The sequence below is a fragment of the Bacillus sp. REN16 genome (assembly GCF_020731355.1).
Taxonomy (GTDB): domain Bacteria; phylum Bacillota; class Bacilli; order Bacillales; family Bacillaceae_L; genus Ferdinandcohnia.
Genome location: NZ_JAJFZK010000022.1, coordinates 1 through 45,126, shown reverse-complemented (window position 1 = coordinate 45,126; position 45,126 = coordinate 1). Strand labels below are relative to the sequence as shown.

At 36.1% G+C, this 45,126-nt stretch carries 65 protein-coding genes and 1 pseudogene; 10 read left to right on the top strand and 56 right to left on the bottom strand.

Translation table 11 applies throughout. The features are described from left to right. Window positions 1-203: pseudogene (locus tag LKW28_RS20575) on the bottom strand (AAA family ATPase); the annotation flags it as partial. Window positions 204-319: 116 nt separating this feature from the next. On the opposite strand from LKW28_RS20575, the gene LKW28_RS20570 reads away from it, so the two are divergent. Next, the gene (locus LKW28_RS20570; RefSeq protein ID WP_229142297.1) at window positions 320-661 is read left to right on the top strand and encodes a YobA family protein; all 342 of its coding nucleotides are present in this window, start codon (window positions 320-322) and stop codon (window positions 659-661) included. A gap of 48 nt (window positions 662-709) precedes the next feature. Here the strand turns inward: LKW28_RS20570 and LKW28_RS20565 are convergent, their stop codons facing one another. Continuing rightward, window positions 710-1,972: an MFS transporter gene (locus LKW28_RS20565; protein WP_229142296.1), complete on the bottom strand. Its 1,263-nt coding sequence runs from the start codon at window positions 1,970-1,972 to the stop codon at window positions 710-712. A 137-nt stretch (window positions 1,973-2,109) separates the two neighbouring features. Here LKW28_RS20565 and LKW28_RS20560 point away from each other — a divergent pair, with 137 nt between their 5' ends. Then, window positions 2,110-2,586, top strand: a complete 477-nt coding sequence (locus tag LKW28_RS20560; protein ID WP_229142295.1) for a glutathione peroxidase — start codon at window positions 2,110-2,112, stop codon at window positions 2,584-2,586. Here the strand turns inward: LKW28_RS20560 and LKW28_RS20555 are convergent. Then, entirely contained in the window at window positions 2,581-3,087 is a 507-nt protein-coding gene (locus tag LKW28_RS20555) for a DNA-deoxyinosine glycosylase (RefSeq protein ID WP_229142294.1), read from the bottom strand. The genes LKW28_RS20560 and LKW28_RS20555 overlap by 6 nt on opposite strands. Before the next feature lie 50 nt (window positions 3,088-3,137). Here LKW28_RS20555 and LKW28_RS20550 point away from each other — a divergent pair, with 50 nt between their 5' ends. After that, window positions 3,138-3,581 (top strand): SRPBCC family protein, encoded by a 444-nt coding sequence (locus LKW28_RS20550; protein WP_229142293.1) that lies wholly within the window; start codon window positions 3,138-3,140, stop codon window positions 3,579-3,581. Window positions 3,582-4,379: 798 nt separating this feature from the next. Here LKW28_RS20550 and LKW28_RS20545 read toward each other — a convergent pair. The 24 genes from LKW28_RS20545 to LKW28_RS20430 form a co-directional block, all read right to left on the bottom strand. Then, a complete protein-coding gene (locus tag LKW28_RS20545) occupies window positions 4,380-5,102 on the bottom strand; it encodes a hypothetical protein (protein ID WP_229142292.1) in 723 nt (240 codons plus the stop codon). Beyond that, on the bottom strand, window positions 5,092-5,601 hold the full coding sequence (locus LKW28_RS20540) for an RNA polymerase sigma factor (RefSeq protein ID WP_229142291.1): 510 nt from the start codon (window positions 5,599-5,601) through the stop codon (window positions 5,092-5,094). The genes LKW28_RS20545 and LKW28_RS20540 overlap by 11 nt, the downstream gene beginning before the upstream one ends. Before the next feature lie 186 nt (window positions 5,602-5,787). After that, window positions 5,788-6,630: a hypothetical protein gene (locus LKW28_RS20535; protein WP_229142290.1), complete on the bottom strand. Its 843-nt coding sequence runs from the start codon at window positions 6,628-6,630 to the stop codon at window positions 5,788-5,790. 41 nt (window positions 6,631-6,671) lie between these two features. Beyond that, window positions 6,672-7,481 (bottom strand): MBL fold metallo-hydrolase, encoded by an 810-nt coding sequence (locus LKW28_RS20530; protein ID WP_324255056.1) that lies wholly within the window; start codon window positions 7,479-7,481, stop codon window positions 6,672-6,674. 27 nt (window positions 7,482-7,508) lie between these two features. Beyond that, window positions 7,509-7,697 (bottom strand): PspC domain-containing protein, encoded by a 189-nt coding sequence (locus LKW28_RS20525; RefSeq protein ID WP_229142288.1) that lies wholly within the window; start codon window positions 7,695-7,697, stop codon window positions 7,509-7,511. 66 nt (window positions 7,698-7,763) lie between these two features. Further along, window positions 7,764-8,540 (bottom strand): TerC family protein, encoded by a 777-nt coding sequence (locus LKW28_RS20520; protein WP_229142287.1) that lies wholly within the window; start codon window positions 8,538-8,540, stop codon window positions 7,764-7,766. 125 nt (window positions 8,541-8,665) lie between these two features. After that, entirely contained in the window at window positions 8,666-9,178 is a 513-nt protein-coding gene (locus tag LKW28_RS20515; protein ID WP_229142286.1) for a hypothetical protein, read from the bottom strand. 99 nt (window positions 9,179-9,277) lie between these two features. Next, window positions 9,278-9,598, bottom strand: coding sequence for a hypothetical protein (locus LKW28_RS20510; RefSeq protein WP_229142285.1), 321 nt, complete (start codon window positions 9,596-9,598; stop codon window positions 9,278-9,280). Window positions 9,599-9,814: 216 nt separating this feature from the next. Further along, window positions 9,815-10,036, bottom strand: a complete 222-nt coding sequence (locus LKW28_RS20505) for a hypothetical protein (RefSeq protein ID WP_229142284.1) — start codon at window positions 10,034-10,036, stop codon at window positions 9,815-9,817. A 231-nt stretch (window positions 10,037-10,267) separates the two neighbouring features. Then, window positions 10,268-10,771 carry a GNAT family N-acetyltransferase gene (locus LKW28_RS20500; RefSeq protein WP_229142283.1) on the bottom strand — a complete coding sequence of 168 codons (504 nt, stop codon included), beginning with the start codon at window positions 10,769-10,771 and terminating at the stop codon, window positions 10,268-10,270. A gap of 1 nt (window position 10,772) precedes the next feature. Continuing rightward, a complete protein-coding gene (locus LKW28_RS20495) occupies window positions 10,773-11,201 on the bottom strand; it encodes a GNAT family N-acetyltransferase (RefSeq protein ID WP_229142282.1) in 429 nt (142 codons plus the stop codon). A 50-nt stretch (window positions 11,202-11,251) separates the two neighbouring features. Then, entirely contained in the window at window positions 11,252-12,073 is an 822-nt protein-coding gene (locus LKW28_RS20490; protein ID WP_229142281.1) for a glycerophosphodiester phosphodiesterase, read from the bottom strand. Window positions 12,074-12,176: 103 nt separating this feature from the next. Further along, on the bottom strand, window positions 12,177-12,638 hold the full coding sequence (locus LKW28_RS20485) for a DUF3291 domain-containing protein (RefSeq protein ID WP_229142280.1): 462 nt from the start codon (window positions 12,636-12,638) through the stop codon (window positions 12,177-12,179). A gap of 122 nt (window positions 12,639-12,760) precedes the next feature. Then, window positions 12,761-13,273, bottom strand: coding sequence for a DUF4352 domain-containing protein (locus LKW28_RS20480; protein WP_229142279.1), 513 nt, complete (start codon window positions 13,271-13,273; stop codon window positions 12,761-12,763). Between the two features lie 221 nt (window positions 13,274-13,494). Next, a complete protein-coding gene (locus LKW28_RS20475) occupies window positions 13,495-13,791 on the bottom strand; it encodes a TIGR04104 family putative zinc finger protein (protein ID WP_229142278.1) in 297 nt (98 codons plus the stop codon). A 50-nt stretch (window positions 13,792-13,841) separates the two neighbouring features. Beyond that, window positions 13,842-14,345, bottom strand: coding sequence for a hypothetical protein (locus tag LKW28_RS20470; protein WP_229142277.1), 504 nt, complete (start codon window positions 14,343-14,345; stop codon window positions 13,842-13,844). Window positions 14,346-14,358: 13 nt separating this feature from the next. Further along, window positions 14,359-14,520 carry a hypothetical protein gene (locus tag LKW28_RS20465; protein WP_229142276.1) on the bottom strand — a complete coding sequence of 54 codons (162 nt, stop codon included), beginning with the start codon at window positions 14,518-14,520 and terminating at the stop codon, window positions 14,359-14,361. Between the two features lie 136 nt (window positions 14,521-14,656). Next, on the bottom strand, window positions 14,657-15,211 hold the full coding sequence (locus tag LKW28_RS20460) for a DNA topology modulation protein FlaR (RefSeq protein WP_229142275.1): 555 nt from the start codon (window positions 15,209-15,211) through the stop codon (window positions 14,657-14,659). 243 nt (window positions 15,212-15,454) lie between these two features. Further along, on the bottom strand, window positions 15,455-15,952 hold the full coding sequence (locus LKW28_RS20455; RefSeq protein WP_229142274.1) for an NUDIX hydrolase: 498 nt from the start codon (window positions 15,950-15,952) through the stop codon (window positions 15,455-15,457). Between the two features lie 53 nt (window positions 15,953-16,005). Beyond that, window positions 16,006-16,479 (bottom strand): NUDIX domain-containing protein, encoded by a 474-nt coding sequence (locus LKW28_RS20450; RefSeq protein ID WP_229142273.1) that lies wholly within the window; start codon window positions 16,477-16,479, stop codon window positions 16,006-16,008. Between the two features lie 16 nt (window positions 16,480-16,495). Next, the gene (locus tag LKW28_RS20445) at window positions 16,496-16,855 is read right to left on the bottom strand and encodes a hypothetical protein (protein ID WP_229142272.1); all 360 of its coding nucleotides are present in this window, start codon (window positions 16,853-16,855) and stop codon (window positions 16,496-16,498) included. Between the two features lie 65 nt (window positions 16,856-16,920). After that, a complete protein-coding gene (locus LKW28_RS20440) occupies window positions 16,921-17,265 on the bottom strand; it encodes a hypothetical protein (RefSeq protein ID WP_229142271.1) in 345 nt (114 codons plus the stop codon). Window positions 17,266-17,428: 163 nt separating this feature from the next. After that, window positions 17,429-17,758, bottom strand: coding sequence for a rhodanese-like domain-containing protein (locus LKW28_RS20435; protein WP_229142270.1), 330 nt, complete (start codon window positions 17,756-17,758; stop codon window positions 17,429-17,431). Window positions 17,759-17,773: 15 nt separating this feature from the next. Next, entirely contained in the window at window positions 17,774-18,040 is a 267-nt protein-coding gene (locus LKW28_RS20430) for an adhesin (protein WP_229142269.1), read from the bottom strand. Between the two features lie 143 nt (window positions 18,041-18,183). Between LKW28_RS20430 and LKW28_RS20425 the strand changes: the two genes are divergently transcribed. After that, a complete protein-coding gene (locus LKW28_RS20425; protein ID WP_229142268.1) occupies window positions 18,184-18,540 on the top strand; it encodes a DUF3888 domain-containing protein in 357 nt (118 codons plus the stop codon). Between the two features lie 18 nt (window positions 18,541-18,558). Here LKW28_RS20425 and LKW28_RS20420 read toward each other — a convergent pair whose 3' ends face one another. The 4 genes from LKW28_RS20420 to LKW28_RS20400 form a co-directional block, all read right to left on the bottom strand. Further along, window positions 18,559-19,212, bottom strand: a complete 654-nt coding sequence (locus LKW28_RS20420) for an HAD family hydrolase (RefSeq protein ID WP_229142300.1) — start codon at window positions 19,210-19,212, stop codon at window positions 18,559-18,561. A 150-nt stretch (window positions 19,213-19,362) separates the two neighbouring features. Beyond that, window positions 19,363-19,548 (bottom strand): DUF2187 family protein, encoded by a 186-nt coding sequence (locus LKW28_RS20415; RefSeq protein ID WP_229142267.1) that lies wholly within the window; start codon window positions 19,546-19,548, stop codon window positions 19,363-19,365. 163 nt (window positions 19,549-19,711) lie between these two features. Beyond that, the gene (locus LKW28_RS20410; RefSeq protein ID WP_229142266.1) at window positions 19,712-20,647 is read right to left on the bottom strand and encodes an NADP-dependent oxidoreductase; all 936 of its coding nucleotides are present in this window, start codon (window positions 20,645-20,647) and stop codon (window positions 19,712-19,714) included. Window positions 20,648-21,078: 431 nt separating this feature from the next. Continuing rightward, window positions 21,079-21,864 (bottom strand): class I SAM-dependent methyltransferase, encoded by a 786-nt coding sequence (locus tag LKW28_RS20400; RefSeq protein WP_229142265.1) that lies wholly within the window; start codon window positions 21,862-21,864, stop codon window positions 21,079-21,081. 151 nt (window positions 21,865-22,015) lie between these two features. On the opposite strand from LKW28_RS20400, the gene LKW28_RS20395 reads away from it, so the two are divergent. Then, complete coding sequence (locus tag LKW28_RS20395; protein ID WP_229142264.1) at window positions 22,016-22,756, top strand: class I SAM-dependent methyltransferase; 741 nt, start codon at window positions 22,016-22,018, stop codon at window positions 22,754-22,756. 70 nt (window positions 22,757-22,826) lie between these two features. Here the strand turns inward: LKW28_RS20395 and LKW28_RS20390 are convergent, their stop codons facing one another. From LKW28_RS20390 to LKW28_RS20360, 7 genes are all read right to left on the bottom strand, one after another. Further along, window positions 22,827-23,159, bottom strand: coding sequence for a hypothetical protein (locus LKW28_RS20390; protein ID WP_229142263.1), 333 nt, complete (start codon window positions 23,157-23,159; stop codon window positions 22,827-22,829). Continuing rightward, window positions 23,149-23,457: a hypothetical protein gene (locus tag LKW28_RS20385; RefSeq protein WP_229142262.1), complete on the bottom strand. Its 309-nt coding sequence runs from the start codon at window positions 23,455-23,457 to the stop codon at window positions 23,149-23,151. The genes LKW28_RS20390 and LKW28_RS20385 overlap by 11 nt, the downstream gene beginning before the upstream one ends. Window positions 23,458-23,528: 71 nt before the next feature. Next, the gene (locus tag LKW28_RS20380; RefSeq protein ID WP_229142261.1) at window positions 23,529-23,981 is read right to left on the bottom strand and encodes a GNAT family N-acetyltransferase; all 453 of its coding nucleotides are present in this window, start codon (window positions 23,979-23,981) and stop codon (window positions 23,529-23,531) included. Between the two features lie 24 nt (window positions 23,982-24,005). Continuing rightward, entirely contained in the window at window positions 24,006-25,043 is a 1,038-nt protein-coding gene (locus LKW28_RS20375) for a serine hydrolase domain-containing protein (RefSeq protein WP_229142260.1), read from the bottom strand. A gap of 34 nt (window positions 25,044-25,077) precedes the next feature. Then, the gene (locus LKW28_RS20370) at window positions 25,078-25,644 is read right to left on the bottom strand and encodes a nucleotidyltransferase family protein (RefSeq protein WP_229142259.1); all 567 of its coding nucleotides are present in this window, start codon (window positions 25,642-25,644) and stop codon (window positions 25,078-25,080) included. A 35-nt stretch (window positions 25,645-25,679) separates the two neighbouring features. Next, a complete protein-coding gene (locus LKW28_RS20365) occupies window positions 25,680-25,856 on the bottom strand; it encodes a hypothetical protein (protein WP_229142301.1) in 177 nt (58 codons plus the stop codon). A gap of 422 nt (window positions 25,857-26,278) precedes the next feature. Then, window positions 26,279-27,448: an MFS transporter gene (locus LKW28_RS20360; protein ID WP_229142258.1), complete on the bottom strand. Its 1,170-nt coding sequence runs from the start codon at window positions 27,446-27,448 to the stop codon at window positions 26,279-26,281. A 185-nt stretch (window positions 27,449-27,633) separates the two neighbouring features. Here LKW28_RS20360 and LKW28_RS20355 point away from each other — a divergent pair, with 185 nt between their 5' ends. Further along, window positions 27,634-28,236, top strand: coding sequence for a LysE/ArgO family amino acid transporter (locus LKW28_RS20355; RefSeq protein WP_229142257.1), 603 nt, complete (start codon window positions 27,634-27,636; stop codon window positions 28,234-28,236). Window positions 28,237-28,258: 22 nt separating this feature from the next. Here LKW28_RS20355 and LKW28_RS20350 read toward each other — a convergent pair whose 3' ends face one another. From LKW28_RS20350 to LKW28_RS20335, 4 genes are all read right to left on the bottom strand, one after another. Further along, window positions 28,259-29,044: an alpha/beta fold hydrolase gene (locus LKW28_RS20350; protein WP_229142256.1), complete on the bottom strand. Its 786-nt coding sequence runs from the start codon at window positions 29,042-29,044 to the stop codon at window positions 28,259-28,261. Window positions 29,045-29,242: 198 nt separating this feature from the next. After that, entirely contained in the window at window positions 29,243-30,040 is a 798-nt protein-coding gene (locus LKW28_RS20345; protein WP_229142255.1) for an HAD family hydrolase, read from the bottom strand. Between the two features lie 651 nt (window positions 30,041-30,691). Next, window positions 30,692-31,237 (bottom strand): signal peptidase I, encoded by a 546-nt coding sequence (gene lepB / locus LKW28_RS20340; protein ID WP_229142254.1) that lies wholly within the window; start codon window positions 31,235-31,237, stop codon window positions 30,692-30,694. Window positions 31,238-31,387: 150 nt separating this feature from the next. After that, complete coding sequence (locus LKW28_RS20335; RefSeq protein ID WP_229142253.1) at window positions 31,388-31,831, bottom strand: GNAT family N-acetyltransferase; 444 nt, start codon at window positions 31,829-31,831, stop codon at window positions 31,388-31,390. Window positions 31,832-32,028: 197 nt separating this feature from the next. Between LKW28_RS20335 and LKW28_RS20330 the strand changes: the two genes are divergently transcribed. Continuing rightward, entirely contained in the window at window positions 32,029-32,268 is a 240-nt protein-coding gene (locus tag LKW28_RS20330; RefSeq protein ID WP_229142252.1) for a hypothetical protein, read from the top strand. A gap of 90 nt (window positions 32,269-32,358) precedes the next feature. Here the strand turns inward: LKW28_RS20330 and LKW28_RS20325 are convergent, their stop codons facing one another. Continuing rightward, on the bottom strand, window positions 32,359-32,943 hold the full coding sequence (locus LKW28_RS20325; protein ID WP_229142251.1) for a hypothetical protein: 585 nt from the start codon (window positions 32,941-32,943) through the stop codon (window positions 32,359-32,361). A 178-nt stretch (window positions 32,944-33,121) separates the two neighbouring features. Here LKW28_RS20325 and LKW28_RS20320 point away from each other — a divergent pair, with 178 nt between their 5' ends. Together LKW28_RS20320 and LKW28_RS20315 are read left to right on the top strand one after the other, a co-directional pair. After that, window positions 33,122-34,522, top strand: a complete 1,401-nt coding sequence (locus tag LKW28_RS20320; RefSeq protein ID WP_229142250.1) for a PQQ-dependent sugar dehydrogenase — start codon at window positions 33,122-33,124, stop codon at window positions 34,520-34,522. 24 nt (window positions 34,523-34,546) lie between these two features. Then, window positions 34,547-34,843: a 4a-hydroxytetrahydrobiopterin dehydratase gene (locus LKW28_RS20315; RefSeq protein WP_229142249.1), complete on the top strand. Its 297-nt coding sequence runs from the start codon at window positions 34,547-34,549 to the stop codon at window positions 34,841-34,843. Between the two features lie 124 nt (window positions 34,844-34,967). Here the strand turns inward: LKW28_RS20315 and LKW28_RS20310 are convergent, their stop codons facing one another. From LKW28_RS20310 to LKW28_RS20265, 10 genes are all read right to left on the bottom strand, one after another. After that, the gene (locus LKW28_RS20310; protein ID WP_229142248.1) at window positions 34,968-35,675 is read right to left on the bottom strand and encodes a DNA alkylation repair protein; all 708 of its coding nucleotides are present in this window, start codon (window positions 35,673-35,675) and stop codon (window positions 34,968-34,970) included. A 356-nt stretch (window positions 35,676-36,031) separates the two neighbouring features. After that, on the bottom strand, window positions 36,032-36,460 hold the full coding sequence (locus tag LKW28_RS20305) for a hypothetical protein (RefSeq protein ID WP_229142247.1): 429 nt from the start codon (window positions 36,458-36,460) through the stop codon (window positions 36,032-36,034). After that, complete coding sequence (locus LKW28_RS20300; protein WP_229142246.1) at window positions 36,461-37,090, bottom strand: glycerol-3-phosphate acyltransferase; 630 nt, start codon at window positions 37,088-37,090, stop codon at window positions 36,461-36,463. A gap of 51 nt (window positions 37,091-37,141) precedes the next feature. After that, window positions 37,142-38,998 (bottom strand): LTA synthase family protein, encoded by a 1,857-nt coding sequence (locus LKW28_RS20295; protein ID WP_229142245.1) that lies wholly within the window; start codon window positions 38,996-38,998, stop codon window positions 37,142-37,144. 144 nt (window positions 38,999-39,142) lie between these two features. Continuing rightward, window positions 39,143-39,280, bottom strand: coding sequence for a hypothetical protein (locus tag LKW28_RS20290; protein ID WP_229142244.1), 138 nt, complete (start codon window positions 39,278-39,280; stop codon window positions 39,143-39,145). An 83-nt stretch (window positions 39,281-39,363) separates the two neighbouring features. After that, window positions 39,364-39,810, bottom strand: coding sequence for a GyrI-like domain-containing protein (locus LKW28_RS20285; RefSeq protein ID WP_229142243.1), 447 nt, complete (start codon window positions 39,808-39,810; stop codon window positions 39,364-39,366). Window positions 39,811-39,841: 31 nt separating this feature from the next. Then, a complete protein-coding gene (locus tag LKW28_RS20280) occupies window positions 39,842-40,108 on the bottom strand; it encodes a hypothetical protein (RefSeq protein WP_229142242.1) in 267 nt (88 codons plus the stop codon). Window positions 40,109-40,202: 94 nt separating this feature from the next. After that, entirely contained in the window at window positions 40,203-40,694 is a 492-nt protein-coding gene (locus tag LKW28_RS20275; RefSeq protein ID WP_229142241.1) for a hypothetical protein, read from the bottom strand. 136 nt (window positions 40,695-40,830) lie between these two features. Beyond that, complete coding sequence (locus LKW28_RS20270; RefSeq protein ID WP_229142299.1) at window positions 40,831-41,211, bottom strand: VOC family protein; 381 nt, start codon at window positions 41,209-41,211, stop codon at window positions 40,831-40,833. A gap of 107 nt (window positions 41,212-41,318) precedes the next feature. Continuing rightward, window positions 41,319-42,113 carry an aminoglycoside adenylyltransferase domain-containing protein gene (locus LKW28_RS20265; protein WP_229142240.1) on the bottom strand — a complete coding sequence of 265 codons (795 nt, stop codon included), beginning with the start codon at window positions 42,111-42,113 and terminating at the stop codon, window positions 41,319-41,321. A 203-nt stretch (window positions 42,114-42,316) separates the two neighbouring features. On the opposite strand from LKW28_RS20265, the gene LKW28_RS20260 reads away from it, so the two are divergent. Further along, window positions 42,317-42,712: a DUF3888 domain-containing protein gene (locus LKW28_RS20260; RefSeq protein ID WP_229142239.1), complete on the top strand. Its 396-nt coding sequence runs from the start codon at window positions 42,317-42,319 to the stop codon at window positions 42,710-42,712. A 186-nt stretch (window positions 42,713-42,898) separates the two neighbouring features. Here the strand turns inward: LKW28_RS20260 and LKW28_RS20255 are convergent, their stop codons facing one another. The 3 genes from LKW28_RS20255 to LKW28_RS23065 all read right to left on the bottom strand — a co-directional run bounded on the left by LKW28_RS20255 (window position 42,899) and on the right by LKW28_RS23065 (window position 44,808). Further along, window positions 42,899-44,110: an MFS transporter gene (locus LKW28_RS20255; RefSeq protein ID WP_229142238.1), complete on the bottom strand. Its 1,212-nt coding sequence runs from the start codon at window positions 44,108-44,110 to the stop codon at window positions 42,899-42,901. 308 nt (window positions 44,111-44,418) lie between these two features. Beyond that, complete coding sequence (locus LKW28_RS20250) at window positions 44,419-44,559, bottom strand: hypothetical protein (RefSeq protein ID WP_229142237.1); 141 nt, start codon at window positions 44,557-44,559, stop codon at window positions 44,419-44,421. A 114-nt stretch (window positions 44,560-44,673) separates the two neighbouring features. After that, complete coding sequence (locus LKW28_RS23065; RefSeq protein WP_267498088.1) at window positions 44,674-44,808, bottom strand: hypothetical protein; 135 nt, start codon at window positions 44,806-44,808, stop codon at window positions 44,674-44,676. Window positions 44,809-45,126: the final 318 nt, after the last annotated feature.

Here is a 45,126-nt window from a genome sequence, read left to right as displayed (position 1 = left end):
GCAATTCCGGAGGAATTTGAAAATAATAGTTGTTTTTTGGAGGATATAAAGTGACTCTTTACAGTACTGTAATCAAAAAAGTTACTTACTAAGTCAATTGTCATGTGGTTATGAAAAAGCTTTAACTCTGTTATTTTCGCTAATTCCTGCCCAACCGTCATTTTCCCAACCGCTTGTGGACCAAAGATATGGACAAATTTCATAGGCCTTTCCCCTTTTCTTTTTGAATATTCTACCATAATCGCAAAAAATTTCACGCAATATTTTCAATTTGTAACCTATTACTCCAATTACTCGCCTAATCGGAAGAGGTGACGATATGAAGCAAATTGCTATTCTTATTATTTTGTTGCTAGTTGGTTGTGGTACGAGTGATCAAAACGCTGATGAAATGACTATAACCGGCTATATACTCGAGGTCGGTGAACGCATTCTAGTAAATGAAAAAATAACTGGCGAGGAATTCGTAACAAAAACAGAACAGGAAATCCATGATGAATACTATTATTCAAGTACTTTTTTCAGTGTTGATTCTATCGATCAGTATGTTGTTTCAAAGCTTGAAGTCGGTCAGAAAGTAAGGATTGTGGTTGATGGCGTTATCGCTGAGTCTGCACCAGCACAGGCGAAGGCAAGTAAAATTGAAGTAGTAGAGGAATAGGGGCTGCGACTTTTTTAGTGGCAGCCTTATTTCATTTGCCCCTATTACCTAAATTCCAACTGCCTTTTCCTCCGTAAAATACATTTTTTTCGTTGGCTGAGATACGAGAATAATGACAAAAACAGCAAGTACCACGCTAATTACAGATAATGTGACAATCGTGTATCTCAATGGCAACAGGTCGCCCATGATTCCAATAAATAAAAGAAAGACGACGGACACCCCACTCTGCAGCACACTTACGATACTTGTGACACGCCCCATAATTTCCACAGGCACATTGTTTTGATAAAAGGTGGTAAAGCCTGTATTTGAAAAGGCAAAAAAGAAGCCTAAAATGATAAAACCGGTCGCTGCCATTGCAAAGGAAGTAGCCAATGAATAGATTAAGTAACCTCCCGCAAGCATTAATAGCCCCGTTCCGATAAGAGCACGAATTGAAAGAAATCTTGAAATAAAGATGACCAATAAACCTCCGGCAGCATAGCCAATACCGGTGACACTTACTAGTAAACTATACTCCACCTCAGTTAGACCAATCACCCTTTGTGTAAAAACAACCTCCTGGGAATCCATCGCCATAGTAAAAATATCAAAGATAATAAAGCTCGAATATATGGTCATCACAAATGCCGCCTTTTTACAAAAACGTATGACCACTCGCCAATCTTCTAGTAATTTTTTAAATTGAAGTTTTTCCGTTGTATCTTTTTCACTACTATCGATATTTGGTAAAAATGCAATGAGGATTGCTGAAATTACAAATGATATTGCATTACAATAAATAGCTAATTCAAGACTACCAATAATAAAAAGCGTACCCGCAATGGCTGGGCCCGTAANAAAAAGCGTACCCGCAATGGCTGGGCCCGTAATAAATGCACCAGAAGAGACCAAGCTTCTAATCGAATTAAAGGTCTTCCGCTGTTCCTCTGGAATCAGCGCTGTTATGTAGGTAGTTGATGTCGGGTTAAAAAAGGATTTTGCAACACTGATTACAAATAGCAATCCATAGATCATCCAAATACTTGGAAGTAGTGGGATAATGGCAACTGCAATAGCTCGTACAATATCGGTGATAATCATGATTTTCCGTTTATTAGAGCGGTCTATGATACTCCCGGACCATCCATTTACAAGGATTGATGTGATGGGACCGACAACCCATAAAGCAGCAACTGCCGCTGCCGATCCCGTCATTTTTAACACTAATAGATTAATAGCTATGAGATATATAAAATCCCCCAAGGAGGATAATCCCAACCCGGTTAAAAGGATGGCGGGGAACTTCCAATTTGTTAACTGATTCATTTAGATACCCTCGTTTTCAAAATATTTCCTCTCTCCTGAATATTACATGAAAACCTTTATGAAAAGAAGTCCAAACTTGAATCTCACTCTTGCATCAATTACGATTATGGTAATCCGTACATAAGGGAGTGGAAAAAATGGCTAGTGTGTATGATTTTGATGTAAAAATGGCGAACGGGGAAATGAAATCACTCAGGGAATATGAAGGACAACCACTTTTAATTGTTAATACAGCAAGTAAATGTGGATTCACACCACAATTTCAAGGATTGCAGGGGCTTTATGAAAAATATCAAAAGGATGGCTTAGTTGTTCTTGGGTTTCCGTGTGCTCAGTTCGGGAATCAAGAATTTGAGAATATTGAGGAGACGACGTCTTTTTGCGAGATAAATTATGGGGTGACATTCCCAATGTTTGCAAAAATTGATGTGAATGGTGAGAATGCAGATCCGTTGTTTCAATTATTAAAGGACGAACAAAAAGGGTTATTGTCAAATGCGATAAAATGGAACTTCACAAAGTTTTTGGTGGACCGCAATGGACAGGTTGTGGAACGCTATGCCCCACAAACCGAACCGGCTAAAATAGCAGAAGACATTGAAAAGGTTTTATAGATATTCTTTGATGATTTTCCACTCTTGGAGCTTGCCTTCAAGAGTTTTGTTATATTTACCGGGCACAGGACTCGTTGACGGAAGCTTAATAACCTCAATCCCTGGAATCTGGTCAAGTCCAATATATTTTGAATAGCTTTGGTAAGACTTTGTTCCATTACAAATAATTAAACGAAGGTTAAGATGATTTTTAACAAAATCCACAATTTGGTTCGGCTCTTCATTTTTAATGTTTGAATCCAGACTTCCTTCCCTGTGGCAGCTATATAGCACATCCCAAAGAGCTATTCTTTCCTCTTTTAAAAAGGCAATCTTTTCTTCGTAGTCCGTTAGTTCATGACTATCAAAAAGCATAAACATGATTTTCCAAAAATGATTCCGTTTATTACCGTAGTACTCCTGTTTCTTTAATGACTCTACACTGGGCATCGAACCAAGGATCAGTACTCTCGGTTCTTCGCCGACAACAGGTTCCAGGCCAAAAATTCTCTCCACAAACATCACCTTTCCTGCTATGTTAAATGTATTATATCACTCGAGGTACTTATAAAATGAAACAATCTATCGTTATCAAGGCACCCAATACAGATGTATTTGACTGCATTGCGACCGCCAGCTCACGTGAAAAATGGTTTCCAAACGTGACTTCTGTTCGTTATTCGAACCCTAAGGATGAAACGAAAGCAGGGGCTTCCTTTCAACTGACAGCTGAGGAAGGGAAGGAACATGTTATGTTACAGGGGAGAAATAAGGAGGTCGCGCAACCCACGTTTTTCGCATTCGAACTTGAATCTCAAACCTATATCATGACTTTTTCGTATCGCTTGCAGCAGCAGGGTAATCACACCGTTGTCGAGCAAGAGTTTGAAACCAAGTATCATCGCTCTGTTATGAATGTGATTGATAAGCTTTTTAAAAGCTCGACAAAACAGACTGGTGAATTCGTTCTAAAAAGTTTAGCGGACTTTTGTGAAGCTAGGGTACGACCTGAATAGGTCCTACCAATAAATAAAAGAGGACCAGCAACAACTAACGGGTTCCGTTTCCTGTCGCAAAACCCGAAAATGTTGCCCATTTTGTACTGCTTCTTGTATCTGTTTTTGCAATTAAAAATAAGGTGGCTCAGTTCACTGAGCCATTTTTGATTGGAAAAGGGGTTAGGTGGGCAGCTTACGCACCGGATTTTAGAGGTAGAAATTCCTCTTAATTTGTAAATAAGCTAAAAAATAGCGTAAATAAGAGTAGAAATTTCCCCTATTGACTCAAGTAACGTAAAAATTGGGGATTTTTCTTTGCATAAGCGGAAAATTCCCCCCTATCAACCCCGAAAAGAGCTCTATTCTGCATTTAACGGAAATATCTCCGCTTATTTTAAATATCACTGGGTATTCAATTAAGGATAGGATTTCTTATGTTCTAAGTACTTTTGTAAGATAAAATGTATGCCAAATTGTAGGGGTACAACAGCCATTGTACCCCTACAATTTGGGGGTCATTTTCCTATACAAATTTTTATGTAATTTCGGCATAAATGGCTTTACTCCAATAAAAAATGAGCGTCAATTTCATATGCAAATTGGCAATCATTTTAACTTACATTTTTAATGTTTGTGATAGTTAACGGAACCCGTTAAGTAACAACGATCCTCTTTTTCAACTTTTGCACCATGTTTGGCTTATAAATATTCTCTAAGATTATTGTACTCTTATTACAAGTGTAGTAGGCATCTCCTAATGAACTTCCATCAACCTTTCCTTCCAACACTCACTTTGGCAAAAGTGTTTGATCAACATCACTTTATATCTATTTCCTCCAATATTTCTTTATTACCATCTTCTGTAACTATCATCACTTCTACTTCTTTCACTGGGCTAATGGCATACCAAAACCTTTTATCTCCTTCAATTGTAAGAACTTTCGCTTGAACCTCACCTGCAAATACTTCTTTTACAGAGTTATCGCTCAATGCGCCAGAATATATATATGGCATTTGGTTCATTGAAGACCAGTTCACACGTGAATTCCACTCAGCTCCTCTTGTTTGTTTCCATTCCCATTGATTATCCTGTTTCTCAAAATAAGCTATAAATATCTGTTCGCCGTTAAAGTTATTCTCCTTAAAAACTGCAATTGCGTCATCCTTATGAACTGCATTTAACTCCGTATGAATAAGTAAGTACGAATAGTTCTTTTCCTGTTTATGCATTTCTTTCATTTTTTGATGAAAAAAGCTTTTAAATGTTTCTATTTCAGAACCAGAGGTATTGTATGAATCTCCACCCATTGGAATAAAAATGACACAAAATAAGAGTAATGCAGCCAAACTTGCCACCACTGCTGTTATACGGTTTAATACATCTCTTCTTCGCTTCTTTAATTCATAACTTCTTGAAAATTTCATAAGGTTATCATGAATCTTATTTTGTTTATTTATATCAAAATCCTTCTCAAAATCTGGATCAGGAAGCGATTGTAATTCATCAACTATCTGGCTTTCCCACTCATTATCTTTCATTTTGAAGGTCCTCCTTCTTAGCCTTTAAGACCTTTAGGGCTCGGTGATAAGTAATACGTACCTTATTTTCATTCCAACTTAAAATGTCTGCTGTTTCAGAAACAGATAATTCCTTTATGGCTCTGAGAATAATTACATCACGGTAGTTGGGCTTTAATGAATGAATGACTTGATATAAAATTCTATTATTTTCGTTCAATTGAAGCATGACTTCTGGTGTTTTTTCCTCTTTAGGTTCAAATCCTGTGAAACTAAAAACATTTCTAATTCTGTTTCGTTTTCTTCTTCTAATCTCATCAATACCAACATTTCGTGCAATCGAAAAAAGCCAAGTTTTCACGCTGGACTTCGATTGATATGAATTAAATCCTTTGATTGCACGTATAAAAACTTCCTGCACTAAATCATCTATATCTCCTGATCCAACATAATAAAACAAGAAATGGTATACATCTTTGTTGTATAGATAGAACCATTCTGAAATTTTGTCACTGGTCATCCATTTCTCCTCCGGTATATTATTCAATCATTAGTCGAATCAACTGTCTAAATTATTTCACTTTAGCTTAAAAGATTTTATATTTTTTCAAAAAAATGTTTTTAAAAAAGCACAATCACTCTGATTCCCCAAAATAAAGAAGCCTGGAATAAGTGCACCAAGCTTCCGGAATTGTTATTTTAGGTCCTACCCTGCTTTTTTCTTTTTAAGTACAACTTTTAATTTATTAAAGTTTTCGATTGCATCTGTTAAAGTTGGTCCAGCTATTTGAATACCTCTTTCAATCGACTTTTCGGCTTTATCAAATAAATTAGCTTTAATCTGTGCATCGGCTAGTGTATACCAGTAAAAACAGGCTTTCATGTTTGCGATTTTCTTATCAAAAAACCTCTCAATTTTAGGATAATATGCAGCATATAATTCTTCATCAAAGATAAATTCCTGACCATTCCATTTCAGCACATCAACAAAATACGTATCTGCGATATACCTTTGCCAAACGGCAATTCCGGTTTCCTTTTTACCAGGAATAAGCTCCATCATATGATATGGAATCTCTGCCATTTCTTTTAATGAGTGATTCTCCCATTTAAATACTTCCAATTTGTTTCCTGCGTCAGCCCCAATTGTTACACCAAATAGATATTCCTTCGTACCATCACCTGTTAGATAAGTAAGTCCTGAATAATCCAGTCCAACACCAATGGCATTTGTTTCCCACACTTTCTTCCACTTACCGTTTTCCTTTTTGATGATAATTGCCCCGTATAGTGATGGCGATAGTTGCTTAATTGCTTTTTGAATATAGTTAAGCACGATCTCATTTTCTCCATCTTTGTCAAAGTCATAAAGCTGAAATAATCCAGTCGACTTTGGATTATCGGGACTTATTAACGATACATTCTCAGGTATAAAGCCTTTAACAATTTTATATAAGTCCTCTTCTTTCTTCACATTCATAGCCTGGGCGAAAATGGCAGGTTGAGTAAGCATGACAAACAATAGGGTGAAAAGTATTCCTTTTCTCATTCATAATCCCTTCTTCTTTTAGTCTTATGAATAATTGTTCCCTAGATTTGTTTGGATATTTGTAGGGCGTTTTGACCACCGATTATCGAAGTAATTATATGCAAAGAATCCCATTCACCTTCTGACACAAACGTAATTGGGTATTTTTTTCGAAAAATCTTTTGATCAATTTCGTCAAAGGAAAGTCCTTTTTCATACAGATTTTTCACTTCGCCGCTCAAATTTTCCAGATACTCCAATTTCCGTCGCATCCTCTTTTTTCCATCTTGTATGTATCCGGCATGACAGCAAAACATTGAGCCAAAGTCATGAGTGAGGACTGTTCTGATGGATTCCATGATTTGAGGAATCGATTCAGAGCGCATGATGACTTTTGTTTTTGAAGATACAAACAAATCACCTGAAAAAAGGGTTCCTGTATCTTCATTCAATAGGGCAATATGGTCATCTGCATGCCCAGGGGTATGTAGCACTTTCCATTCCTTTTTCCTGGATTGAATCGTATCTGAAATCGGCAGCGGATTAAATTCCTTTCGCATGCCCCATATTGCCTGACGGTATTTCGGGTAAGGCGCTGGTTGTGAGCATATGCTGATACCGAGTGGTGATATATAAATTGGGATGTTTAGGTTATCTTGGATCCAAGCTGCTGTGCCGGTGTGGTCCTCATGACTGTGCGTTAACGCAACGACATCAAATGAAACTTCTTTTAAAAAAGGAATTATTTTAGTTTCATAGCTTTGGGTACCTGTATCAACTAGCATCCCATCCGTTACAAATATAAATAGATTTGGTAAATTCGGTACCTCAATTTCAATAAAAGCAACATTTTCTTTTTTGTATATTTCCAACAAATTGACCCACACTCCCCATGTAAATTAGTATAATGATCTCGGGCTTTCGGACATTGTGTTTGCAAGAATAATGTAGATTAGTATATTTACAGGCGGTAAAAGTAGAAAGATGAGTCTCACTGCAAAAGAAGATATTCCCAAAAACTCTGCGATTCCTCCACAAACACCCATAATAGATCTATCTTTTGATGATTTTCTTAATTTTTGGTTCAATCAAAATCTCCCTCCCATTTAAAAAGGTGCTTTTCCTCTCATGAAGAAAAGCACCTTTTACATTCCCTATGAGGCTTTGTTATTTATATGATTCTTATTACTCGGTGCAAACCAACCGATTAGAGCAATTGCAACTAACACTCCATAAAAAATAATTGTCCAAAGGGTACTATGAGGAAAATCATGATTCAAGATGCCAATATCCTCATGTGCAAGAGTAATGACTGCAAGTTTGACACCGACCCAGGCAACAATGGCATAAGCTGTTGTTTCTAGCGCAGGACGTTTTTCAAGAAGCTGCACAAACCAAGTCGCTGCAAATTTAATGAGGATCAAGCCGGCAACTCCTCCAAGTACGACAACAATAAATTGTCCTCCATCCATTCCGCCGAAATCGCCTAATGGTGAATCCGGAAGACCAAGGGCAAGAGCGACAGCTGCGAGAATCGAATCAATCGCAAATGCTAGGTCGGCTAAAGCGATTTTCCCCGTTGTCGGCCAGAAACCTTTACCAGCCGCTTCCTTCTTATCATCTTCATGAATATTTTTATTGTCTTTTCCAAACTTTGCCTGGATGACATGCTTTAACCCAAGATAAAGGAGATAGAGGGCTCCTATCGCCTGAATTTGCCAAACGTTTGCGATAAATGAAATGGCAAAAAGCGCACCAAACCGGAAAACAAAGGCCATAATAATTCCGTAATTTATCGCTCTTTTTTTCTCATCTTCTGGTAAATGTCTGGCTATAACTGCTAATACAAGGGCATTGTCGGCTGATAACAATCCTTCTAAGCCGATTAATATTAACAAGGCCCAAGCATATTCTAGCCATATTGTCTCCATTCATTTCGCTCCCATCGTGACCAAGAATGACTTTCATAAATGTCACTAATATTAGATTTTCCCTTATTAGAACTGCTATCCTTTCATTTTTAAAAGGTTGTAATTACCAGAAAAATTAGTAAGGATTAGTAAACAATATAGTTAGCGCCATCTTTGAAAAAATCCATCACCCAAATGATTCCCATGAATAGGATCCAAATAAGTAACGGAATGGCTAGACCCATGAAAGCCTTGCTCCATTTGTATCGACTCTTCTTTTTTCGTAAAATGCGATCAATTATAAAATACAGGATTGCTGCCCCCAGACTAACCCATTGGAGGATCGAACCGAATAGTAAATGAAAAACAAGGGACAAATATGGTTCTAATTGTTTCAATCTGTTTTTCGTTATAATTCCTGATAAGAAGTCACTTATAATAGATGTTGCCGTTCCGTAAACAAAGATGACTGGAAAGCTGTATATGAGGTAGAGTGGCACAGATGCTGTAAATCCTAACAAGTATTCTTTTATGGAGTTAACCTCACCCCAAAATGAGGATGGAAAGATGCCCAGTAAGACTGCGAAAAGCGCACCTGAAATGGAAGCTGTAAGAAGTTTTCTTGGTAGTACGTGATTTATTTTTTCTTTAAATGTCAATTTCCATCCACCCTATCCAAAAATTACCTTTGTTTCGAGCGTAACACAGGTACCCCAAATTACACAACGTTCGATTTAGGATTTTTTATCAAATTTCCATTAATTTAAAAGCCCTGCATAATACAAGACAAAATACATTCCAAAACATAAAATCGAACTGATTAAAAATGGACTGATTTTTAAAGTCATTTTTTCGTGCTGTGGCTTGTACCTGCCGAGCAGCAAATCAAAAACGGCTACTTGAGTATTTTTTGATAAAACATCGCCAGTGGAACTCATTAAAAATGCAAAAATAATAAATATGCAGGAGCCAAGGAACATGGTGTTGACGAGGTTTGTATCATAAAATAGGGAGATACCAAAAAGGACACTTAACTCGAAAACTAACACTACAAACACAAGGATCATATATTTTTTCAACGAACCCACTCCCTTCTCTATACATTTACGTAAAATATTGGCAGGGGTTTCAGATTTTTCACATTTTTTATTCAATAAAAAAAGCGCTAATCTGACAAGATCAACGCTTTCGAAGTTTTGTTTAATGATTAGATGAACCACTTTAATTAGCATCTACTTCCTGCTTTAAAAAGGAGCAAAGCGTTCATCCATTCGGACCAACGCTTTCATACCGGGTTATTGTTTACCTCTTTTAAGTTCTTCTACAATATATCTTACACCTAGAATCGTACAAAGGATAACAGTAAAGATTAGCGTTACTAATAATGCATACGTTTGTAGGTGATAGGATGACTCAACCGAAGAATAGCCCATATTGGACAGAATAGGTGCTACTAGAAAAACACTGATAAAAAATAGGGCAATTGTGCTGAAAAGCGAGGTTCCTATTGCTTTCATGGAAAATACTCCTTTCTATAAGGATATTTACCTATATATATGAAGCTGATGATAATAATTGCTCCAAATTCGTTCAAGTGTAATATGCTGATCTTGTTTTAATATATATACATCGGCCATTTTAAGAATGAATTGGTTCTTCAACTCCCCTGACGAGCATCCACCTACCGTTTGTTAGCTGCCAAGTCTCTATCGTGAATAGCCTTGCTAGTGTGATTCCTGCTTGGATAATCACACCTTTGAAAGTTTGGACATATAAAATTCATCGACATATACACCATTGATTAATAGAGAATGTCTTTTTGTACCTTCGATTTCAAATCCCATTTTTTTATATAAGGATACAGCTGCCACGTTTTGAGTCACAACGGTTAATTCCAGCCGATGGATTTGGTGAGTTAACGCCCATTTTTCCAGTTCATAAAATAATTGGGTACCTACCCCATTACCTCTTGATTCTTTCAAAATCCCAATAACGATGTACACAGAATGTTTGTTTCTCCTTGCATTGCCGCCAATCGCCATTAAGAAGCCGATTAATTTCCCTTCTTCCTCAGCACCAAAAATCGTTGAGTTCTCATCTGACTCGATTCTTTCTATCATTTTTCGTTGCTGATCGGGATTTGCTTTTCTTTCTCCCGCTTCCCAAAGCATATATTCTGAGCTTTCTTCAACCTGCTGTTTGAGCTTAACAAATTCCTCCGCATCAGCAGGTGTAATTTCTCGAACTAGCAATCTACTTCTCCCCCTTATTTATTAAATCCTTCTCCATGATAACGTAGGATTTTCCGCCTTTTGTAAAAGTTACGTTGGTTTCTTGTAATCCAAATTTTTTATAAAAACCTATCTTATTCTGCCTGGCATTACACCATATTTTCTCTAGGTTACGATCCTTTGCTTCTTTTATCACATAGTCTATCAATCTACTTCCATATCCTTTACCTTGTTCATTTTGAAGCGTCGCAAACTTACGAAATTGAGCCTCTTTATTATTTATAAAAAGAGAGATAACAGATATCAGCTTGTCCTGTTCCAAAAGACCAAAATGAATCCCTACATCATCATCTTTTACCTTTATGTAATCAAAGTCCTTGTCTGGCCACATGACCTTATGCCGGATTTCCCAAGCTTTTTCCTTATCGATCGTTGTAATAATAGTTTCCATTGTTCCCTCCTTATGGGACATAGGGACAGGTACATTGTCCCCGTGTCCCGCTATAATCCCTTCGTATACAGGATGTAATCTGTAAAATAACCATCAACTTGGAGTGTTTTCATCCGTGTTTGTTCTGCTTTTTGCGTTTTCTTATTTATAAAATAAACATGCACTAGTTTCCCATTTTTGTGAAGGTTCTCTACAATTCGGCGCGTGATGTTGGTTGATTCAATACCTACAATTGGGTAGTTTGATGAAATAGCCTTATTTAAATCAAATTTCCCTTTTTTTATTAATAGGGTAAGTGGAAGATCAGGTGCTAACGAGTGAATCTTATCTAGACTTTTGGTAGAGAAGGATTGAAGGATTACCCTGTCTTTATCAAGGAGGTTATATTCCTTTAAGAGTTCAAGTAATTTCTCCTCCATAACTAACTGATTATTCACGAGCCTTGTTTCAATATAAAAATTCTCCTTTTTAGAAAAAGAATCAAAGATCTCTCGCAAGCTTGGTATTTCTTCTGTTACCTTCTTATTATTAAAATTCGACACCGTTTTGAACTTTTTTAGCTCATTCAATGTATAATCAGAAACCTTGCCCGTTCCGTTTGTTGTTCGATTGATGGTTTCATCATGCATGGCTACAAGTTCACCATCTTTTGTCATCCGCAAATCAATTTCTAAATAATCCACACCGTCTTCAGAAGCAATTTTATAGGCCGTTAATGTATGTTCATTATACCGATCATTTGCTCCTCTATGTGCAATGATTGTATGTTCATGTGTAATCAGAGGTTCTTCATAATGTTCTGTCATGGCTAATGCTATGGTGGCAAAACCGATACTTATTAACAATGTGAGGATCAAATATCGTTTTATCAAACTAAACCTTCCTAACGTTTTTTAATAATTCTATATGATTTACATTTCCCATAAATACTCAATTTATTTAATCAAGAAAAAAGCAACCACACAAGAGTCTCTACTAGTTTAGCAGGCAAGTCTCTCCTTTTTCATCAAAAGCGTTCTTAAAATCAAATGCAAAAGGAGAAGATCCATGTTGAATATAATAATCGTATCTCTTGAAAGCCTCCTCCCAAGAGACATCCTTCACCTTCTCTGTCCACCACATGACATATGAAAGGTGTTTCTCTTGATTAGGCTCCATCCATTTGTTTCTATTTCTTAATGCTTGACTATGCTTACCAGAATAGGTAAACCGATATAAGGTCTGTAAGCTTTCCCAAACGGTTAAGGTTAAGACAGGATAACCTATTCCTTTAGCTTCTATGAATGGCACTCCCTCTGATGAAAGATCCTCTATTAGATACCCTGATAAATATGCCTGACGCATAACTTTATATCCCATTTCATAAAACTCACGAGATGCAGGGTGGTCATATGGGTGACGTAACCCTCCTACGGTATAAATTGACACAAAAGCCATACACAGCCCTCCATTTACAGTCTAGAATAGTATATTCAAGTTAAAAGGGTTCTTATGACTTCATTCAAATAAATCCACTCCCGATACGAGAGTGGATTCAAGAATTATAGATATATGAGTTCTTATTGAAAATCGTCAGCGGATAGACTCCATTCTAGTTTGTTAGGATCTGTTTTTCCGCCGAGCAAGATTGTATACGCTTCGGATTCCCTCGCATCAAATATAATTTCACCCGTTATGGAATCGCCTTCCTTCATTTCCCCTGAAATTTGGGTACCAAAACTGAATTCCTTTCCGGCTGTTACATTGTTCCAGTTAACGACGTCATCTACAAAGATTTTAAATGGTAAAACTTTTTCAACTGTTACCGCTGTTGATGTTCTGCTTGTTATGGTTGCATTCGCAACCACGTATGTACCTCTCAAAGCCGTTTCACCATCTCCACCTTTTTCATATTTCACACTGTTTAGCGTTACCTCAAAATCACCTGATGTCGTTTTGAATAGGCCTGTTTCACCAATGGTTAAGGTTCCATCCTCACTAATTCCTTCTCCAGCTGTTTCTGTACTCCCCCCACAAGCACTGACCACTAACACCAATAAAACAAGCACGAACCAAAGACTAATTTTTCTCATTCCCCAAACCCCCTTTTTATATTTAAAAATTAATAATATTCAGAAATATTATATCAAAAGTCTTGTATGAAAGAAAGCTAATACATGCCATTATCACTAAAAAAGATTGTACTGAAACGCAGCATATAAAAACATCAGCATTTCAGCCTAAATTATATGTGCATTTACTTTAGTAGCTGTTAAAAAATAGGGTCACTTACAAAGTTATCGTCTCCCTGGCTTTAGAATAAAGGCTCTTCATGATTAGCTGTTTCAAGATAAAAAGGATAGATGACTATAAAAAGAGTAAAATAACCAAACAGAATAAAAATTGTGGCTAGTTGAGAATCAAAATAGGAACTCAGAAGAGGCAATATAGGTGCAATAAACACAATAGCAGCTGTTCTCTTTCTAGTGCGGGAGGAAATATATTGATTTTCCCCACAATAGGGGCAGATCATTGTTCTTTTAAATGTTAAGGATGTTTTAAGGGTTTGTTTCCAACCCCATGTTTCATTACACTTCTGGCAAGTAGGCATGTAACTGACCCCTTTCATATTAGTAAAGGCTATTCAAACACACTGGTCATTCACTCTAACCCCCTAATTTTTTCGGTTGTTCTTGTTTCACGATTTCCACTAAGATAGATAATTGATGCATTTTCAAAACTAGTTGAATCGTTTCTATCTACTTCGACTACAACCGTTCTAGGTGTTGCATCAGCATTACACGAACCACCTTTTCCTCTAAAATAAAAATTAATTTCTTTTTTATAATCATTCACAGTTACATCCTTTAATTTATACGGACAACTGCCCGATTCTTGAATACTCACAAAATAGTAGTCATACGTTTCAAAATCCCCTTTAGGAGGTTTCTTCTTCATCGAATAATAATCCCAAGCTTTGGTTAGTTGCTCCGCATCTGTGACTCTATGTACTAAAGAAGTAAAATTAGGGGATTCGTTTGGTCGACTTCCTATTTCGTGTATATCAGACGGAGCCGTTTTTTCACTCGCGACAACTTTTCCTAAATCAGAGGAACACCCTGTTAACAAGACTAAGAGGAGAGCCCCCCACATTAAGTTTTTCAATACCGATGTCCCCCTAACCACTCTTGACATTTGAATCCTTTATCTCTTCTATCTTTTTATCAATCTCGTTCAGCTTGTTTGTGACATTCTTCATAAAATGGGCGACTCGTGAAATTAGATAAATGATTAATATGAAAAAAACTAAATTTAATACTGCTGAAATTGGATCAAACATACCTTGACCTCCTGAAACTATTTATAGCTTTTCATGGACTCTCCTAATTCTAGAACTTTTTTCGAACTTGCAGCTTTCCATCCTTCAACAATTGTTGTGTTCATGCAAACCTGTCCACATTTTTACGTTGATAGAATTATTCATTATTTTCTCCTTTAGCCCTAGTTGAATACATGTATTTAATTGTTGTTCTTAATGGATGCCTGTCTTCAATAATTAAAATTTTATCTTTATAAACTTCATACTTATTCAGGAAACTTGGCTTCCCCATCTCTTCAAAATGGCGGTTCCATTTGAACATTTTGAGGAATATTTTCCAGGTTGGTTTGTAATTTGAATGTTCCAATCGGAGCTTTTGTTTCAGAAACCTTTTTATGATGCGATAGGTTCGGATTGAATAACTGGGATCTAGAAAGAGTATTAGATCAGCATGATAGAAACTACTTGATACCCAATCTTCGTTATGTACCCCTTCAATAATCCAGCTTTCCGATTGAAGAATCGAGTTGAGATACTCTTCTCTCTCTTTTTCGGTTCTCCTTATATCCCCAGACTTGTCCCTTATCCAGACAACATTGTCTAGTTCATAAAACGGGATATTCAATTTTAAAGAAAGATGTTTCGCAAATGTTGTCTTGCCGCTTCCGACCGAACCAATAATGTGGATTCTCTTCGGGATTTTATTTTCCAAATCCAACCACCTTCCATAATATGTATATTCGATATCGACAGGATTTTTCCTTTAACACGGAGAAACCTTTTTCAATTTTAGAAGGAGTAATAGTGGGAATACCTTTTACATAGGATTGGGCAACAAGCATATTTTCATCATAACCACAAATTAAGCGGAATTTTCCCTTTAATTTATCGACTTGAATGGGCAGAAGCTTGTTAAATAAAAAGCGTTAATCAATTAGATTAGCGCTTCGTTATCTTATCTATTTAGAACAGGTTCAACCAAGTGGATTCTTGAGAAATCCACAACATCGTCTCCATCGTATACAAATCGATGTTCATAATTCGTTTCGTCATTAAGAATCTCGTGTACAAAGTACTTTAGATTAGCCAATCCTACATTTTTCGGATGCAAAATCCAGGACAAGTCTTTCCAATCCAAAATACCTTCATCGGTTTTTAGTGGAGTCTTGTATTCACTGGCTTCTGGTAACTCGGCTACAAATACATACATACCATCCAAATATGAATGTGTAGGGTTTGTCCAGGTAATGTTACCCTTATGCCAAACATTTTTAGGGTTCATCTCAATACCCGTTTCCTCCCTAATTTCTCGAATAATACATTCGAATGGGGTCTCACCTTCTTCTAGCTTACCACCAACACCATTCCAGATTCCCATCCACTCAGGGGACTCCCGATTGAGCAGCAGTATTTTATTTCCTTGCTTGATAAAACAGATCGTATACGAATACATTTGAAATTCCTCCGTGTAATAGACTCCTAGTATATATTTCAACGAAAGTGCCGTTAATTATTATTTACTAACAAATGCTCTTCAATTAAATCAATGGTCTTTTTATCGGTAACGAAGTTAAGAAGATGATCTTTGATATTTGGATATAGAACAATGTCTTGCAATTTAGATAGCGGAATCCATTTAACATCCGTTTGATTTGGATCCGGGTTACTAGGAAAACTTGGTGTAAAACTTTCTTTTATTTCACACTCAAATAATAGAGATAATGAATGTGTTTCACCATATTTATTAGAGTTACTATGAGGAGCATATTCATAAACAAACGCTAATGGGCCGACTTCGACATCAACTGATGCCTCTTCCATTGCTTCCCTTTGAACTGCTTCAATCACTGTTTCATTAGGCTCAACCCCACCAGATGGCAAATTATAATGAAGGCCGTTTTCATCTTTAAACTCAACTAAAAGAATTGAATTGTTTTCAATTATCACTGCCCCCGCTCTTACACGTATGTGATAGGTCATGACACCATTCCTTTCGTTATTTTTCCCCAACTATTATTTCAAGTAGCACTTCTGAGTCTTCTTTGTTAAGTTGAACATACTCATCGCTACCCCTTTTTAATTCTAGACTGTATTTATTTTCCCAAAGCTCATATAGCACTGCTTTAGCCTCAATATTAGGGTTTTTAAATTGAAAGATGAATTGGTAATCAGGGGGCCGATTCATCTCTACTTTTGCTTTTTCCCAATCCGCTTCATTTAATATTTTTTTCACCTTCTGAACTTGATCGTTATCGGTTATTTTCTTAAAATCCTCATAATTATTTTCATTGCCTATGCGCTTTTGGATATCTATGTATTGATCTTCGTTATCTGGATTGCTTAAACACCCTGTCATCACAGACAGTATCAAAATGAATAAGATAGCATGTTTTATGACCCTTCCCCCTTAACTTTGTAAAATTAAAACGAGGAACAGAGGCTCCTTAACGTGTGCAGTCTTCCGGTTAAGAGAAATAAATCGTTGTAATTCCGCTCCACATATTCCTCAATAACGTCCAATCCCTTTTTAACATCATCGACTAATAGGTTGGTGTACTTTGCATTCCAAGAAAATCGATTTATTCTCCGCAGTTCAGCTGCATTAAGCTGGAACTTAAATTCTTCAATTAACAGCTTGACCTGATACCATTTATCGGGATTTTCCACATAGCTTTTATGTTTATTATCATAGTTTTCTTGAACAAATTGAATAAAGCCTTCAATCTGTTCGGCCAGCATGGTCGCAATTCGCATCTCGTAACTCATTCTGCCATCTCCCCTCTGATACAAGACTTAAATTAGGAGAACTCATCGTAAGTAATTATATGTATCTATTATACAATCATGAGGAATTCTGACTACAAAAATTCAATCGTTCCCTTCCACAAAAAGACGATTGCCTTTATTTTAGCAATCGCCCTCGGTTGTCTTATTTCGATTTTAAGTATTCTTTCCAAGCAGTGATTCCGCCTTCTAACACAGCAACTTTATAATCGTGATCTGAAAGAATGTTCGCACATTTGGTTGCAGAGTTTCCTGTTGTGCATGTTACGATTATTTCTGTTTCCTTTGACAAAGAATCAACCGGCTTGTTAAAATTAAAAATTTCGGTCTTATGTATGTTTTGACTCTCAATGGTAGGACCTTCTATATGGAAATCATTGTACTTCTCCTCGTCTCTTACATCTAAAAGGACAAGTTTTTCTTGCTCATTCATTCTCTGGAACAATTCATCAGGTCTAATCTTTTTAAGGGGCATTTTGGGTTCCTCCTTTTACGAATAACTTCCTGGACCTTTTAATACTAATCCAACACCATTTTCATTTTCTTCTTTGTCTAACGTTAAAATTTCAGTTCCTGTTACACTTGGATCGAAAGCTACTTTGATTCCTTTAATCGTTTGAACCCGGTCAAATTCATGTGGCTCTTCTATCGCTAAAGCAATTTGCGGTCCATCACTGTCACTTGGAACGGTGTAAAGGCGAATTCCCATTGCACCCGATTTTTCCAACAATTGCTTTGCTTCATCAGTTATGTACATCGATTTCTCCTCCTAAACAACTATACCCTTATTATAATGCTTAATAGCGTCAGACCCAAGCCTTGAAACATAATTATCGATAGGGATAAAGAAATGATTCCAAGGCAAGATAAAAGTAAAAAAATATTGGGGGTGTATGTAAATTGAAAAAATCAGTACTTGGTTCTTTAGTAATCGTGTTGTTATGTATTTTTCCGAGTTCCTCTTTTGCAGAAAGCCAAGAGGAATTGCTTAACGATACTTTTCTAATTACTTTATCCCCTCATATCACCAACGCTGTTACTGGCCACTACGGGGAATTAAGGCTCTATACCGATGAAAAAGTGATAAGCATCACCAGAAGTAAAGAGGGGGGAAATGATTTTGATGTGATCGTAACAATTACACCATTTGTAGGCGCACATAATCCTATTGGGATGGACACGTTAACCATGAATATTACTCCAGCAGGTGTTATCGTTACAAATTACAAACATGAAAAATACCAAGAAAAAAGGTAAAACAACTCCTAATTATGTTTATAAATAGCTTAATAATCTATCAAAGGAATCAATCTCAGCATACGGTTTTATTTCGGTATCATTCTTAATCCTATGCGGGTTAAACCATATTCCTTTTATATTTGCATTTTGACAACCGCCCATATCCTTCTCTAGGTCATCACCAACAAATAATGCAGCTTCTGGTTCCACATTAAGCTTTTTTAATGCTAATTCAAAAATACGTTTATCAGGTTTACTAAGTCCCACTTCTTCAGAAATAATGATTAGTTCAAAACAGCTATTTAAATGAGTGTTCATTATTTTAGCTTTTTGCCTCTGAGTGGAGCCGTTTGTTATAATTGCTACTTTTACTTTCGTCTTTATAGCATTTACGATATCAATAATATTTGGGTCTATTGAAAAACATTGAGGAAAATGATGATTCCAAAAATCTTGAATGTCCTTGTTTGGCAATCTATGTTTTGGTGGAAATTCATCGAAAAATGCTTCTAAGACCTTCGTTTTATCGCTAACACCATAGCTTCTATGATCATAGTCTTTGAATTTCTCTAACATTTTGGTCTTTACTGAATCCTTAACATCCCCATACCATTTTTCTAAAATAAGTAAAAACAATTTATCTACTGCCTTATCCCTGTTCAGCAAGGTATCATCTAAATCAAATAGCATTGCTTCTAATCCATTCAAATATTTCACTACCTTCCCTTATTTCTATTAATAATCCCTAGTTCGCACCTTTTACACTTGTTTAATAAGTTCAACAAAAATATGCGATAATCCTTCTTGGATCATCGCACACGTCATTCTATATATACTTTTTCACTTCTTCTGATTATTTACTTTATAATTTTTATGATTGACTATGGTTGTTATGGGTTCGTCTTTTTCTTTATTGTATCCGTACTCAACAATTACAGAATTTTCTCTTACAACCGTAACCTTACCCTCATAGCTTTTCCCTTCACGCTTAAATGAAATATTGTCCCCAATATTAGCAGTTGCCATTTTATCACCTCTGAACTTATTATTATCAGCAGCGATAAAAAAATGCAGGAACACTAAAAATACAAGTTGTAATTATTTCGTATTGACGTACAAAGTTCGGAAAAGTAAGGTACTTTTTAAACTTAGTTAAATGTAATATACGGTTAATAATTACTGTCCCCCATCATTTAACTTTAATTACGATTTTTCCTTTTGCATGATTTGTTTCACTTAACTCATGTGCTTTTTGTAACGATTCTGCTGAAAAATCAAATACACTACCCACTTGAGGCTTAAGTATTCCTTTCTCAAGCAATTCGCCTAGTTCACTTAGCTGTTTACCATTTGGCGTTAACCAATAGGAGCTCGCCGTTACTTGATACTTTTCTGTTAATGCTGGATCAGGTTGTCCGGCAATAGTTACTAGTCTGCCACCAGGTTTTAATATTTCGAAGCTCTTATTTAAAATATCGCCACCCATAGTATCAATGACCACATCATAATCACTTAATTCTTCTTCGAACTTTTGCATACGGTAATTAATAAACTCATCTGCCCCCAGTTTTTTTACATAGGTTTCATTTTTTTCACTCGCTGTTGTAGCAACATAGGCACCTAAATGTTTTGCCATTTGAATGGCCAAACTTCCTACACCACCAGCACCAGCGTGTATGAGTACTTTATCTCCTCGCTTGACTTTAGTTTTATCTACTAAGCACTGCCAAGCAGTAAGGCCTGCTAGTGGAATAGAGGCAGCTTCTTCAAATGTTAAGTTACCAGGCTTTTTGGCAAGCAATTCTTCATCCACAGTAGTATATTCGGCATATGTACCTTTTGGGGTCGTATCAGGTCGCGCAAAAACTTCATCCCCAACCAGGAAATCCTTCACTTCATCACCGACTTCCACTATTTTACCAGCAACATCCCAACCAAGGATGATAGGGAACGTCCAATCAAGCATCTGCTTCAAATAACCCGCACGAAGCTTCCAATCAATTGGATTAATGGATGTTGCATAAACCTCAACTAGTACTTGGTTTGCTTTAATTTCTGGTTTCGGCAACTCCTGCTCTACTAACACATTCTTACTGCCATATTCATTGATAACAACTGCACGCATCAATCGCACTCCCTTTTACAAAATGTATGTAAGCTAAGTATTTGTTTCTTTCCGAGAAGTCATCCCTTCTCGACAGAATTTGATAAAAACTAAACCAAGTCAGTAAACAATTACAATTAAAAAGACGATAATCCTTCTTGGATCATCGCACCTTATAGTTTTTGTTCTAGTTCACACTTCTGACGTAAGTGATGGCGAAAATGCATACCGACAAGATCGAACCACTCCCTCGCGTTTAGCCAGCCAAAACCTCCATGTTCAACTTTGTAATTCGGATTAATTGCACCTACCTTAGATTCCCATTGCCTCAACCTCTGCATTACCTGATCTAACCTACCTATAAGGTCTTCTTTACTATCAACTTCAAAATAACTATTGATTAAACAAGTCTGCCTATTTAATTAATAGCTTTTTGGATCTATCCCCTTTTATTATGTCAGCTTCCGAAACCGTAAAATAAGAACAGGCGGAATCTCATTCCACTCAAACTTATTGGTTTCTGTTTGGAAGCTGGGCTCCTCCATACCGTCTAGTACAAAATTGGATTCAAAAAATAGATTCAGATAATACGATAATGGGCGATGAAACATGAGATGTGGAATCGATTGGCCTTTTATTCCAATCGCTTTATAAGGTACCGGAGTGAGATATTTCGAGATCTGGATACTGTTAGTGGTGACCACATGCCCATTTCTATCTTCCGTTTCCGTAATTTTTCGAACACCTGGTGGTTGAAAGCAAGGATGTGTAATAGAAAAAACTAAAATTCCATTGGGCTTTAACATTTTATGTAGGGACTTTACTAATGGACCAATGTCCGCAATATCCATTAATGCCATATTGGCGACGGCGCTATCAAATTTTTCAGATCCTAGTTCGGCCAATTGCTCGTAATACGTGGCATCTATCACTTTGAAATTGATTTGATTCATGTATTCCTTTGTTCTTATTTTTGCTCGTTCTATCATGTTTGCAGAGTAATCAAATGCAACAACATGTGCTCCTAATTCTGCTAATCTCTTTGAAAAATTCCCATTGCCGCACGCAATGTCTAAAATGGTCTGGTCTGTTCTCACATTTAATAGTTTTTCAGTATAAGGACGGATCAGTTCTCGGTGAAATCGATTGCTCTCCTCCCCCATATAATCATCCCAATGTTCCGCATTCTGTTCCCATCTTTCTTGAGATTCCTGGATAAGGTCTTTCCATTCACTCAACGAGCATTCTCCTTTCATGGGTCATGGGGACAGGTTCATTGTCCCACATTAACTTGTTATTACTAAATTACGAATATATTCTATGTTCTTACAATACATGGTAAAATAGCCAATAGCAATGATTATAATGGTGTGAAAGGGGATTGGTTTTATGGAATTTAGAGGGGCAAGCGCATATGACCAAGAGGATTTTTTTAGAAACTATATGAAGCGTCGGGGCAGAAAGGATAGTCCCAATAATGCAATCGAAAGTCCGGTCGTCTATGAACTGATCGGTGATTTTCAGAATAAAAGGATTCTGGATTTAGGTTGTGGGGATGCTTCATTTGGTAAAGATTTACTCCATCAGGGTGCATCTTCATACATTGGTGTTGAAGGGTCTGAACAGATGGTTAAAGCTGCAATGCTTAATTTGGACAGTTCAGGCGGAACAGTTATACACGAATCCATGGAGACATACAGATTCCCTTCAAACGAATTCGATATTATTACTTCCCGCTTTGCAATTCATTATGTTTCAGATATTCATACCCTTTTTCAAAATGTGTATAAATCATTAAAAGAAAATGGAAAATTTGTGTTTAGTGTGCAGCATCCCCTCATCACCTCTTCTTTCATAAGTAAACAAACAGGCGAGAAGCGTGAGAACTGGGTTGTTGATGATTATTTTTTAGATGGCGAAAGAAAGGAAACATGGATTGGCCAGATTGTTGTCAAATACCATCGGACCATTGAACAGTATTTCCGTAAACTGACAATGTCTGGTTTTAAGCTCGTTGACTTGCGTGAGGGAACTCCTATGCTTGAGCATTTTTCCAATGAAGAAGAGTTTAAAAGAAGGCAGCGGATTCCGATTGTGTTGGTGTTTTGTTGTATGAAGTTAGCGGAGTAACCGGTGAAATTATCACGTTCGACTATATTACTAATTATGAAATGATCCACAATCTATTTGCTATCTGCCCTTAAAGCGGGTCTGTATCGTGTTCGCCAAAAAAAGTTTTAAGGGCAAACCCTGTTAAAGCAGAATAACAGGCATCAACCAAAACCAAATTTTCTTCATCAAGTACTTGATAGACTATAATTACATTATTGATGTAAGCCCAATAATATCCATCAAATTCAAATCCACGATTATCAACAAATCCCAATGCCTTATCTTTTGGCTTCAGAGCCAGTTGATCTTTTGAATTTCGAAATACAAGTTTTGGATTTATCTTAAAGGGTTGCATTTCCGCAAGTCTAACCCTCGCCTTAATCCCCCATACTACCTCATAACGTATTTCATTACTTGTCATTGTTGACCTCATCTATCAACTTGTCGAATTCATTTTCATCGCCGCTATAATATGAAAAATCCCTATCTCTGTTTTTTCTTGCGTCTCTTAATTGGTCCAGTACATCCTCATTTGAAAAGATTGCTTTTGTTATTTTCGCTTTTTGGTCTTCTGTAAGGTTACAATCGTCACCCTTCCCATTGGCTTCTGTTAAAGTGAGGTAATACGCTTTATTTTCTGTGATAAAGGTGTATTGGTTATTGTCTGTCTTAATTGCCTCGTGCACTGTTCCATCATTGTTTTTAACATATATTTTCATTTAGAAACCGCCTCCTTTTTATATTATACCTAGAATTTGTTCTGTATCATAATCATACTTATAATTTTTATTTATAACGCCGATACGTATATTCGTGAGCTGTCTCCCCAAGGATGGTAGCCTGTGCCGATATGCTTAAACCCATATTTTTCATATAATCCGATATGATCTGTACAGAGGTATAGGTTCAAAAAACCACCTTTTTTTGCATCATTCTTAGCTCGCTCAAGCAAAACTGCACTATAATTATTTCCTCTATATTCCTCTTCAATATATACAGCGCACACCCAAGGATACAGGTCCATTCGGCTAATAAAATCATTTGTAATCAATCCTGCACAGCCAATTATTTTATCGTCATCCATCAAGAGATACCATTGAGGCAATGGATTTGGGCTCGTAATGCAATGTTCAATACAATCTTCATATACCTTCTTGCTTTCCTCACTTGCCCATTTACTTTGAAAATAGGTGATCCCACTTTTCATATATTCAGGATTTTCTTTAACGGATATGACTTTCATTTCCGAAACCTCCATTCAATCTTGTTACATTTCTAGGGTCCTGTATATTTCACCGATAATCCCATCCAGTTGATGAACCCCTAATTCAGCGTTCGTCATGATCACAGCACCGCTCTCTTGATGGGGAAATGCGGCCATCATACATTGAAATCCTACTCCCCAACCAAGTGAAGAAATTTCAAGTTCTGTTCCTTCACCGCTTAAAAACACTCCTAATCCACACCACTCCTTGCCCCTTTGAGAGCTTATCATTTCCTTTGCTAAACTTGCAGAAATGCCGATTTTACTTTCATCTTTTAAAGCATTCATTAATTCAAGAACCAATCGTGCGAGGTCAGTAGTAGTTGTCCAGAGTCCTGAAGCCGTTGGGTATGCATAAATCGGATAGTTTCCAGCTACAACTACTCCATTTCTGTTATGTCCACTAGAAAAGTTTTCATTTCCTATATCCGTGGTTTGCGTTACAAATAGGCTATCTTTCATCCTTAATGGATTAAATACAAGTTCATTCACAATCTGGTTAAATGGCTTTTCTGTCACGTCTTCAATCAACTGTTGAATTACACAAAAGCCTGCATCCGAATAATGGAATTCACTTTCGGGTTCATATTTTACTGCTATTGGCTCGTGGCAATAAGGTGTTTTTCCCGCTAACAAATCGACCATTGAAGGAATACCTTTCCCTGATTTCAGCTCAGAAAAACTATGTTTAGGATCCACAATTCCAGATTGATGGCTAAGCAAGTTTCGTAAAGTAACCTTTTTAGTTTTAGTGTATTCATTTTCAGGTACGTTCCAGGTTTGTAGTTTTGAGTTTACATCTTCATCTAAATCGAGATAGCCACAATCGGTTAAGTTTATAGCTACTATTCCGGTTAAAAACTTACTGATTGAACATGCACTAAAAATGGAATTTTTGGTAACATATTTAGTCGTACCTGCCTCTAAGACACCATAGTTTTTTATTGCACTGATTTGCCCTCTTTCAATTAAGGCAAGACTCAAACCAGGCACATGATAATGATTCATAAGCTCTGGTATATTCATATTTTTTAATTTCATAGATTGAGTCCCCTTTACCCATCGAAAAAATATTTTATATATGATGAACCTTTATCTTAGGCCAAATTGATTTCCAGTTTTTCTTAATTATGCGCTCCTCATAAATCGCAATCCGTGCTTTCGTTTCTGTAAAAAACGCTGTGGGCTTTACTTCCAAATTTAAAACATCCTCTAGTCCACAAGGAGCCGTCAGAATTACCTTTTCTGTATCGTCTATTTTTACCCCAAGAGCAGTTGCTGTTTCAGGAAATTTTGAAATGGCATCAACAGCCGATGTATAAGGGGGAATCTTGTTTACGACGTGCATTCTTGCTTCATTTTTTACCGACCATGGAATGTCAGGAATTATACTTCTTAATTTATCTTCAAAGAGCTTCTCTATTGACTCTTCCAAGTTATCCTTATCAAAATATATAACATCTACATCAGGTGTATTGGTTCTTCCGCTAAAATCATGTAATGTATCCCATATTTTTGAGCGTACAAACCCTGCACAAATCCACCAATCAGGCAATTGTAATGATTTAGCAGCCTTTAGTATTTCCATCATCCTATCATCTTCGGAAATTAGTTTTATAACATCTTCTTCGTTTCTTAACATTATTACCTCTCTATGCATGATTTTTTATTCGCATATTAATCTTGCTTGTCTGCGTTATTTTGTTTGTAAATTTTTTTAAGCGTGGAGTTGATATTATTTAAAGCTAGTAATATAAACCCTAACATGATAAATGTGACTATTTCACCGGTAAAAAAAGATACAACCCCTAAAACCATGAAGTAAAAGCTATACCACCAATTGTTCATTTTCATTATTTGCCTCCATTTTTGCTATGTTAGTAAAGTAAATCATCATGAAAATATTGTGAGAAAAATAATCAATAAAGCCATGAATATAATTAAGATGGAAGAAGAAGTTTTCCTTTTTTCAACCAACCACTGAACCGCATAAATGATTAGATTTAAAGCGATTAAAATATGTACAATTTTTATTAACCAATCAAATCTTGAATTTGTAAAAATGAGTATTACCAATAATGCAGGAATTATTGAAATCACAATTTGTATTTTATCTAGTGTGGTAAAGCGCTTTTTGATTCGTAATCGATTATTTTGTTCCAATTTATATCACCGTCTTCTAAAATTTGGCATATACTTCTTATTCTCCTGATCTTTTTGAAAACCTTCTTTAAAAATGCAAAAAATATAAATAAAAAGAGCACGATTTGAATAACTCAAATCGCACTCTTTGTTTTGTAAGTATTCTTTTCCTTACTTTTAACCGAAATGACTACGGTAATGAATGATAAGATGATAAAGATTCCGCCCGCAAATGGATTTACTTCAACTGACAGTGTATCTACAATTCCTGCTCCAATTACTGAGCCAACCGCAACACCCAAATGAAGGGCTGAATTATTCAAGCTTTGCTGAATTTCCGAAGATTCAGGTGCGATCTCAATCAAATAGGATTGCATCGCTGGCGAGATTGCCCAACTGAGAATCCCCCAAACAATAAGGACGATGAGAAATATCGGAACGATATCTGTTGTATATGGAAATATAAAGAATACCGCACTAAAGACAACTAGAGAAATTACCATCGTTTTTCGGGATCCAAACAAATCTGCCATCACACCGCCAAGCCCTCCGCCACTTACTGCCACAAATCCAAAAATGAAATAGATGATACTTATCCAAAAAGCGTTAAAATCAGTGGTTAGTTCTAAATAAGGCTTAAAATAAGCATACATAATCGTATGACCTGTCATATACAGAAATGTTGTCGTTAGCCCTAACGTAATTTTGTGTTTTTTTAATGCTGCTAGTTGTTGTCTCAATGGGATTTGAGGTTTAGGATTTATACGTCCCATAAATAAATGTACACCGATAATCGATAAAGCCGTCAATACAGTAATAAGTACGAATGGTGCTCTCCAGCCAAAATTATTACCCATAATCAGCCCGATTGGCACCCCTAAAACCAACGATGCACTTACTCCCATAGAGACAATCCCAATCGCTCTACCTTTATATTGTTCACTAACTAAGCTAGGGGCCATCACTAAACATAAGATAATTAATAACGCACCACTAAACGCTAAAATAATTCTTCCGATAAACAAAATAGAAAAAGTTGGCGCAAATACTGTTACGATACAACCAACTAAAAAGATATATAAACAAACCAATGTTAGCCGTTTTCTTTCGATTTTAGCTGTCATGACAAGAAGTATTGGCGATGCAACTGCAAAAATGACAGCAAAAACAGTGATCAGCAAACCAACTTGTCCGATGCTCACATTTAAATCTTCTGCAATTAAGTCTACAATCCCACTAATGATCAGTTCAACCATCCCAATGATAAAGGCTATGATCATTAAAAAATATATACGTTTATCCATGTTGTCTTCCTTCCTAATGAAATCCTACATTCTATACTGTCTGTTGATGAAAGTATACTCAAGAATAACATATTAAAATTGAAAAAACTCAATTACATTACTCTTAAGAGACTGGAAAATATACGAAATTTCAGTAGTAGATTTCTATGCGTCATAGTAAGATAGGATAGGAAAGGATTGATATAATGGAAGCGATTCTGCATGGAATCATCTTAGCATTCGGACTTATTTTACCCTTAGGGGTCCAAAATGTATTTGTTTTTTCACAGGGTGCTACACAGACAAAACTACTTCGAGCCTTTCCTGCGACCATCACAGCTGGATTATGTGATACACTTTTAATTCTTTTAGCTGTATTTGGTTTATCCGCTATCGTTTTACAATTTGAATGGCTGCGGATTACCCTGATGAGTGCCGGGATTTTATTTTTACTTTACATGGGATATGCGATTTGGCGGTCTGAGCCAACTGAAAATGAAACGAACCAAGCCTTACCAATCCGGCAACAAATCATTTTTGCTTCATCCGTTTCATTGTTAAATCCCCATGCCATTTTAGATATCGTCGGTGTGATTGGGACAAGTGCACTAAAATATGTTGGAACAGATCAAATCTTATTTACCGTTGCTTGCATTTTCGTTTCATGGATGTGGTTCTTTGGATTAACGTTTGCTGGTGCAGTTATGAAAAAGATAGATGGTACTGGGGTTTTAATGAAGATATTCAACAAATGCTCTGCCATCTTTATCTGGGGAACAGCGATTTATCTGTTGATTGGGTTGGTGTGATACATCTCCAATAGCAAATTTTTTACGAATTGTGGAAAGCTGTTACTAGCTTGTTAAATTTATCACGTTCTTCCCAGAAAGCACCATGACCGCTATATTGAAACGGAACAAGCTGAGAATTTCTTATACTTTGGTTTAGCTCGTGTGCTTGTGCAAATGGAATTACCTTGTCATGAATCCCATGAACGATTAAAGTGGGAACATTAACTTTGAGAAGATCGGCATACAATTTTTCATCTCTTAAAGTATTTACAATAGCAGCCGTCGACCAATTTGCAGCTTCTAAGCCCATTTGAAAAAACCAATCCGAGAAAGGTTTAGTAATATACTGAAAGAAAAAAGCATCCGTTATGTCTTGCATCATTTTAGGGCGATCATTTGAAATTTGTTTAAGAAAAGTATTCGCCGTTTCTGTGGTAAATCCGGTTGGAGCAGCTGCGTCAACAAGAACAAGCTTTGATACCCCAAAACCGTTGTGACGAGACATATATCGAATGGCGATCGCCCCACCAGTCGAGTGACCTACGAGGGTAACATTTTTTAGTTGTAGTACACCAATAAGTGTTCGGATATCATCTGCAAGTCTGTTAAACGTATAACCACTAATTGGTTTATCAGACTTTCCGAACCCTCTCCAATCAATGCCAATACATCGAAATCCCATTGCAGGAAGAACATTATACTGATACTCAAACTGTTTATGGCTTAACGGCCAACCATGCAAAAACACAATGGTCTTACTTCCCCCAGGGTTTATATCTTCAACATATAAATTCACGCCAGTATCTACGGTAACAAAATATCCCATGAAGACTCCTCCTTCATCTTAAAAAGGTTCCATCATTAAAATATTCTTTTTTGAAAAATGGGTGAATATACAACTCATTAATAGAAATGAAAAAACCATATAAAAAATTTTACTTATATGGTTGAATGTATTGAGTATTTAGTTATCATCTTTATTAAAATTGCTAAATATATCAATCTTTTATCCATTCAACTTCCATTACATGACATAGGGTTCATATGGTTTATAAAGATAACGTTCGATAAACTCCGCTAATCCATCGTTTTGGTGGTGTCCTGTAACAAAATCAGCCGCTGCTTTAACATGATCATTTGCATTCCCCATTGCTACACCTGTACCGACGTGACGAAGCATCTCAATATCATTTGGTCCATCTCCAATAGCTACCGTTTCTTTTGGGTTAATTCGGTATGCATGAAGTAAACTTCTTATCGCAGACCATTTCGAAACTTTAGGAGCAACCAATTCAAATCCATCATGCCAATCGATGACTTCTGCTTCCTGTTTAAAAAGAGCTGAAAACTCAGGAACTGCTGTGCCAGTTCGAACACTATATTTAAGAACATCTTGATAATTTGCTTGCCTTAAATCCCCGATATACAGCGGTGGAATTTGCCCAACTTGTGTCCAATAATCGATTTCTTCATTTGTTTCCTTACAATAAAGACCATCTGCTGTATGAATGATAACATTACAGGGTCTTTCAGTGGTTAGATGATGAAATCGCTCTTCGTTTAAACTGACAGGTCTCATTTGCAATGCTTTTCCCGTCAAAGCTTCGTGAATAGCAGCGCCATTCAAACAGATCATCGGCGTTCGCAATCCAATTTCTTTATGGTAGGGAGCCGTTACTTCATAGTGTCGGCCAGTGGCCAGAAAGACCTTTACTCCCTGATTAATCAGCATATAAATGGCTTCCAAATTTCGTCGGGAGATATTATTTGAGGCTGTCAGCAGTGTACCATCCATATCAATAAAAATTGCACGCACATTCATTTAAAATGCCTCCTCATTCGTTGATAAACCAATCATATCAACTAAATGTTAAAGGCAAGTAAACTCCGTGTACAGATTATATGAAGTTTATTAGGGAGCAAAGGGTGGTCTAAGTCGTGTAGTGTAGAAATAATTTGGACAACTATGTAAACTTTTCGAACTTTAATCAGCTTGTTAAAAACGGACGAATAGAACTCCCGAATCAGATTTTACTTAATTCGTGTATGCCTCTTATCAGCTGCACTTAGAACAAAAAGAAAAGCAAAACCCCAGATAACGACTTGAATAATTATAATCGTCCAATTAGCAATTGGGATCATTAGTGAAACAAGAAAAAGAAAGATTGGACTAATTATGATTATAGACAAGCTAATCATAAATGCCGTCTTCTCTGGTAACGCCTTTATTTTTGCTATTATGATGATCACCTCAGTTCATTGCATTACTTTCTTTGTTTTTTCCTCTTTCTTGCTTTTCTTTTATCCAAGCCAAAAGCAATCGCGCCAAATAGATTCTCAAGAATTGTATATATTGCATCCAACAAAACCGCCCCTTACTTGTATCTTAATTGATTATACGAATTCATAAGTAGAAGGTTTCATATCATTGGGAAGTAACAAAAAAGGTGCTTACGCGCACCTTTTTTAGAACTTATTTATCAATTATCTTAATCTCTTTAATCGGCCATACAACAACATTCGTGGTTCCAACTACCTTATCGATTGGAATCGCTCCAATATGACGACTGTCCATACTATTTCGACGATTATCTCCCATTACAAACAAATGTCCTTCTGGCACCACATCACTCCCCACTGGAGTTTCTTTTAAAGTGAAGGAATTGGTTAGTGGGCCATCCTTTACCTCTTCTTTACTTTTATCCAAATAGGGTTCTTCGTAAGGCTCCCCGTTTATGTACAACGTATCATTTTTATATTCAATACGATCTCCTGGTAACCCAATGACTCTTTTGATAAAGTCTTTTTCCCCGGTAGCATGAAAGACCACCACATCGAATCTTTTCGGTTCTCCTATTTTGGTGACAATCATTCGATTTTGGTCGTGCAAAGTAGGCTGCATCGAGGCTCCTTCAACGACAACAGGAGTAAAGAAAAAAGCACGAACAATAAAAGCAATTACGATAGCAATAAAGAGAGCTTTAATCCATTCCCAAATTTCATTTCTATTTTCAACCATTTTGTCACCTTCTCACTATTCTCTATTAATGGATATATTCCACAAAATAAGATAAAATCCCTTCCTTATGTAATAAATATATTACTATACCACTCCTAATTAGTAAAAGTTCTTTACTAGCTAATAGTTTAATCCAAAAACGAATTAGTATTAGCCTATCTCTAAATCATAATGATAAAATTGAGTGTCTTTTTTGTATCCATTTCTTTCATATAATCGTTGAGCAGGATGGTTATCTGGTGCTGTGCTAAGACTAAGGCTTTTAGCACCAGTTTCAATTGCGTATTCTTTTGCTTTCTGTAAGAGCATTTCTCCTACTCCATGTTTTCTTGCCTTTGTATCAACATATAAATCATTTAAAATCCAAGCTCTTTTCATAGAAATAGATGAAAATGTAGGATAAAGCTGAGTAAAGCCGACATAGTTTTGTTCGTCTTTTACAACAAATATAACAGACTCCTTACCTTCTATACGTTTTTTTATGTAAATCATAGCGCCTTCTAAGTCAGACTTTTGTTGATAAAACATCCGATACTTATTAAATAAATCTGACACTCCCTCTAAATCATCAATTGTGGCTTGATATAATTCCATACTTTCTACCACCTCATAAACTATTATTTTATTAACTAATTCTATACTAATTTTAAGTTTGAGTTCATGTATTATTCCACAATTTGGTCGTTATATTTTATAAACTTTCACGAAAAAATATATAACATAAAACCCTCTGGTGTTATAATAAACAAACAACACTAAAAGGTGTTATATAAGATTAGGAGGCACACAGAATGGACAAGAATGCTCAGGAAATGTTTTTAAATTTTATTTTACAGAGGGTCCAAGAAGGCAAAGAGGATGAGGCAAGAGAAATCCTTATAGAAAACTTCAAAAAGCAAGAGGAAGGCACTTTTTCACAAAAGGAAATTCAAGAGTTTATCCCTAAAATGATTAGTTTATTAAAACCGGAAAAGTTGGAAGAAATAAAAGCAGTTGTCAAGAATTTTGCTGGGGATTTCGAAAATAAATAAGGTCAACCAGTGAAAAAGTCCTGCATCAAACATCGTTATTTGTATCCATTTTATACCAGATGGCAAATAAATGCGATAATACTTTAAGGACTATCGCTCCATTGACTGCCTTGTCAAAATTTTATTAAGTCCTTTAAAGGCAGAGATGCTGACCTTCTTCCAGATCCAGCTATACAATATGGAGAAAGCAAATGTTCCTAAAACAACCATACTATTAAAGTGTGACGTTACGGATGGTCCGAGGATTGGAAATTTTAACACATATAATAAAGTACTGATCCCTAGTGTTAAACATAAAGCAGCAAATAGAATAATAAATATGCTTTTCTTTAAGTATTTAAGACCAATACCTAGGCTGACTCCTAATAATCCTGTTGTAAAAAGGAACACCAGTAGCTCACTTGGTTGGAGCATGGCTAATAGAAATCCGGTTACGAAATAGGTCATCGCACCCATTCTTAGTGACAGCAGGCTGGCAAGTACAAGTGGACCTGTGCTCATCATACTCAGGAGATAACCAACACCAGTAAAAATTCCAGCTGATTGAAAAATAACGGATATGGATCCTAATAAGGCACCAACTGCAATTCTCACTGTTTTCGAATATCGGTCAATGGGTGGAATTCGTTCATCTCCCCAAACACTTGACGTTACTTTTTTGAATAATGACCTCACTTTGACACCCCCAATAATAGGTAAATGCAGCAGGACAAAAGTTTATGCTTGAAAACGTTCGAGACCCATTGTTTTTCTAGTCAATTTCTTAAAGATTCCACAACCCTAATGGGTACTAATAGAACCCTTCCTCTCATATTCTGTTAAAAGAAAACAATGAGAAGGGGTGTAAAGTTTGTTGAGAAAAGTTAAAGTTCGTTTACGTCCCATTGTAAGTCGGATCAATTTACCCACTGTTTTAAAAACAACCATACTTCCGGGTGACTCCATTGAACGTTTATTTATCGCAACCCAAGTCGGAGAAATCTTTTACATAGGAAACGGTGAGATTAAGACATTTTTAGATATTCGCCATCGTATTCTAAAATTAGGAGGTCCTGGTGGGTACGATGAGCGAGGATTGCTAGGACTAGCGTTTCACCCTAATTTTTATTACAACGGCTTGTTTTATCTTCATTATTCTGTAGCTGGATCACAAGGTCCGGGTGCACCACCTGAATCTTTCAAACCAAACCCGTGTGACCCCAAAACATTAAACCTACAATGGACAAATCGAGAAACTCAATATGATCATATCGATACAGTTGAAGAATGGATTTTACAAGCGAATGGTCAGCCACAAAAACGACGGACATTGCTTAACGTACGAAGACCCTTTTTAAATCATAATGGTGTCAATAGCCTAAGTTTTTCACCTGAAACAGGAAAACTTATTTTGACAAATGGGGATGGTGGATTAGGCTATGATCCGTTTAATCTAAGTCAGGACGAGATGGAAATTGCCGGTAAAATCATTGAAATTGATGTTAGCAAAAATACATCTATCAATAATCCACCCGTGGTCACTCGTTTTAACGAACTTCCGGTACCTATTCAAGAAACTCTTACGGTCATTGCCAAAGGGGTTCGAAACATACCTGGGATATCCTTTCAAAGATATAATAATCAATATATGAAATATGTAGGAAATGTCGGGCAGGATTTGGTCGAATCGATTTTCTCATTTACCCAATACAGACCTATGCCGGTGACACAGCTTGTGGGTCACAATTCCACTAACCAGGAAGGATTTATTAACTTTGGCTGGCGAGGGTGGGAAGGGGATTTACCTACTTCGACCATCAATCGCTGCAGTGAAAATCAGGATTTGGATGAAAAAATCATGGCTTATTACAATGAAGCCATTCAAACATCAGTGAATCGGATTCTCCCCTTAACTTGTTATTATCACGAGGATTCCCGGCCCGATAAAATTGCGGGAACTGCACTTACAGGTGTCCAGCCATATATGGGAAAAGGAATTCCCGCTTTAACAGGAGGCGTTGTGTTTATCGACGTTGCCCGGAAGGAGGAATCTCTATCAACGTTAAAAGGTGCTTTAGCTTATACCAGGGTACGACCGGATTGTAAATTAAGTGATTATAGTGTGATTGATATCGATTATAATTTTGGGTCTCAATCTGCTTATTATATGAGCCTGGGAACGAATCTTGACCAGACGAGATTATATTTAGGGGTCTATGGGTCTATGAATGTAAGTGATTTAAACCAAGGAACTATTTTTGAAATTATCCCTTGATGCAAATAACAAAGGAGAATATACATGGAAAAGCTTGGTGACGAGGCCATTCAGGATAAACTAGCAGATAATCAAAACTGGAAGCTGATCGATGGTAAGTGGATTGTAAGGAAGTATCGATTCAAAGAATATTTAAACGGGATTGAATTTGTTCAAAGCGTTGCCCAACTATCGGAAAAAATGAACCATCATCCCTTTATTTCCATTGACTACAAACTGATTTCCATTAAAATTACTTCTTGGCATGCAAGGGGATTAACAGATTTGGATTTTACATTAGCAAAAAAATACGATGAGTTGTATGTACAGATAAAAAAATAAAAGGAATGATCGTTATATTAACAGCGGGTGTGTTTTTAACACCTGCTGTCTGTGTGTTACAAATTTAATAGATTTAAAAAAGGCATCAATCCTTCTGGATCAATACCCCGATTTAAAGCTAAGCTTAACACCTTACATATTTGCGTTTGAAACCAAGCCTTCCTCGATCTAATTCTTTTTGAATACTTTCGTATGAATTTAAAAAACTGCTATTCTTCTTCTCTCTTTTGACTTCAACGATCCCAACTTCCTTTGCGATCTCGACTGCCTTTTCATGCAGTGGTACATAGGAAATGGCTACAGTGTTTAAAAAAGTATTCATCGCTGATTTCGTTCGTTCTGGTGAATCATGAATTGTATTCTTCACTAAATCAAGCATATCGGAAAGCTTACTTTCTGAGAATTCATGGTCTTTGCGATTCCCTAATAGCCAGCAGTAACAGCTCCAGCCCCCTGACATTCTCAGCTCTTCACCACTTGCAATCCATTTATCAGCAACGTCTTGTGCAATATCTGACTCTGACAAAGTTACCGCAACCACATAATCAGACAGCATGTAAAAATACGCATCATCCATCCACCGATCATAATCTGCCTCTGTCATGGCCTTTGGGTCTGCAATAATGCCTGCAAAGTACATTGCATCGTAGTTACCTGTTCCATAAAGCTTTTCCGCTAGAGGCTGATTTATTTTTATCTTCTTTGAAATAGGTTTCATAGCACCCGTAGCTACGCCAAAAACCGGCTCATGCGCACCATTGGACATGTAAATTTTTTTAGTCCGTTCTTTACCTAAGGCTTCAAGCTCCTGCATAACTGTTTCGAAATCCATCACTTTACACTTCCTTACTCGACTTGTTTATCCTTTTATTATCTACAATTTCATCATGATTTTCAATTGGGACGAGGAATTGTTTGAACCGTCCCCTTGTCCATTCACAAGTCAAGGATCAAAAGGAGTCCGCTCTTATCTATTAAGGGATCGGGTGAAGCACCCGAACCAATAAATAGACGGAATAATTTCTCTTAATAACTAATTATTATTAAAAAGGGCTTTAATAGACGTAGAAATTCCTCCTATTGGCTAGTAAAAAGCGAAATTGTGGATTTTTCTCAGCATTAGCGGAAAACCTACCCTTATTTTCCGAGAAGTAAGCTTCATTCTGGATATAACAGGAAAAACTACGCTTATCTTAAGGAATTAATGTCTCGTTCAAGTCCCTTTATCCATTTGTAATCCAAAGGTTCATTCACTACCTTGTAAACCCTGTTTGATACAACAACATCCCGTTCAAGTGTATATATTTCATATGCACCATTTTTATATCCAAGGTGGAGTTCAAATCTTTCATTTTCATAATTGGAGATCCAACCATCCTGATTAGTTAGCTTTACTTTGTATTGATTTAAAAAGTCAGCAAGTTTAGTAATAATTTCTTGGTCTACCTTTGAAATTTCAAATTCATAAGAATCCTTATACTCAGTAATAATATGAATCTTATCAACGTTATCCATATCTAATAACTCATCCAAGCTTTGCTCACGGTACTTATAAAAATTAAATAAAACAACACCGATTATTAGTAGGATCAGAGAAGCGAACAAATATTTTTTCAATTATATCCTCCGCCTTTTTTTCAGCATGCTTGAAACTCTTGTTTCTGTATTGGCTTGGATTCGCTTCCAATTTTCAAGATGTTTATAGATGCATAGCAAGGTCAACGCGAATGTGATTAGGGTTGCATAAATTGGGTAACCGAATAGAAAAGTAAAAAATACCCAGCATAGATACATCACAAGAACACCAATTGGAAGGTAATCACTGATAAGCGTAATAATAATGAGAGCGGCAAAACCAATTAACCCGACCTTCCAATCGATTGCAAATACAACTCCAATCATTGAAGCCGTCCCTTTTCCACCATTAAATTTCATCGTTACAGGAAAAATGTGACCGATAATGACAAAAGCTCCCGTTAAAAAAATGAAAAGATAGAAGGTGCGATCATCTAAGGAATAACTGCTTAACCAGTTTTTCATAAATAAAATCGGGACGATACCTTTCCCTATATCAATTAATGCCACAATGATTCCGTACTTCCACCCTAAAACAATGGTGGTATTAGAAGCACCCGCGTTTTTTACTCCACTTTCCTTAATATTCACCTTCTTAAGTTTGCCAACAATCGTTGAACCATGGATACACCCAAATATGTAACCGACTATGATACTTACTAGACCTAACATACATCACCTTTTGACGGGACACAGACATAGGTTCCGTGTCCCGCCTTACCTTTATTTATTTTTTTCGTCTCCTTCATCGATAAACCTTAAGACATCCCAGAAAATGATATTGTCCGATAGTGTCAGCTCTTCCCTGACCACGTCCAAATAAGGTTCACATTGTTGAGGGTCCACATCTTGACCATCTAGCTTTCCATAACAACTATTATTCTTATAGATGTAATTTTCGGATATAAAACTGCCATCCCGAAAAATGACTGGATGATCGCTATTCCTTGTAAAAAGATTGTGGCCAAATGAATAACGATTATCAATTTTTATCCCAAGGAGATGGAGTAGGGTTGGACGGATGTCGATTTCCCCACCTTGAGTCGTAATGATTTCCCCTTCTTGACCCGGCACATGGATAATCAACGGGATTTGTTGATGCTCTACCTGATTGGTAAGGGTATCCTCTTCATCCAGCAACTCATTCAGACCGTCATAATATTTTTCAGATATCCCATAGTGATCGCCGACTAGCACGAACACAGTATCTTCGTACATGCCTTCGTCTTTTAACTTTTCAAAAAATGTTTCAATCGCTTTATCCAAATAACGAACGGTCGTCACATAGCGATTTACAACATCTTCCTTTGTATCTGCTGGATCAATAAACAGATCTTCCTCATCTAATAAAAACGGAAAATGATTCGTCAAGGTAAGGAATTTCGCATAATACGGCTCAGGTAAAGTCTTTATATGCTCTACTGACTGTGTAAAAAACGGAATATCCTTCAATCCATAGTTAACCGAGTTTTCTTCTGTTACCGTGTAATCTTCTTTTGAAAAATAACGATCATATCCTAGGGCATTGTACATGACATCTCGATTCCAAAACGTGCTTACATTCCCATGAAATGTTGCGGCATAATAATTCTTATTTTCTTTTAAAATATGAGCAAGGCTATAAAACGTATTTTCAGGTCGTCTTACAAAAACAGAGCCGCTAGCTAAGGGATAAAGACTTGTATCAATCATGAATTCTGCATCGGATGTTTTCCCCTGGGCTGTTTGATCATAGATTTGATTAAAATAAAAACTATCCTCAATTAAGTTATTAAGGAATGGCGTCACTTCTTCTCCATACACTTTTTGATTAATGACAAAATCCTGCGTGGATTCCAATGTGATTAACACGACATTTTTTCCTTTTGCGATTCCGAATAAATCCGTTCGCTCGGAATCTTTTAGCTGTAATTGTTCCTGCAATGCAACTGCATCCGCCTCAGTAACAAGTAACCGCTCAAGAGGGGCTACGATGCCAAGCCCAATATCATACACATGATATGTTAGCGGCCCCAACGCTTTCACCATCTGCTCCCGGTCGTAGACTTCTGAAAAAAGATGAACAGATTTTATCAGACCTAAACAAATGGTCAAAACGACAAGCGATGAAGAAGCTAAAAAATACTTTCTCTTGGTTTGTTTTTGAACGGTAAGAGCGGACTTTGTTCTTAAAAGGAGCCATCCAACAATAAATAAATCAATAAACAAAAAAAGATCCCACGGACTCATCAACTCAACCGTACTGGCACTCAAGCCGCCCACATTATTGAACTGAAATAGAATCGGTATAGTGACAAAATCAATATAAAAACGATAATAGAGAAGGTCCCCAAACAGCACACCTGTCCCTACAAATAATAGGCCAAACAATATAAATCTATTTACTTTTTCACCAAAATAAAAACTAAAACCCATGACGAATAACAGGGAACCAATGGAACTTGTTAGGATTAAAACAATATCAAAAAATGATTGGATGCTAAGATTAAAACCGACAAAACAAACGATCACCGTCTTTAACCAAAGGATAATCGTGACGGTTAAAGTAAGTCCTATACCTGATGTATTTTTGCGAAACATTGGATCAAGCCCTCTCATTTAATTAACCTTTAAAATCCTTTACAGATATATTAACATAAAATCCCAAAGACTTTACCAAAAAGAAAGACCATCATTTAGATGATCTGGAATTGAATAACGCTCCAGTTTTCATTTCACATTCATTTATTCATTTTTGTATACTTTGTCTTCTAATACTTCTATTCTTTCCCTTAACCTTGCATTATCCTTTTTTACTTGATAAGAGTTATAAAATGCTCCTGCTGCAAGTGAAAAAGCAAACCAACCCCATAACCAATCCATTTAAGCCCCTCCAAAATAATGATAAACAGCAGTACAGCTTTTCAAATGCTTGATTTGAGATTTATCCCGCATTTGCTTAAGTATTACGTGAGGATTGGCAAAAAAATCTCAACTTCTTCCAAACCATTTTCCATAGGATGGTAGGTTTCTATAATATAAGCATTTTGATTTCTTATATACCCCTGGTCTTCTATCCATTGCAATAAATCGTTATGTAGGTTAGCGATTTCATTTATGTTTCCGCGTGTCTTGAAATAAACTTGATTACTCTCTATATACTCCATCCCTGATGGAACTTTGGATAAAGACTCATTCACAATGAAACCAACATAGTAGTTGCCTTCTAGATGGTTTCCATTTTGTTTAGGTTCAAAAAAAGCAATCTCAGTACCCGAGCAATGTTCAATTTCATCCATTCGCTTCATCACTTGGCGTGCAAGTTTTGGAACTTCCACATCAAAATTGACATACGCACCATATCCTTTTATCCCTACAACCCTAAAACATCTCTTAACCTTTTTATATTCCAATATGATCCCCCTTTGTATACGGCACTTTCCATTAGGAATGGAGTACTTTGTCAATCCAGTACTTTGCAGACTCATAGTCTTTTTCCCTAACTGAAACCACATATTGTTTTTCATAATTGTTGTTAATTCCGATACTCCCAAAGTTTCCCCTTGTCGTTCCTCTTCCCAACATTTTTCCCGATCCATTAATCACATTATATTTATACTTAATACCTTTACTCTCTAATTGATCCCTTACCTTTGATAATTCCTCCATCGAGTACCCAATATATACATCCTCCTTATTAAAGAAAAACAAATCCATCCCCCCTTTTGAATCTTTAAAATCCACTTTATACGTATCAAAAAGGTACATATCACTCAATATAGATGGTTAATTAATCACCACCATTTCATTGTATGGATACCTCTTTTTCAAATGAAAGACCTAAATAATTATAATGAATGATCACCCTATTTATACTTTCTGAATGCACTAAAGTAACTGCATAAATTGGATCATCCTCAGTCGCAGTACCACTATTTACCTTATCTAATTGCTCTTGGGGGTCAGTTTTTGGCTCTAACTTCAGTTCATTTATATCTTTAAAGGTGTACTCGCTTGCTTCATCACCATTAAAATGATTGGTTATAATAAATCCATTATTAGGATTACTTAGCTGCAATTTCATATCTGAAGGCTTACTGTTGTTATTTACTAATACATCTTGGATTTCAATTTCTCCGAATGCATTTTTGTTTCCAACCTCGACTAACAAAACTTGTTTGTCTGTTGAATAACCGCTTTGAAAAGCGACTAATGGCGGGGAAAATTTCAAATAAACAAAACCACCACCGATCAACAAAATAGCCAAGCTAATGAGACTTAAAGCTAGCTTTTTCAAAACATCACCCCCTTCTTATTAAACATCCCTTATTACTTATACGATTAATACTTATTATAGTTTCAGAATTATCAATATTTTTAGTGTACCAACATAAAAACGACTACCATAAAAGATAGTAGTTTGAAGGATCACATTATTTATTTTTCTCCATAACTGCAAAGTAATTTTCTTCGTTATCAGCAAAGTTAAATACTTTTCCCGAAGGCATATTTACAATTTCTCCGACAGTTAAGTTTTTATTCTTTAAGTCGCTATATAATTGATCAAGGTTCTCTGTGAAAAACATTAATGATGGTGTACCCAGATTTACTCCAGGCGACATTTTTTCAACGAATTCCTTGTTGTGCAGAATAATGCTTGTCTCTGTGCCACTTTTCGGAGCAATTTCAATCCATCTCATTTGACCATTATCTTCTTCAGCAATAACCGTAAAGCCCAATTTTTCTGTCCAAAAATTTGCGGCCTCATCTTGATTATTGACATACAACATAATTTGACCCACTTGACTAAAGATAGTTTTCTGCTCCCTTTCCGGTAATTTTCCGTCTAGAAATTAAATTTCTCTACTTTTAAAAGTTCCAAACTAAGTATACACATCTAGTGCAGACTATAAAATTGACACTAATTGAGTAACTCTTGTACTTTATCCGATATGTAATTTCTTAACACCCAAAGTTCTTCTTTTTCAAGAATATCTACTTCTTTATTCTTCACATAACAGCCGACTACTTTATTAATCGTAGTCCCCATTTCTTTTGGTAAGGTTAATAAACCCCACTTACCTGCTTCTAGCTTTGAAGAAACAACACCTGCTTTTAAATACCAAAACACTCTGAGCATATTTAATGTACAGTAGATCGGATCCCGCTCAATGTTTACTAAGCAATCCGCGAAATCTCCCATTATCGAGGATGTATAATGCGACTGTGGAACCGAAGGAAAAACTTCAGCAATAGGCTTTCCTTCAATACAAATTCCGCGTTTAGTTGTTATCGTTATATGAGCTGATAAATCGGCATCAGTTTTAGTATCTTCGTTTAAATATAGGTAAGTCCCGTTTTCCAAATCATCTTTATAACGTTCCCTCCAATATTCACTATAATGAAAGTCAAAGGATGAGGGATGTTCCCAATTTTTTAATTGGCTTTCATTCAAACAACTGATTTCAATTGGGAAAGGTTGATTTGAGTGTGTTAGGCATAATTGCGCGAACTTCCTTTTGGTCATATCATCTATGGAATTACTCGTAACAATTAGAATATCAATATCACTGCTGTTCGAATTAAATCCACCCATTGCTAAAGAACCGTGGATATAAAAACCGACGAATTCATTAGTTAACAATTCTTTAGACTCTCTTAAAAGACGCAAAATAAAATCCTTAATTTCTGACGAGCACGTTTCCCAATTTGCCATTGCGATTCCCTCTAATCCCTCATCATTTCTTCTAATCAACCGTACAAGTATAGTTAGTTCTCATTTTATAACCCCCAATATGGCATTTTCTAGTTCAACTAAAGTAACCATTTTAGTCTAAGAGCTTTATCAACTGATCCGTTCGCTTAATAAGAATTTATTTAATAGCTCATTCTAATAGAAACTTGGAACGGAGGGTTTTTATGAAAAAAAGCCTTTTGATGTTGATTGCTAGCTTCACTCTTTTGTCTTATTCACCCGTTAAAGCTGAAACCGTTACTAAAAATGATTTAGAGCTGCGTGATGATTTGATTTTCATTATGCTTTATCCCTCAATTCAACAGGAATTGAAAAAGCAATATGGCGAAATCAAACAAAATATGTGTGGTAAAATAATAAAAATTAAGCAACTTCCAATAGGCAGTTACTCCTTTAATGTCACTGTGCAGGTAACAACATTTGAAGATGCTCACAGTCCCCCAAATGATTTAGTAACGATCACTTTTAGTAATGAAAAAACCATAGAGTGGCAGGCTATCGATTTCAAAAAGAGAAGGTTAAAGCCGAATGAAATAACTAAATGCATGCACCCTTTGTAAATAGGGTGTTTTTTCTTTAGTTATCTTCTTCAAGTACAAGACAGTTGTTGAATAAATTCAACAAAAAAAGCGATAATCCTCCTTGGACTATCGCACCAGTTAGTTTTGGTGAAATTTTCACAAACTAATCACTGGTTAAATTGAAAAATGAAGGATTTTACGTTTAAAAATCCTTCATTTTAAATTTTATTGTTCCATAACATTTCTAACAAACAATTGTTTGTTTTTATGAACGATTGTACATACAATTGCTAGCAATAAACCTGAAATACCGAATACGATTCTAATTCCCAACAAATCTGACAAGATCCCCATTATCACGGAACCAATGCCAAAAATTCCTGTTCCGATGGCACCTAATGAGGTGTAAACAGTTGACAACTTTTCTTTCGATACACTAGTTTGCACAATAGTTTGTTGTGGAATGTATTTTAGCTGACCGAAAAGCCCAATACATAATGATAATAGTAAAGCGAGCATCGGTATACTGTTTAAACTAAACAATATTGTGACGATACAAGTGGCTAATGAACCAGCAAAAACAAAAGTACCTAATCTTTTTTCAATCAATGATGAGTATTTGATACAATAAATACTTCCCAAAATCAAACCAATAAAGAAAGCACCATTAATAAACCCCCACCATTTTTCACCAACATTTAAAGCGTCATTAACAAATACATATAAAATAGCGGCAATCCATACCGTACCTGTAATAGTTTCAAAAAAGTCAATCCAAGCAATTTTTCTCAAAATTGGAGTGTTGGATAAAGTTTTCCTTCCTTCTTTTATCTGTTCCCACTTTCCCTTTGAATCGGTTGTTGTTTGATGATTAATGTTTTCTAAAAGACATAACAACAGACTTGATAAAACAAATAAACCTCCAACTAACCAAATAAGTTGCTGTGAACCTAATAGGACTAAAAGTAAACTACCTACAAACCACATCGCCGCTTGAATTATTTGTGTAACTGTTTCAGCAATTCCATTTGCTTCGATTAACTGTTCAGAATCTACATAATGTGGAATCAATGTGTGCCTTATTGGATTTGCACAACCATCAAGAAAGGCGATTAAGCCCATGATCAGGAACAGTAAATAATAGTTAGAATCCATTATGATCATTAGCGTAAATCCTAATAAAATTAGCAATATTGTTTTTCCAATTTGAGAACCAGCCATTAACCACTTTAGATTTACTTTTCCGAATAATAGAGGTGTTAATAAACTAGATATAAACATAGATGAAGTAATAGTAAATGGCACAAAGGAAGCAGCCGTTGCAGAATCAGTTAAAATAAAAATTGTACTAATTACACTTACCATATATAAAACGTCACCAATATCGGCAAACGAATTTCCAATCAGCAATAAACAAAAGTTTCTATTCAATTTCATTGTATAATCCCCCATAAATTTTAGCTTTTTTTAAAATGAGGGGGTTTTTAAATTGGACAATTCATTTTTATGCTCCTTTCAAAAAACAGATAAATCTGGGGGAATATGATTTATCATGAAATTTTGTTATCGACTTACACTTATTTGAATTTTACCATAACCGCTGGCTGACTAACGTTATTAATTGGCTATTCATTCACATTTACTGGAACTAATCTGCGCCATTAGCTATCCTGCCGGTTCAATAATTTCAACAAAAGGTGCGTAACCTGTCTTGGATTATCGCACCCTTTACTTAAAGATTGTTTTTATTTTTCTTCTAAATCATAAATCCTCTTTTCAAGTTCTTTCACCTTGTTACTATTAGTCAACGCTGTCGTAAAAGCAATAAGTCCAAAAATAAAACCCGCTGCTCCGAAAGTGAAACCCATAAGTCCAAAAATCTCCACATAATCCCCCCATTAAAAGTCTACGATCTTTATGTTTATTTATCTTTCAACGTCCTGCCCTAAATTTCAACAAAAAAGTGTCTTAAAGAAAAGCACTCAATACTTAAAAACGAACTATTCATCTCCTTTATCCTTCGCTTTTTTAATATACATCATTAATCCTGATACAATAAGGATCCCTATGAGACCTAATACAACTACACTAGCCAAAAGTTGCCAATCTACCGTTTCATTTCTCCATAAACTCATTGTGATTACTGCTATAATTATACCGACCATCCACGTTATACAAAATTTCAATGTGTTTTTCACTATTACCCCTCCAAATCCTTGAAGTGATGTATATCTATTTCCCGCTACGTATTTTACTAAAATCCCCGCCATTTATTTTTCCGAACTTATCATAAAATCTAATTCATTCATTTATTTGAACTTACCTTTCAAATGTAAAAATGTCTAAACTACTTTTTTCCAATCCCATGAGCAAGCAATGCAATTGGTGTTAATGACATCATGAAATGTCCAGAAAATGACGAGATATTTTGTCCTCATTTTGACGGAAACCCT

What these genes read in the sequence shown, in the direction of transcription:
- LKW28_RS20300 (WP_229142246.1), bottom strand. Translation starts at nt 37,090, where the DNA reads ATGTTAGGTCTAGTAAGTATCATAGTCGGTTACATATTTGGGTGTATC.
- LKW28_RS20420 (WP_229142300.1), bottom strand. Translation starts at nt 19,212, where the DNA reads ATGCTATTTGATTTAGATGATACCTTGCTGAACAGGGATAAGGCAGTA.
- LKW28_RS20390 (WP_229142263.1), bottom strand. Translation starts at nt 23,159, where the DNA reads ATGACAAGTAATGAAATACGTTATGAGGTAGTATGGGGGATTAAGGCG.
- LKW28_RS20455 (WP_229142274.1), bottom strand. Translation starts at nt 15,952, where the DNA reads ATGTATTCGTATACGATCTGTTTTATCAAGCAAGGAAATAAAATACTG.
- LKW28_RS20465 (WP_229142276.1), bottom strand. Translation starts at nt 14,520, where the DNA reads ATGTTTGATCCAATTTCAGCAGTATTAAATTTAGTTTTTTTCATATTA.
- LKW28_RS20295 (WP_229142245.1), bottom strand. Translation starts at nt 38,998, where the DNA reads ATGTTTCGCAAAAATACATCAGGTATAGGACTTACTTTAACCGTCACG.
- LKW28_RS20440 (WP_229142271.1), bottom strand. Translation starts at nt 17,265, where the DNA reads ATGAGTTACGAGATGCGAATTGCGACCATGCTGGCCGAACAGATTGAA.
- LKW28_RS20435 (WP_229142270.1), bottom strand. Translation starts at nt 17,758, where the DNA reads ATGCCCCTTAAAAAGATTAGACCTGATGAATTGTTCCAGAGAATGAAT.
- LKW28_RS20520 (WP_229142287.1), bottom strand. Translation starts at nt 8,540, where the DNA reads ATGGAGACAATATGGCTAGAATATGCTTGGGCCTTGTTAATATTAATC.
- LKW28_RS20345 (WP_229142255.1), bottom strand. Translation starts at nt 30,040, where the DNA reads ATGAATGTGCGTGCAATTTTTATTGATATGGATGGTACACTGCTGACA.
- LKW28_RS20380 (WP_229142261.1), bottom strand. Translation starts at nt 23,981, where the DNA reads ATGAAAGTCATATCCGTTAAAGAAAATCCTGAATATATGAAAAGTGGG.
- LKW28_RS20265 (WP_229142240.1), bottom strand. Translation starts at nt 42,113, where the DNA reads ATGGCAAATTGGGAAACGTGCTCGTCAGAAATTAAGGATTTTATTTTG.
- LKW28_RS20430 (WP_229142269.1), bottom strand. Translation starts at nt 18,040, where the DNA reads ATGTACATAACTGATGAAGCAAAGCAATTGTTGGAAAAATCGGGTGCA.
- LKW28_RS20395 (WP_229142264.1), top strand. Translation starts at nt 22,016, where the DNA reads ATGGAATTTAGAGGGGCAAGCGCATATGACCAAGAGGATTTTTTTAGA.
- LKW28_RS20310 (WP_229142248.1), bottom strand. Translation starts at nt 35,675, where the DNA reads ATGGATTTCGAAACAGTTATGCAGGAGCTTGAAGCCTTAGGTAAAGAA.
- LKW28_RS20545 (WP_229142292.1), bottom strand. Translation starts at nt 5,102, where the DNA reads ATGAAAGATAATGAGTGGGAAAGCCAGATAGTTGATGAATTACAATCG.
- LKW28_RS20385 (WP_229142262.1), bottom strand. Translation starts at nt 23,457, where the DNA reads ATGAAAATATATGTTAAAAACAATGATGGAACAGTGCACGAGGCAATT.
- LKW28_RS20370 (WP_229142259.1), bottom strand. Translation starts at nt 25,644, where the DNA reads ATGTTAAGAAACGAAGAAGATGTTATAAAACTAATTTCCGAAGATGAT.
- LKW28_RS20445 (WP_229142272.1), bottom strand. Translation starts at nt 16,855, where the DNA reads ATGACAGGGTGTTTAAGCAATCCAGATAACGAAGATCAATACATAGAT.
- LKW28_RS20505 (WP_229142284.1), bottom strand. Translation starts at nt 10,036, where the DNA reads ATGAAAGCAATAGGAACCTCGCTTTTCAGCACAATTGCCCTATTTTTT.
- LKW28_RS20570 (WP_229142297.1), top strand. Translation starts at nt 320, where the DNA reads ATGAAGCAAATTGCTATTCTTATTATTTTGTTGCTAGTTGGTTGTGGT.
- LKW28_RS20315 (WP_229142249.1), top strand. Translation starts at nt 34,547, where the DNA reads ATGGAAAAGCTTGGTGACGAGGCCATTCAGGATAAACTAGCAGATAAT.
- LKW28_RS20495 (WP_229142282.1), bottom strand. Translation starts at nt 11,201, where the DNA reads ATGGAAACTATTATTACAACGATCGATAAGGAAAAAGCTTGGGAAATC.
- LKW28_RS20475 (WP_229142278.1), bottom strand. Translation starts at nt 13,791, where the DNA reads ATGCCTACTTGCCAGAAGTGTAATGAAACATGGGGTTGGAAACAAACC.
- LKW28_RS20450 (WP_229142273.1), bottom strand. Translation starts at nt 16,479, where the DNA reads ATGACCTATCACATACGTGTAAGAGCGGGGGCAGTGATAATTGAAAAC.
- LKW28_RS20415 (WP_229142267.1), bottom strand. Translation starts at nt 19,548, where the DNA reads ATGGCAACTGCTAATATTGGGGACAATATTTCATTTAAGCGTGAAGGG.
- LKW28_RS20485 (WP_229142280.1), bottom strand. Translation starts at nt 12,638, where the DNA reads ATGGCTTTTGTGTCAATTTATACCGTAGGAGGGTTACGTCACCCATAT.
- LKW28_RS20360 (WP_229142258.1), bottom strand. Translation starts at nt 27,448, where the DNA reads ATGGATAAACGTATATATTTTTTAATGATCATAGCCTTTATCATTGGG.
- LKW28_RS23065 (WP_267498088.1), bottom strand. Translation starts at nt 44,808, where the DNA reads ATGAGTTTATGGAGAAATGAAACGGTAGATTGGCAACTTTTGGCTAGT.
- LKW28_RS20540 (WP_229142291.1), bottom strand. Translation starts at nt 5,601, where the DNA reads ATGACCAGTGACAAAATTTCAGAATGGTTCTATCTATACAACAAAGAT.
- LKW28_RS20375 (WP_229142260.1), bottom strand. Translation starts at nt 25,043, where the DNA reads ATGAAATTAAAAAATATGAATATACCAGAGCTTATGAATCATTATCAT.
- LKW28_RS20560 (WP_229142295.1), top strand. Translation starts at nt 2,110, where the DNA reads ATGGCTAGTGTGTATGATTTTGATGTAAAAATGGCGAACGGGGAAATG.
- LKW28_RS20365 (WP_229142301.1), bottom strand. Translation starts at nt 25,856, where the DNA reads ATGAAAATGAACAATTGGTGGTATAGCTTTTACTTCATGGTTTTAGGG.
- LKW28_RS20260 (WP_229142239.1), top strand. Translation starts at nt 42,317, where the DNA reads ATGAAAAAAAGCCTTTTGATGTTGATTGCTAGCTTCACTCTTTTGTCT.
- LKW28_RS20350 (WP_229142256.1), bottom strand. Translation starts at nt 29,044, where the DNA reads ATGGGATATTTTGTTACCGTAGATACTGGCGTGAATTTATATGTTGAA.
- LKW28_RS20535 (WP_229142290.1), bottom strand. Translation starts at nt 6,630, where the DNA reads ATGAGAAAAGGAATACTTTTCACCCTATTGTTTGTCATGCTTACTCAA.
- LKW28_RS20555 (WP_229142294.1), bottom strand. Translation starts at nt 3,087, where the DNA reads ATGTTTGTGGAGAGAATTTTTGGCCTGGAACCTGTTGTCGGCGAAGAA.
- LKW28_RS20550 (WP_229142293.1), top strand. Translation starts at nt 3,138, where the DNA reads ATGAAACAATCTATCGTTATCAAGGCACCCAATACAGATGTATTTGAC.
- LKW28_RS20355 (WP_229142257.1), top strand. Translation starts at nt 27,634, where the DNA reads ATGGAAGCGATTCTGCATGGAATCATCTTAGCATTCGGACTTATTTTA.
- lepB (WP_229142254.1), bottom strand. Translation starts at nt 31,237, where the DNA reads ATGGTTGAAAATAGAAATGAAATTTGGGAATGGATTAAAGCTCTCTTT.
- LKW28_RS20255 (WP_229142238.1), bottom strand. Translation starts at nt 44,110, where the DNA reads ATGAAATTGAATAGAAACTTTTGTTTATTGCTGATTGGAAATTCGTTT.
- LKW28_RS20290 (WP_229142244.1), bottom strand. Translation starts at nt 39,280, where the DNA reads ATGGATTGGTTATGGGGTTGGTTTGCTTTTTCACTTGCAGCAGGAGCA.
- LKW28_RS20335 (WP_229142253.1), bottom strand. Translation starts at nt 31,831, where the DNA reads ATGGAATTATATCAAGCCACAATTGATGATTTAGAGGGAGTGTCAGAT.
- LKW28_RS20480 (WP_229142279.1), bottom strand. Translation starts at nt 13,273, where the DNA reads ATGAGAAAAATTAGTCTTTGGTTCGTGCTTGTTTTATTGGTGTTAGTG.
- LKW28_RS20330 (WP_229142252.1), top strand. Translation starts at nt 32,029, where the DNA reads ATGGACAAGAATGCTCAGGAAATGTTTTTAAATTTTATTTTACAGAGG.
- LKW28_RS20410 (WP_229142266.1), bottom strand. Translation starts at nt 20,647, where the DNA reads ATGCGTGCAGTTGTTATCAATGAATATGGCAGTAAGAATGTGTTAGTA.